Source organism: Psychrobacter sp. AT9 (assembly GCF_047272965.1).
GTDB lineage: Bacteria > Pseudomonadota > Gammaproteobacteria > Pseudomonadales > Moraxellaceae > Psychrobacter > Psychrobacter glaciei.
Genome location: NZ_JBKOTW010000001.1, coordinates 461,374 through 519,044 on the forward strand (window position 1 = coordinate 461,374; position 57,671 = coordinate 519,044).

Below are 57,671 nucleotides of genomic sequence, written 5' to 3' on the forward strand. Positions count from 1 at the left end.
GAGACTACGACAGTGAAAATTAATAAGGGCGTACCACCGGCTTTTAGCCTGCCAAAATCAGCACTTAAGCCAATAGATGCAAAGAACATCAGCATGGTCGCCGTCTGTAATCCTTGGTGAAAATTGAAACTATACCCCCAAACCATATTGAGAATATAGACGATAATAGCAGCGACCAAACCACCGGCAACCGGTTCGGGAATATTAAAATCTTCTAAAAACTTGACTCTCTTCACCAAAAATCGGCCAAGTAGCAGCACCAAGGTGGCTAATATCAATGTGTAATAACCGTTTAAGGTAATCTCCATAGGTTAATCCTTTCTATAAAATAAATTAACCTGAATTCGGGATAAATATGGCTTTATCTCGAATTCAGGTTTCTATGATTACGACTAATTATCGGTGACTATCAGCTACGCTCAGTGATTAGAGTTCGTCCTCAGATGGCACAATGATCCACAGTTGTGGTTTGCCAAATTCTCTATAGGCATCCTCAATGATGCTCTTAAAGACATTGAAATCTTCGGTATTTATCCTTTTTATCACCGTCAAATCAAGCATTAAATGCACCACCTCGCTATCTGTCAAGCAGTCCCACGCGCTGTCCCAGTTGTGCGAAAAATAACTGGGGAAGTCACAGGCGCGGGCTAGACTCATTAATAGCGTGGTTTTATCCAGTGCGTCACCCACGGGTATGGTAACAGCCTCAGTAGGAATGACCGCATGTAGTGCTGTACCGTTTTGGTTAATGTGGTTTTGATTAACATAGTGGATGGCTTCACTCATTTTAATTCACCTCCAATTTTCTAAAGCTATCATAATGGTCGACCGTCAAGTAATAAACGGTAGGTGGATAGTCTCCGGTAACGATACGCCGCGCGCCGCGATGTGACATATTAGGGGTAGGTACGGTGTATTCACGGTAATAGCCTTGCGACTGCGCGGGTAATCTGCCCTCACGATTATAAAACGTCGTGCCATCTTTATTCGGATAAGGAAAAGGCCCACCTTGCTGAATGAGCGCTACCGTCCTATCTATCTGAGCATCACCCGTTACGCCAGAGTTGGTTGCTGGGCTTGAGCTTTTAGATGCCGATATGGTCGTCGACTCAACACCATCAGCAAAGAAAGTGGATTTTAAGTCACCAAAGAAATAAAACGCGACGGCGATAATAGCGATGAGGCTAAATAGGGTAGAGCCTAAGCTTCTCCTATTTTGATTACCGCTTTGATTACTGCGATTTGAGACGCGACTGCTGTGATTTGAGCTACGACTGTTGTGCTGGCTATTTCGTTTGGCATTATTAGGCCTGTGCTTGGGCACATTTGACGCAGTGTCATTGTCAGTGTCTGGTTCAATACTCAGTGAAGATGACGTGACTTCAGTGGCTCGTAATTGGTCTTTATCATTACGTACACTATTGAAATAGACGCTTTGACCGACGGTTATCGGCTGTGACAATCGAACTTTACTGACATGAAAAAACACATCCTCATTTTGATCGTCTACATCGATAAAGCCATAGCCTTTATCTTGGTTCCAGTGCTTAATCTTGCCACTTTGCATGGGTCAGTTTTCCTGTAGATTATTTGTATACAAAATAACGGGTATGCAGCATATATAACATATTGTCATTCATAAAAAAACGCCAGCAATTAAGCTGACGTTTTTTTTGATTATACGTTAAGTTAAACGGTAGATGATAGGGTGGGACGCAATAAGCTAAGCGCGTGTCTCACCATGACCATAAACGATCCATTTTTGTGAAGTCAGACCTTCGAGACCGACAGGGCCACGCGCATGGATTTTGTCCGTTGAGATACCAATCTCAGCACCCAGACCGTATTCGAATCCATCAGCAAAACGGCTAGAGGCGTTAATCATGACGCTGGCAGAATCCACTTCGCGGATGAAGCGTTGCGACTTGGTATAGTTATCAGTAATGATGACATCGGTATGATGGCTGCCATGGGTATTGATATGTTCGATGGCTTCGTCAATACCTGACAAGACTTTTACCGCCAAGATAGGGGCTAAATATTCGGTATCCCAGTCTTCAGCAGTTGCGGCAGATAGATGGCCTTTGAGCGCAGCATTGTCATTCAAGATGGCTTGCGACTTGTCATCAAGGCGTAGTTGCATGGCATCATCGGCTTGAACGATGGCTTCAGCAATTTTTGGTAATAGCTCACCCGCGACTGATTCATCGACCAATAGTGTCTCCATGGTATTACAAGTGCCATAGCGATGCGTTTTGGCATTGACGCTGACTTTGATAGCAATCTCAGGATCGGCATCACTGTCAATAAAGGTGTGGCAGTTACCGTCCAAATGCTTAATCACAGGGACTTTGGCATCACGGCTGATACGCTCAATCAAACCTTTACCGCCGCGTGGGACGATGACATCGACATATTCTGTCATCGTAATCAGCTCGCCGACAGCAGCACGATCGGTCGTTTGTAATACTTGCACACTGTGCTCAGACAGTCCGACTTTTTTTAGACCTTCTAAGATACATTTGGCGATTGCTTGGTTGGATTCAAAAGCTTCAGAGCCACCGCGCAAGATAATCGCATTGCCTGATTTTAAGGCTAAAGAGGCGGCTTCCAGCGTTACGTTAGGACGCGACTCATAAATCATACCGACCACGCCGAGCGGTACACGCATTTTGCCCAAATGAATACCCGATGGTTGGTAAGTCATGTCAGTGACTTCGCCGATAGGATCAGGTAGCGCCGATACGTCTTTTAGACCTTGTAGCATACCATCGAAGCGCGCATCGTTTAGCTCTAGACGGTCAAGTAGGGCGGCGTCTAAGTCGTTCTTTCGACCGTTGTCCATATCGATTTTATTGGCAGACAAAATATCTTTTTTCGCCTCTAGCAATACATCATAGATTGACATAAGGGCGGTATTTTTGTCGCTCGTATTGGCTGCTGCGAGAGCACGTGATGCCGCGCGTGCTTGCTTACCAACAGATTGCATATAAGTGGTAACGTCTGTGATGTTTGATTGACTCATAAATTTTTCCTTATAGTGATACATGTTCTAAATAAATAAAAGCGCCTAAAGAGGCGAAAATTTGGCAAAAAAAGCAGCTTTGGATGCCCATATGGCATTATGCTATTTAACATAGAGGAGATTGAGGCGATAGTAAAGATGATTTTGTGAACAGAGCCTGCTTTACAAAGCGCTTATGAGGGCTTATCTGATGCTGTTTTGTTTGTCTTATTCTGCGTTTCTTATTGGATAACTGTTATCAATACACCACTCTATCTTTACGTGTCTTTAACAGAAATGTGCTGTAAATACTAAGGTAGCCGTGATGTATCGTCAGTATAGTAAGCACTAAGACAGTAACGCTATCGATAGATAGTGTTGAATCAAAAGACCATAGGTAATGGAGAATTGACATGGCTACTAAACAATATGCATATAAAAACTGGCTGACGGTTGGGCTGGTCGCAGGAGCACTGGCGTTAAGTGCTTGCGGTAAAAAAGATGAGTCACCAATGGAGACTGAACCGGCAGTAGATGCACAAACAGCAGTAGAGGAGAGCGCGACTGCAAGTAGCTCTGATGATATTGCCATTGCAAGTGCCGATGATGGCATGGCTGTTGGTGCAAATGATGATGTGGCAGTAGCAACCGCAGATGATTCAGAAGTGTTGGATGGTACTGAAAGCTCAGAGCATGTTTCAACGTACTAATCGCAGGCTATCAATAAACACTATTAATAGACACTATTTAAGATGCGATGTTACCATCAGATAAAACAACGCCTAGTACACTAAAGTGATAAAATAAAGCTCAGCACCTAAATGCGGTCTGGGCTTTTTTTGTGCCAGCAGTCCATTGAATGATTCATGAGCTAATGCTGCGCAAAGTTTGCGTTTTCTCTGCATTATAGGAGACAATACCTCTCTTATGGTGTCTTAGCCATCGCGCTATCCTATTAAGGTGGTATGTAAGGCATTGCTTTATACTCTATACGATGCTGTTTTTTATTTTCGTTCTCACTCATATATATTGGAAGCCTGCTGAACCATGCTTGATACTGCAAAAAACCCGACTCGTCCTATCGCCTTAGATCTACAAGACGTCCATAAAAGCTATGGCTCATTGGCAGTGCTAAAAGGGGTGTCGCTCACTGCCTATGATGGTGATGTGATCTCTATTTTGGGCTCTTCTGGCTCTGGAAAATCTACCTTATTGCGCTGTATTAATTTGCTTGAAAAGCCCAATCAAGGTCGTATTATCATCGGTAATGAAGAGCTGATGTTAAAGCCTGGCAAATCAGGTGAGCTACAAGCCTCAGATATCAAGCAACTGGAGAGTTTGCGTGCGCGTGTGGGCTTCGTCTTTCAGAACTTCAACTTGTGGCCGCACAAAACGATTTTGCAAAACATCATCGAAGGGCCAACGCAAGTTTTAAAAATTAAAAAAGATCAAGCAATCAGTGATGCCGAGCAGCTGCTTGATAAAGTGGGTTTGCTTGATAAAAAAGATGCTTACCCTGCTAATCTATCTGGTGGTCAGCGTCAACGTGTCGCCATTGCCCGTGCTCTTGCTATGCAGCCACGGGTATTGTTATTTGATGAGCCAACGTCCGCCTTAGACCCTGAGCTAGTGAATGAAGTGCTGGCAGTCATGCGTGAGTTGGCAGAAGAAGGGCGCACGATGCTGATCGTCACTCATGAGATGCGTTTTGCCCGCGAAGTGTCTAGCCAAGTCGTATTCTTACATCAAGGAGTCGTTGAGGAGATGGGCACGCCCGAACAAATCTTTGATAATCCTACCTCTGAGCGTGTCAAAGACTTTATGGCATCGCATCGTCAAAACAGTTAGCCGCTTATTGTGGACTATCTTTTATGACATATAGCTTAAGCCACTCAACTTTCTGATTGGTAATTGTCGTTAGCTATTTATTACCCAATAATAACAGTCGGTATGCAAAACGTTTGTTTTTGATATTTTACTCAGGTATTATCAAAAGGCTTACAGACGGTCAATAATGACGGCTGCTTGTATCTTCTGCTATCTATATTTCTTGTCTGGCAGGGAAGTCAGAGAACAAAATATCAGAGCCCTACATTAAAACCCATTAGAATTTAAGGAATGTATGATGTCTAATTCTCGCCTATTATGGTCATCGATGACCGTCACTGCAGCATTAATGCTGAGTGCTTGTAGTCAGCCTGCCGATGAAACGGCTGGTGCCAACGCTGATGCACCCGCGGCAGAAACGGCTGGCAAGACCATTCGTATCGCAACTGAAGGCGCTTACCCTCCTTTTAACTATACCAATGCCGATGGCACGTTGGCAGGTTTTGATATCGACGTTGCTAATGCCTTATGTGACCAAATGCAGGCCAAATGCGAAATCGTTGCCCAAGATTGGGACGGTATTATTCCGGGTCTATTGGCACAAAAATATGATGCTGTGGTCGCTGGTATGTCTATCACTGCTGAGCGTCAAGAAAAAGTTGATTTCAGTGAGCCTTACTTCGCCAATACCATGGTATGGCTAACCGATACCAAAGGCAGCTTTGATCCTACGTCGATCAAAAGCCTAACGCTGGGCGGTCAACGTTCAACGACGCCTGGTGCATATCTACAAGATAATTATGAAGGCAAAGATGGCAACACCGTTAAGCTTTATGATAATTATGACAATGCCTATTTGGATCTAAAATCTGGACGTAGTGATGCAGTATTGGCTGAAAAAGTCTCAGCCAAATCATGGTTAGCAGACAACCCAGAAGGTTTCGGCATCGTTGGTGACGAAATTGACAATGACGATAATATTGCCATTGCCGTCCGTAAGGACGACCCACTCAGAGACGACTTCAACAAAGCGCTGAGCGAAATCCGTAGTAACGGTGAGCTGGCACGTCTTGAGCAAATCAACTTCGGTCAGTAAGCGTTGATAAATGAGCTTGCAAGAAAGTGCGTTGATTAATCAGTATCGATCAACGAGTAGTGGGTTAATACACGGCTGGTAACTATATTAAGGAACAATAGGTATGACAATTTCAATGACATCATTAATGACTAAGAAAGCTTTGTGGCTTGCGCCGCTAAGCGCAGCAATGCTAATGCTGGCAGGGTGTAATAACAGCTCAGCACCAGCAGACAGTGCCGAAGCGGATGCAGCGAGCGACACCCCTTTGAATATCAAAATCGCGACCGAATCAAGCTATAAGCCTTTTAGCTATACAGATGCCGATGGCAAACTGATTGGCTATGAGATTGAGTTGGTTGACGCATTATGTGCACAAATGAAAGCAGAATGTGAAGTTATCTCGCAAGATTGGGATGGTCTGATTCCAGGACTGAACGCACAGAAGTTTGATGCAACCATCGCTGGTATGTCAATCACCCCTGAACGCAAAGAAGTCGTAGAATTTAGCGACCCTTATTTTCACAGTGGCATCATCTTAATCGGTAAAAAAGGTGACGATATCAGCGTAGAAGGTCTCGAAGGTCAGCCAGTCGCTTCACAGCGTTCAACGGTTGCCTCGCAATATCTGCAAGATGAGCATGACAATGCTGATATCAAGCTTTATGACACTCAAGACAATGCCTATCTGGATCTGACCTCAGGTCGTGTGCGCGCGATGATGTCGGATAAAGTAACGGGTATCGACTGGTTGAAAACTGAAGCAGGTAAAGACTACGAAGTCAAAGGCCAAGAAATCAGCACCAACGATGATGCCATGGGTATTGCCTTCCGTAAAGGTGATCCATTAGTTGCCAAGTTTAACGCAGCGTTGGCCGAGCTAAAAGCCAATGGCACCTATGATCAAATCACTGGCAGTTATTTTGGCACCAGCACTACGGCTGCCGCGCAAAAAACGACTGCTACTGGCAGTGTTAAGCAAGTAGTCGTCGTTGACGAAGGTAATGTCGATGCCAATGCGATGATTGCTGAAGAAGAGCAAACAGAAGCCGCGACCAACTAAAACAAGGCTTGCCTGTATCAGGCAAGCCTTGTTTTACGAAGTTGTTTCTCTAATATAAAAATCAAGGATGATCATGAGCAACTATCTTGTTCCAGCCAGCAGTATGACTTGTGCCCCAGTCAAAAAACTGGCAACGACCAGCCGCTGGTCAATGTCGCTGCTGGGCATGGTATCGGTCTTTATGTTAGCGGGTTGTAGCAATAGTCAAGATAGTGCTGATGATAGCAATTCAGAAGCTACCGAGGCCACCGCTGCCGATACAAAAGAAATATTACGTATTGGTACTGAAGGCGCGTATGCCCCTTTTAACTATACCAATGCAGATGGCACACTGGGTGGTTTCGATGTAGATATAGCAAATGCTATCTGCGACGATATGAAAGTCACTTGCGAGATTGTCGCTCAAGATTGGGATGGTATTATTCCTGGCCTCAAGGCCGGTAAATATGATGCCATCGTCGCGGCGATGTCGGTGACACCTGAGCGTGAGCAGCAAGTGAGTTTTACGGATCCTTACTTTAGTAATGCTTTGGTTTTTTTGGCTAAAAAAGACAGTAGCTTTAATCCGAGCAATAGCGATGATATCAATGCGCACTCTATTGCCGCGCAGCGCTCGACCATCTCATCACAGTGGTTAGAGGATACCTATCCAAAAGCCAATATGAAGCTCTATGATACCTTGAGTAATGCGTTCTTAGACTTAGGTTCAGGTCGCGTCGATGCGATGATATCTGACAAACTGCCAGCCATAGAATGGCTCAGCTCACCATCAGGCAGTAGCTATGTGCTAAAAGGTGAAGAAATTGATATCAATGATAATTTTGCCATAGCCGTACGCCCAGGCGATCCGCTACAAGCGAAATTCAATGAATCATTAGCCAATCTAAAAGCCAACGGTACTTACGACAAAATCAATCAAAAATACTTTACTGTATCAGCCGCCAGCACCAGTGCAGCGACAGTAGAAAACACTGAGCAACCAGCAGCAGATAGCACAGCGCAATAACCATTTGCTATCATGGTGCTATTCGCTATTGCAGTATGAATAACGAGGACATCGCCATCATGGTAATGTCCTTTTTTATTTTTTGGCGAAGTGCCTTATGTTTTTTATACCGTTATTTGAGTGTTATTAAGACATCCTGTTGTTTAAATGGTTATCGACTGTCAACTTTGGTCAAATCTCGCTTATTTTTCTTCTTCTTGCAGGGATAAGTAGCTATTTAGAGCGCGCTTTTACGTGTCAGTATTAACATAGCGTCCAGCGAGTATGATAAAATCAGCGCTCATTTTTACTGTGTCAATTACCGCGTCTATAATCGTGTAAATATTTTTTCGTGCTATTAACTAGGTTGTCCGTATCAATTTGATATAAGATACGGTTTTAGGCCGCGCTCAGCTATTGATGCTGATCCTTTTAACTCATATTTTGCTAACATTGCTAATATAAAGAGACTGAGTGGATAATTGTGTTTGATTTACAAGGATTTGGTGCGCTTTTATTAAGCGGCGCTACCGTCACCATACAACTTGCCATGACCAGTTTGGTCATCGGTATGTTTTTTGGTCTGCTCGGTGCCACAGCGAAGCTGTCGAATATTTGGCTGCTACGTAAGCTTGCGACTGTCTATACCGCCACGATGCGCGGGATTCCTGAGCTACTTTTGGTACTGTTTATCTATTATGGCGGTTCTATACTGCTGATGAGCATTCTCAAAAAGTTCGGCTATAACGACTATGTCGAGATTAGTGCGTTTTGGGGCGGTGTCATGGCATTGTCGATTGCTTTTGGTGCCTATGCGACTGAAATTTTTCGCATGTCGATTCAAGAGATTCCGATAGGGCAACGTGAAGCGGCGCAAGCGATTGGCATGCGTCCTTTCCAGACTTTCTATCGCATTACCTTGCCGCAAGTCTGGCAAATTGCTTTGCCAGGATTGGGCAATTTGTTTTTGGTGTTGCTTAAAGACACGGCATTGGTATCGGTGGTTGGTCTCAAAGATATCATGTATCAGTCCTCGCGCGCAGCGCAGTCAACACAGCAGCCGTTTACTTTTTATATGGCGGCGGCGATTATCTATTTGGGTTTAACCATGCTGATTACCGGCTTTATGATGTGGCTTGAATGGCGTGCCAATCCAGCGGCGCGCTATGCTAAAAAGCTGAGCCGTCAATCCGTTCAACGTCAATCGACCATAGGGTAGAGGAGAGATACTATGGATTGGAATTGGCAGGTTATTTTTGAGCATATCCCTGACTTACTAGGCGGCGCGGTTTTGACCGTTCAACTAGTGATAATATCAGGTGTTATCGGGCTGCTCTTTGGTTTGGTTTTAGCTTTGTTAAGACTGTCTAAAAGCTGGGCGGTACAGATAATTCCTTTTCTGTATATTTTCTTTTTCCGTGGCACACCGCTGCTGGTGCAGATATTTTTGATTTATTATGGTCTTGGTCAGTTCGAAGCGGTACGTGATTCGTTCTTATGGGAGCCAGTACTGAGCAAAGCCTATTGGTGCGCTATTATTGCCTTTACGCTCAACACCAGTGCCTATTTGGCAGAAATCATTCGCGGTGCGATTCAAAATATTCCTATTGGTGAGCTAGAAGCGGCCGATGCGATTGGCATGTCAAAATGGCAAAAACTGACACGTGTTACCTTGCCGCGTGCTTTTGGTATTGTGATTCCAGCCTACAGTAACGAAGTTATCTTTATGCTAAAGGGTAGTGCGTTGGCATCCACCATTGCCTTGATGGATATCACGGGTGTTGCTCGTACGATTAGTGCCCGTACTTATACCTTAATGGAGTTGTTCTTTGCAGCTGGTATCGTCTACTTGTTATTATCATGGGTGATCTTATTTAGCTTTAGACTGTTTGAAAAAAGAATGAACCGTCATGCCAGCTATGTGCCACCAGATGTGATGACCAATACGATTCCTTAGTTGTTTGTCATCAGATGGCTTATTATTGAAACGATTTAACGCTAACGTTATGCTAGATAGTGCTGAATTTGCTAATAAAATCTGATAATTTTGCTATGAGAGCCTGGGGCGTGTCCTCATTTTAAAAATGGTCACAAAAATGAGATAAGTTGCAGTCAAACGAGAAAAATAGCTGATTAATATCGTGATATTAATCAGCTATTTAACGATGTTTGACAAAATTTAGCCATTTTTAGCCCATTTAGATACAATCACTTGAATTGAGGACCCGCCCTATTATGAGCCAATCACCACATATGTCTTTAGTTAATGCCATTGCCGCAAGTGTCAATGATGATGACAGCGCTGAAAATGCCAATCAGAGCTTACGCGCGCCCATCGGAAAGGTCGTCTGCGTTGGTCGTAACTACGCCGCTCATGCCCATGAGTTGGGTAACGAGGTGCCAGCCGCGCCCATGCTATTTATGAAGCCAGCCTCTGCGGTGGTTTCTATTCGTCAAGGCGTTATCCGCCCAAATCCAGACCTGTTTGGCGATACGCATTATGAAGCGGAACTATGTGTTCAGCTATCGGCAGACCTATCAGCCGCGACGATTGAGCAAGCACAGCAAGCGATCGGCGGGGTGACATTGGGACTGGATTTGACCTTGCGTGACTTGCAAACTGAGCTAAAAGAAAAAGGTCATCCATGGGAGCGTGCCAAGTGTTTCGACGGTGCTTGTGTACTCGCCGACTGGATCGATCCGCAAGCGTTCGGGGATTTTACTGAGGTGCATTATCAGTTGACCATTAATGATACGCTGAAGCAAGACGGCGATAGCGCTTTGATGTTGTTTCCAGTTTATGAATTATTGGCCAATATCAGTCATGCGTTTAGCTTACAAGCAGGCGATGTGATTATGACGGGTACGCCAAGTGGCGTTGGTATATTGCACGCAGGCGATAAGCTTATGCTAAAATTGGACGCGCATGAATGGCAGGCACAAGTGCAATAAGCTTGCTAAGATTACTATCAAATATCAAGTATCAAAAATCCCAAGTTAACGCTTGGGATTTTTTGTTTTATCTGTTGCCATAAAATTTTATCATCAGAAAGCTTGTCATCAAATTGTCATCTAGCTTTCAACGTACTGTCATAAATGCTAAGTAGACTTAAGCGTAATTCGTATTGTTGTGGCGGACAAAATACAGCCGCAACGAGCCTTTTTACGCCAATCCAGCCTAACAGCAAGGTGACTGATAATGACAGTATTGAATAATAAGCAACTGCTTGCCCACGAAGTCGTTGAGGACTCTAACCCTAGCGATAATATCGACTTTCAAACCATTATTAGCCGCCGCTTGAACCGCCGCAGTATTTTAAAAGGTGGCACAGGATTGACGGCAGCCGCTTTTTTTGGCGCGTTACCGTTGGTCGGCTGTAGTGACGACGATGACGGTAATACTGTCAATAATAGCGCAGGCAACAATGCTGCTATTCCTGCACAGGGTGATCTCAAGCGTCCGGAAGCTTTGAAGTTTACCGCAGTGGCACACTCCACTGCCGAAACGATGAGCGTCGCTGAAGGCTACAAAGCGGAGATGATATTGCCACTGGGTACACCACTGATTTCTGGTATCGATGAGTGGAAAGACAATCGTGAGCAGTCTGCCGAGTCGTTCGAATGGCGCATGGGTGACAACCATGATGGCATGTGGTTCTTCGGTAAGAAAGGCGGCGCGTATGATGCTAAAGCGTCAGACAATGGTCTGCTGGTCATGAATCATGAATATGTGAATAGTAGCGAGTTGAGTCCGTTTGGCTACTATGTGACCCAAGATGATACTGCCGCCCCGATATTTCAAAATCGTCGCCTTGCTAGCGATGTGCGCCGAGAGGTCAATTGCCATGGCGTTGCGGTGGTCGAGATGAGCAGACATGCTGACGGTACGGGCTATGAGATGGTGGCTGATTCAAAATACAATCGCCGTATTACCAGCAGTACGACCGCGCAGCTAGCCGGTCCTGTCGCTGGTTCTGATTTGGTCAAGACCAAATTTGATCCGACAGGCTTTCAGACGCGTGGCATCAATAATAACTGCGGTGCAGGACTGTCACCTTGGGGCACGTATCTGACCACCGAAGAGAACTTCCTAGGCGTATTTGCGCGTGGACAAGATGCCAGTCAATTGAGCGCTGGGCACAACTACGGGCGCGAACGCTACGGGGCTATGGAGAATTTTCCGGGTTGGGAGTACCTGTGGCACACACCAGAGGCCAAAGACGCCAAAATCCCTGACGAATTCTCACGTTGGGACATGACCGCTGTTGGGGCAAGCGCTGCCGATGATTACCGAAATGGTTTTAATACCTTTGGTTATATCACAGAAATCGACCCATTTGACCCAAAATCTGTACCTCAGAAACGTACCGCACTGGGGCGTTTTGCTCATGAAAACTGTGCCTACGCACCTGTTGAGCAAGGCAAGCCCGTGGTCTTTTATATGGGTGATGATGCTCGCGGTGAATATATTTATAAGTTTGTATCCAAAGCCACATGGTCAAATGCGGATATCGGTGGCGGCCTAAAAGCTGGCGACAAGTATATGAATGAAGGCACGCTCTACGTTGCGACCTTTAATGAAAATGGTCGAGGCGAATGGAAGGCACTGATTCATGGTCAAAACGGACTGGACGCTTCTAATCGCGACCTGCCATTTAATAGTCAAGATGAAGTGCTAGTCTTTGCCCGAGCCGCCGCCGATGCAGTTGGTGCAACCAAGATGGATCGACCTGAATGGGTGTCAGTTAGCCCTATGACTGGCGAAGTGTACGTGACCTTGACCAATAATAAATATCGCGGCGAGCGTGACGACCAGCCCGTTTCAGCGTCCAATCCGCGCAGCTATGAAGCAGGTGGCAAAGCGCGTGGCAATGACAATGGGCATATCATCCGCTGGGCAGAAGCGGGCGGCGATCATGCGGCAACGACCTTTGAATGGGATATTTATCTGTTTGCTGCGCCTAGTGGTTTGTCCGCAGAAAACTTATCGCAGTTAAATGCCAGCAATGATTTGTCTTCGCCAGATGGCCTGTACTTTGACCCACGTGGCGTGTTGTGGATTCAGACCGATGATGGTGCTTATACCGATACCACGAACTGCATGTTACTGGCGGCGCTACCGGGCAAGGTGAGTGATGGTGCGCTTACCACCACCTCGGCTGGTCAACAAACGCCAGTCGGCATGCTTGCTAGTGATGATAATATCAAACGTTTTTTCGTTGGTCCCGAAGGCTGCGAAGTGACGGGTATTACCATGACCCCAGACTTCAAAACGTTATTTATCAATATTCAACATCCTGGTAATACGTGGGGCGCTATCGCTGGTGGCAAGACACCGCGCTCAGCTACAGTTATGATTACGCGCGAGGATGGCGATGTCATACTGGCCGAGTCATTTATATAAACAATTAATACTATATAGCAGATTTATAAAAAATTAATCAGTCTAAAAAATCCCAAGTAATGGCTTGGGATTTTTTTGTTTTATGAGATCCATGATATCATTTAAGGCTTATCTCTATAAAATTATTAAGTTATTTGCTAAGAAACGTACCCGAAAGTCAAATCATTTCCCTTCTATTTGTCTCATTTAAAGGATAGTATGTAAAACTATCCCCTTTGCTGAATGTTTCAATATTATGAATCGTCCAAATTTATCTTATGCTGATAGTGTTATCCCTGATAGCGCTTACAGTAATGCCCGCACCCGTCATGAACTTGAGGCACATTTCGTCTCAGACGATAACATGCCGCCGCTGCACGGTGATTTGTACGAGCAAATAGATCAACTTGAAGCCATCGATGTCGATGAGCTGGTCAAATTGTTGGCAGATGATAATAATGTGACGACGCTGCGTGAGCCTGTCTCTCTGGCTGATTTTTTTGAGGGCTTAGCCCAACTGGCGACGATGGGGGTGGTTGAAGTCACTGACATCGTAGAAGCCATCCACCGTGAGGTTATTTTGCGTCCTTTAGGGCGTTTTAACGAAGGCAATGTTAACAATTGGCAACGTGGTATCACTGGACGCATCTATGGGACGATACGCCATATTATGCTGATTGTTGGTAATAATCTCGCATCAGTGCTACGCATCTATAAAAGGGCGATCGATCAAAAAAGCTCACGACCATTGCCGGATTCTTTAAAGAAATTGGTCAATGTCATCAATGGCGTCATGGGTGATCACCTCGTTAATAATGACAATGCGCTTGCTGTTCCGATGGTGCTATACGACAGAGACGGCAATCTACAACGCGAAACGCTATCAGGGCGTGTCGCTATTTTATGCCATGGTCTATGTATGAGTCACTTAAGCTGGCAAGCCCAAGAGGAAAACAGCCTAGGCGATGCCATTAGCCTTAGTCAACCTGATACGACAGTGTTGTACTTGGATTACAATACAGGTCGACGTATCTCGCGCAGTGGTCGCAAGTTCTCTCAATTGCTGCAAGAGTTGGTCAATAATAACCCAAACATCAGTCAGATAGATTTGGTCGGACACAGTATGGGCGGCTTGGTCTCTCGTAGCGCGCTGTTTTATGGCGAGCAAGAGCGCCTAGACTGGATAAAACGAGTGGGCAATCTCATCACGTTAGGCTCGCCGCATCATGGCGCCGTGCTGGAGCGTATCGGTAATTATGTGCAAGACATCATTGCCAAGCTGCCATTTGCAGGTTCGCTTGCCAAGCTTGGTGATATGCGTAGTGCGGGTATCATTGATCTGCGTCATGGTAGTATTCGTGATGCTGACTGGAATTCTCTAGAAGGTCGTAATGTGCTGCCGCAAGACTTTCGTCACCCTGCACGGTTGCCAAGTGGTATCAAAACCTATTTTGTCGCCAGTGCTTTAATCGAGACGCATTACGAGTCTAAAGTGACAGATTTGCTAGGGGATAGTCTAGTGTCGGTCGCATCAGCGCTGGGCGAGGATGATGCTGAGCATGCGCTATTTGTACCAGATGGTCACAAAGCAATATTTTATGGCGTCAATCATATGAACTTAATTCATAGTAGACGGGTGCGCGAGCAAGTCGTTGAATGGTTGCTCGATAATGGACGAAGTGACTATGCTGGTAGAACGCGCATATATTCTTACCCTAGAAGTTTAGATGTGGCAGTTTAGAGAGCGGTGGGTATTATTTGGAATCATTTCAGTAAAATTGATTAGGTATAATAAAGACTTATAGGTTTACTTTAAAGATTCTGAATGAATAAAGCGTCCAATTTCTTTTATATCCTGTTCAATTATAATAGTAATTTTTGCAATTATATTAGATGATTTTTCGTAAGACTCTCCGTATATGCTCTCTTGTAATTCAATTTCTCTCTCTTGTAATTCAATTACATTTCTTTGCTGGGAATGACTGTTACTCTGGTGCAAAACAGATATTCTTTGACTTACTTCTGCTTTGCCTTCCAAATATAAGTTAAACCACTCAGAGTTATTGCTGTAAAGATTTGGGGTAATATAAGTAGAATTTGAAGTAATGTACTCGCTTATCTCTATAAACGAGCTGATTGATTTATATTTTATAGAGTCATTGTCAAAACCTTGGCTATAGTCGGTATAGTCTTGCGATTGGTAACTTGAGACTAGATTATTTAAATGATGGTATACCTCGATTTTATGTTCAAACAGTTTCTGATATGTTTGCTGTGATATTTGATGAAAATGATCCCTTTTAGTTAAGAGGTTTTCATGATCTTGTTCAAGTTTTTTTAGTCGCTCATCAATAGCTGCTTGTTCATTGCGACCAATTCTTTCGAGGTAAATCTTGCCAAGATAGATTATCAATCCACCTAAAACAGCATTCCCGCCCCAATTTATAATCAACTCTTGCCAAAAACCACTCATGACGAATGCCTATAGTTAAAGACTCAGTATAAAACAAAACCCTTCAAGCATTACACTTGAGGGGTTTTTATAAAGGCTAATTCATAGTGATGAAAAACTACTCAGCAAATATCGCTGCTACATCATCTTTATTGAACTTATAGACTTCACCGCAAAATCCGCAATCCATCTCAAACGTACCGTTTTGCTCTTCGACGATGTCTAACGCTTCTGCTTCGCCGATTTGTTCAATGGCTGTTTCACACTTTTCGCGCGAGCAGGTGCAACCAAATGCTAGGGGAGCAGGGTCGGGTGCGACGATGTTTTCTTCATGATACAAGCGATAAAGAATCTCGTTGGCATCCAGCGTCGTCAGCTCTTCTGGCTTGACCGTACGCGTCAATACAGACAAACGCGTCCATAAATCATCATCAATACCAGCATCTTCATTTTGCTCGACTTCAGCCGTTTCTTCAGCCGTACGCGGTAGCATTTGTACCAATATGCCACCCGCTTGCAAGCCGTCAGATGCGAGGTTAATCAACGTCGGAATCTGTGCAGATTGCTTTTGATAATGTGCCAAGCAGTCTGCCAAATTGTCATGGCTACGCTCGACGATACCTTGATATGGCTCGCCGCCCTCAGGCTGAATGTTGATAAACAACACGCCTTGTCCAGTCGCGCCCAGCTCAGCAAACGCTTCTTTGGCATGGGTCATATCATCCCAAGCTTGCACTTGCTCATCAGTCTCGCCCTTCCAGCTGGCAAGCGCACGGATAATACCGTCTTGATCGCATTCTGCCATCGCCCAATTCAGCAAGCTATCGCTGTCTGATGATTGCAACTGAATAGACAGGCGACCGTTTATTTTAACCGTACTGATAAGCAAACTCGCTGCCGTTAACATCTCGCCCAATAGGCGTTTAATGGCTTCAGGATAAGGCTTTTGGGCAATCGTGCTCGCATAGCTGCGTGATAGGCGTACCACATCACCGCGTACAGGCGAATCTTCAATAAAAAAACGTTGGCGTACGTCGTTGTCACCATGATTGCCAGCAGTTTGGCTGTCCGTATTTGGGACTTGAGTATCTTGTGTCATAAGTCATTTATAGTATTAAGAAGTTGTTAGCTTTATGGGGATTACTGCTGATTTATCAATCACAGTTACCATACTGTTTTATCACTTATGGGTAATAGTGATCGATAAGTGCCCTTATAGGTTCGTCAGATATCTGTGAACCTCTGTGGTGCTGTAATAGCTGTGAGCCATCGAGTTTCAACCAAAAAATAAATAGATTTCAAAATAACACTTCCCTCAAAAAAAAATCACCCTCTACCGTGAATTTGTTGTACAGTAACATTAAGTTGCATTGTGTTAAACAATAGCAACAACCGTACGGATGCGGGGCAGTCAGGTCAGCCAGACCTATGTCGTCCAAGCACTCATTTAATCTTGTGATAAAAGGATGTATTTCATGACCTACTCATTTTCCAAACCGTTGACTTTAGCTGTGTTAATGGCATTGGGCCTAACAGGCTGTAATAACAGCAGCCAAACCAGCACTGACGCGCCAGCAGATGATGCAGCGACTTCAGAGACTATGAACGGTACGCTACAAAAAATTAAAGATTCTGGCACTATCGTGGTCGGCTATCGTGACTCTTCTATTCCTTTTTCATATGTTGCCGATGATCCTAACCAACCTATGGGCTATGCACATGATCTAGAGATGAAAGTGGTTGAGGGTATTAAAGAAAAACTCAACATGCCAGATCTAGAAGTTCGTTATAACCTCATCACCTCACAAACTCGTATTCCTTTGGTTCAAAACGGCACGGTCGACTTCGAGTGTGGCTCAACAACCAATAACGTCGAGCGTCAAGAGCAAGTGGCTTTCTCTAATGGTTTCTTTGAGATTGGCACCCGTCTATTGACCAAAGCAGACTCTGGTATCAAAGACTTTGAAGACCTAAAAGGTAAGCGACTGGTGACTACCGCTGGTACGACGTCAGAGCGTTATATTCGTCAGTACAATGACGAGAAAAAGATGGATACCGATATCATCTCTGCTAAAGATCATGGCGAAGGTTTCTTGATGTTAGAGAGCGGCCGTGCTGATGCGTTTATGATGGATGATGTATTGCTAGCAGGCGAAAAAGCCAAAGCTAAAAATCCTGATGAATGGGTTATCGTTGGTACACCGCAATCATTTGAGATTTATGGTTGTATGATGCGTAAAGACGATCCTGAATTCAAAACAGTCGTAAACGACGCGCTGAACAAAACCTTTAGCTCAGGCGAAATCAATAGCATCTATGACAAGTGGTTCCTAAACCCAATTCCACCAAAGAACGTCAACTTGAACTTTGAGATGTCAGACAACCTAAAAGCACTTATCGCCAATCCACATGATAGCGATCAGCCTAAAGTAGCAGTTGCACAGTAGTATTTGTCCTTCAATCTAGCTTGCTTACGTGTTCAGATCGGACTCATCGTCCATCTGATACGTAAGTTTTTCAATCGCTGTTCGGAGAGACAATCATGAATTATAGCTGGAACTGGGGTGTGCTCTTTGAGCATACGGGTATTGGCAACGAGCTGTATATCCACTGGATGATTACTGGTCTTGGCTGGTTATTACTGATTGGTAGTATTGCTTGGACCATCGCGATGGTCGTCGGTACTGTCTTCGGTATCATGCGTACCTTACCTAACAAAACAGCTCGTCGCATTGGCACCGCTTATGTGACCTTTTTTCGTAATATTCCGCTGCTTGTGCAGCTATTTTTTTGGTTTTATGTGGCACCTGGTTGGTTGACGCCAGCGCTACAAGAATGGTGGTTTAGAGATCTATCGCCGAATACATCCGCGATGCTCTCAGCGAGTATTGGGCTTGGCTTATTCACAGCAGCACGTATCGTCGAGCAAGTACGTACGGGTATCGAGTCGCTACCAAAAGGACAGATAAACGCAGCGTATGCACTAGGATTCACCATTCCACAAGCTTATAAGCAAGTACTGCTACCACAAGCATTCCGTATTATCTTACCGCCGCTTAGCTCTGAGCTGACTAACTGTTTTAAGAATGCCTCTGTCGCCTCATTAGTTGGTGTCATGGAGCTCATCAGTCAAACCAAAACCATCAGCGAATACACACAGAATAGCCTTGAGATTTATACTTATGCGACGATTATTTATCTCGTCTTTAATCTCTCACTCATCGCTATTATGGGTCTGATCGAGCGTAAATTAAGAGTACCAGGGCTTATCGCAGGGAGTCAGAAATGAGTATGATGACCGAACTTGCGACCGCGTATCCAGGCTTAATGGGTGGCATGATTACCACGCTAAAAGTCCTGTTTTTGGCTATTATCGGTGGTATCAGCTTAGGTACCGTATTGGCGCTCATGCGCTTATCAGGTATCAAAGCATTAGAGATCCCCGCTAAGTTATATGTTAATTATTTTAGATCCGTACCGTTACTGTTGGTGCTACTGTGGTTCTATTTTGCCGTACCGATGATTTATTTTTGGGTGGCGGGTAAGTATCTACAACTAGATGCGGCCTTTGCCTCTTGTGTGGTCGCCTTTATGATGTTCGAAGCGGCTTACTTCTCAGAAGTCGTCCGTGCGGGTATTCAGTCTATCGGTAGTGGTCAGGTTAATGCGGCTAAAGCGTTAGGCATGACTTATGGGCAGACGATGCGTCTGGTTATTTTGCCACAGGCCTTTCGCAAGATGCTGCCATTGATTTTACAGCAATGTATTATCTTATTCCAAGATACGACTTTAGTGTTCGCTATTGGTCTGACTGATTTCTTCCGAGCGGCATACGTACGTGGTGAGCTAATGGGACTATTGACGCCTTACATCTTAGGAGCTGGAGCGGTGTATTTTGTCTTGAGCTTGGCGGCTTCGGTAGGCGTACAACGCGTACAGAAAAGGTTAAGGTTTTAATAAAGGACTGTTAAGCGTTAGAGTCGATCAATGCATGGTTATCTGAACATGGTTATCTGATCTCATTGGGTAGACTCTAACTCTTTCAAAATTTAACTGCGTTGATTATTAATATATTTTGCACGACTGCAATTGGGCAAGAGTAAGAATAAGGCTAGGAGCCAATGATGAATGATGCTAAAACGTTTATAAATGACTTTGGTGGACTGGTCACAAATAGTGGTCATGCTAGCAGTGAGATGGTCGTTGAGATAGATAGCGTTAGCAAGTGGTATGGCGACTTTCAGGTACTGACTGACTGTACCGCTCATGTCCACAAAGGCGATGTCGTCGTGGTCTGTGGTCCATCGGGTAGCGGTAAATCAACCTTGATTAAGACCGTGAATGGGCTAGAGCCTTTTCAAAAAGGTAATATCATGGTCAACGGTATCTCTGTTGGTGATCCAAAAACCAACTTACCGAAGCTACGTAGCCGTGTCGGCATGGTGTTTCAGCATTTTGAGCTATTTCCTCACTTGACCATCATCGATAATTTAATGGTCGCACAAATCAAAGTGTTGGGTCGTAAAGAGAGTGAGGCCAAGAAAAAGGCGATGGCGTATCTAGATCGTGTCGGCCTAACGGTTCAAGCCAATAAATATCCTGCTGAACTATCAGGTGGTCAACAGCAGCGAGTCGCAATTGCTCGTGCGCTCGCGATGGATCCCATAGCGATGTTGTTCGATGAGCCAACCTCAGCACTCGATCCTGAGATGATTCAAGAAGTGCTCGATGTGATGGTGGAGCTGACTCGTGATGGCATGACGATGATGTGTGTGACGCACGAAATGGGCTTTGCCAGTCAGGTGGCCAATCGTATCATCTTTATGGATGAAGGTCATATCGTTGAGAACTGTAGTAAAGATGAATTCTTTGAAGGCGCGAAAAGTGAGCGTGCGCAGCAGTTCTTATCGAAGATTTTGAATCATTAAATAGATTTTGATTTACGATTATTTATAGCGCTGTTTCTAACATAAAGACATGTTCTAAAACTTATTTTTCTTTCCACTGCTACTGGTTATACAAAGCGCCCCATTAAAGACAGTTAAACGCTATCTTTAATGGGGCGCTTTGTATTCAGTTTCTTTTGTATAGCTATTTGAAAAACGACTTGGAGCCTATGATGTTCACCCCCAAAGCATTTAAAGAGCAGCCTCAGGCGACTGTCATCGTACAAACAAATACTGGACTAGATACTTGTCATATTCCAATGTACTGGCAAGATGATGGCAGTCAATACGGTTGTCTATATGGGCACATTGCCAAAATAAACACTTTGAACAATAGTGATAATATTGATGCACCATGGCTGGTTATATTTCAAGATACTGGTCATTACATCAGCCCCAATTGGTATCCAAGTAAATCAATAACCCATAAAGAAGTACCCACATGGAACTATCGTAGCGTGCATATCACGGGATTAGTTCGCCTGATAACTGAGCCTGAAATGCTGATTGAAATCTTAACGAAGCTAACAACAGATTTTGAAGCCAACCAACCTATTCCCTGGTCACTCAGTGATGCGCCAGTGAACTACATTTAAGCACTTTGTCGAGCGATTGTTGGTATTCGCATCAATATCACGGATGTTCAAGCACAGTTTAAACTTAGTCAAAATAAGACTGCTGAAAATAGAGCAGGTATAATAGCAGGACTAGTGCGACTGCGAACGGAAAAGGCAGATGAAATGGCTAAGCTAATTGGTTAGTCAAGTTTGAGAATATAGTATTTATGATACTGACTGATGTGATTTTACTTAATGATATCAACTTAATTAGGATTGACTATGACGCTAAAGCGAACTGTTGGCATACTACTGTTTGATGAAGTAGAGGTGTTGGACTTTGCAGGACCTTTTGAGGTGTTTTCGTTAGCTGAAAATGCGGCTAATAATAAGTATTTTGACGTTATCACTATAGCTGAGAACCAAGCGCCAATATCTGCTAGGAATGGTCTGCAAGTTATTCCTGATTATAGTTTTACTAACCATCCAGACATTGATGTATTAATAATCCCTGGTGGTTATGGTGCCGAAAAAATAGAAATACATAATAGGGTAGTGATTGATTGGATTAAGACTCAAACAAATTTGGCAGAGCTTACACTTTCAGTGTGTACAGGAGCGTTACTATTGGCAGAAGCAGGTTTGCTGGCTGGTAGGTCAGCCACCACGCATTGGATGGATTTGGATAATCTGGCATCGTATCCTGATATCGATGTGATCTCTCATACTCGTTTCGTAGATGCCAGTGATGATACATGTAATATTGTCACATCAGCGGGAATAAGTGCAGGCATTCATGCAAGTCTATACTGTATCGAAAAACTAATAGATAGTGAAACCATGCGTGCAACAGCACATCGCATGGAGTTCGATATTAACTAGGGCGTGTCATCAATTAGCAGAGATATTTCAGGATAAGCTATACTTAGATCGTATTTAGTAATTTGAGATCGGACACTATGACAAGACGACATGCCTTGGCGCGACCTACCTGAACGTTTTGGCGACTTCAGAGTGGTTCATATTCGCTTTAGCCGCTGGTCAAAAAAAGGGGTATGGGAGCAGGTTTTTAATCAGCTGTCTGAGCAATCAGATGATGAATACGCCATGCTAGATGCCACGATTGTCAAAGCCCATCAGCACAGTGCTGGAAAAAAAGGGATCAAGCCATTGGACGCAGTAAAGGTGGTCTGACGACTAAAATACATACTCGTACAGATGCATTAGGCAATCCTACAGGTTTTTATCTAACAGGTGGCGCAGCTCATGATTTATGTGGCTCAGATGAACTGCTCGATGTCAGTATTAGCCAAACTTGGCTTGCCGATAAGGCTTATGATGCTGATGCCCGCGTCATTGAACTAATCAAAGCAGTACACGGCAATGCCGTCATACCGTCCAAATGTCATCGACTGCAGCCCAGAGACTTCGATAAAGAACTTTATAAAGCGAGGCATCTGATAGAGAACTTCTTTGCCAAGATTAAGCAGTACCGTGCGATTGCCACTCGTTATGACAAGTTAGCCAGTCATTTCCTTAGTGCGATTCATCTGGTTTCTTGCGTGGTCTGGCTTAATTGATGACACGCCCTAATTAAGTGAGTTATTGGATAGATGAGTGCATGGCTGTTTACTGATACAATAGCGGTCAATATTCTAACAACTAAAATAATCTCTTATTTATATTGGAGCTAATATGAGCGCTGAAAACTCAGAAGTATCAAACAACAGTATTGTTATCATTGGTGCAGGTTTGGCAGGTTGGCATGTGATTGATGCGATTCGTGCAAAAGATACAGAGATTCCGATTACTTTGGTGACAGCTGATAGTGGCGATCGTTATCATAAACCAATGCTGACGATGGCGATTAGCCAAAAGAAAAGTGCGGCAGATTTGGTACGGGCATCTGGTAGCGATGCAGCAAAGACAGCGCAGATTACCTTGCTCGCCAATACACAGGTGACAGATATTGATCCGGTAAGCCAAACAGTACATCTACGCTCTGCTACGCAGTCAGATGACGCGCTGACGACTATCGGCTATGCAAAAATGGTGTTAGCGATGGGTGCGCATCCTATCTTCCCAAAAAGCTTGCCAGAGGATTTAGTATGGCATGTCAATCATATTGAGCGCTTTGGACAGCTGCAAGAAAAGCTAGCAGCAGGTAGCCAGCATGTTGCAATCGTCGGTGCTGGGATGGTGGGTACAGAAATCGCAGAAGACTTACTCAAAGCTGGTCATCAAGTGACGCTCATTGATTTGAACGATGCGCCGCTATCACAAATGCTACCAACAAAAGCAACGGCTCGTATCGCTCAAGCGGTCAAATCACAAGGGATTAACTTTTTAGGAGGGTATCAAGTGTCTGCTGTTACTCGTGTTAGTAGCAATGACAACGACAGCAACGATGTCGAGAAACTACAAGTAGACTATGCACCGTTAGCATCGGGTGTAGACAATACTGATACTCAGCCGCTCGAACCATTAATTGTAGATCATGTGATTGCCAGTACAGGTCTGACAGTTGATGATAAGCTGCCTGCCGCTGCTGGTGTAGAGTTCAATCGTCGTACTGGTATCGTGGCTGATGCAGCGACCTTGCGTACCAATGCAGCACACATTTATGCTATTGGTGACTGTATGTCTATCAACGGTGTCGCTTGTCGTTATGTTGCGCCATTACGAGCGCAGGCTGCGACCATCGCTGATGATATCTTAGGTCATGAACACAGCGGCTATGATCATAAGCCACCGATGATTCGCCTAAAAAATAAAGCCATCTCTGTGATGGTGACGGGTGTACCGCAAGCAGCGGGTAATTGGCAAGTTAAAACAGAAAGCGACGATGAGCTGATTATGGATTTGCTTGACGACAATGAGGTTGTCAGCGCAACGGTAACGATCAAAGCACCTGCAGTGCTTAAAGTCTAAAGGATAAAGCATAATTGTAAAAGTATTACAAATCATAGCCAGTGTTGCCATCTTAATGCAGCGCTGGCTTTTTTGTGGCTACTACTTTTTATCTCAACCATAATCGATACGTACTGTATCTATATGATTGACAGTCTTTTGTTTAAGGCGCTATATTGGTTGAGGCGTGATTTGACTATCATGTTTATTGACCAAGCATATTCAAGGAAGAATATCGTATTTACGCTAGTAGCGCATTTCTGCTTTCTACGATTATAGATAGATATGTCATAAGCAACTGTATAATAAGACCAACACCAAACAGCAAAATGAAAGGATTCGTGATGACTCAGTTTACCGGTTTCGACAGTACTATTAATAACAGTATTCTAAACAATGTTCCCAAAGTTAATATAAGCGCACGTTCTGCAAATGCGCCACTCACCCAAAGCCATGATAAAGGTCCTGATGTGCCGCTGATTGAGGCGACCATTGGAGACTTCTTTGATGCGATTGTTGATAGATATCCTGAGCGTGAAGCTTTGGTGTCTCGCCATCAAAATATCCGCTGGACGTATCGCGAGCTACAGCAGAAAGTCAATCAGTTAGCGAGTGCCATGATTGAGATGGGGCTTGAAATCGGCGATCGTATCGCTATTTGGTCGCATAACAATGCTGAATGGCTGTTGATGCAATTAGCCACGGCAAAAGTCGGTGTTATCTTAGTTAATATCAATCCTGCTTATCGAACTTTTGAGCTGCAATATGCGCTGAATAAATTGGGCTGCTCGGCATTGGTGTTGATGCGTCATTTTAAAACCAGTGACTATACGCAAATGATTCGCGAGCTATGTCCTGAAATTTATCATAAGAATTATCAACAGCTTGATTTGGTTGAGATTCCAACGATTGAACGCATCATTTGGATTGATGAGCCAGACTCTGACGAAGACTTTAACTTTATGCAAAAGTTCTCTGCTTGGATGGCAGAGGGTAATGCAAACGACCCACGTGTAGCGGAGCGCCAAGCCCAGCTGCACAATACAGACTCTATCAGTGTGCAGTTTACCAGTGGGACGACAGGTACGCCAAAAGGTGCCACCTTAAGCCATCGTAATATCCTCAATAATGGCTATTTTCTTGGTGAAGGAATGAAGCTAACCTGCGATGATAGGCTGTGTATTCCATTACCGCTTTATCATTGCTTTGGCATGGTGGGTGGTAATTTAGCCATTTTAACCCATGGTGGTTGCGCCGTTTATCCTAATGATGGTTTTGATCCGCTAACCGTATTGCAAACGGTCGAAGAGGAGAAATGCACCGCCTTGCTTGGTGTGCCGACGATGTTTATCGCGGAGCTTGATCATCCAGATTTTGATAGTTTTGATTTGACCAGCTTGCGCACAGGCGTTATGGGTGGCTCTAGCTGTCCGATAGAAGTCATGCGCCGTGTCATGGATAAGATGCACATGAGCGAAGTCACTATTGCGTATGGTATGACCGAAACCAGTCCAGCGTCTTGTCAGACCAGCTCACAAACCCCACTCGAAAAAAGAGTATCTACCGTCGGGATGGTGCTGCCAGCGCTTGAGGTCAAAATCGTCGATACTGAAACAGGCAATGTCGTCCCGATTGGCGAGACGGGTGAGCTACTGACCTATGGCTATGCCGTCATGAAAGGCTATTGGGGCAGCCGATTTAAAACACGCGACGCGATCTCTGATGGCTGGATGCATACTGGTGACTTGGCAGTGATGGACGAAGATGGCTATATCACTGTGGTTGGTCGCAGTAAAGACATGGTTATTCGCGGCGGTGAAAATATCTATCCCGTAGAAATCGAAAACTATCTCTATCGTCATCCTAAGATTCGCGATGTACAAATCGTTGGCGTTCCTGACAAAAAGTATGGTGAAGTGCTTGCAGCGTGGATTATTGCAAAAGAGCCGAATAGCTTAAGTGAAGAAGAGGTAAAGCAGTTCTGTCAGGATCATATTGCTCATTATAAAGTGCCGACCTACTTTCGCTTCGTCAATGAATATCCGATGACAGTGACTGGAAAAATTCAGAAATACAAAATCGTTGAGCAAATGATAGAGGAGTTGGGTCTAGAGTAATTTGGCATTTTGAGCAGTAGCCGTTATCCAGTGTGAAAGGCTTATGCAGTGAAACTATCAAGCATTGATGCCATTAATTGCTAAAGAGGCCAACCATACTACCAATTGTATGGTCGGTTTTTTTATGTCAAATATTTGCCATGATTCTATGCTACCTTTTACCAAGTGCAAGTATTTAATGACTAATTAAATGATACATACTGTATTGATATTGTTGACACGCTTTCATTGATGGCGTTATAGTAGCTGAATGCTATGTAAGACCTGATCAAGGAAGAAAGCTTGCCCACAGGCTATCAATAAGCACTATCTATAAATACTATAAAAAGTAAAACGAAAGGACTCGTTATGACTCAACATTCCGATTTGAATGCGACTCACGTTGATTTCGATGCTATTTTAAATAATATTCCTAGTATCAACATGGGCGCACGCTCAGCGAATGCACCGCTAACTCAAAGCTATGACAAAGGTCCTGATGTGCCGCTGATTGAAGCGACTATCGGTGATTTTTTTGATGCTATTGTCTCTAAATATCCAGAGCGTGAAGCACTGGTCGTGCGCCATCAAAATATCCGCTGGACATATCGTGAGCTACAGCAGCATGTTAATCAGCTGGCCAGTAGCATGATTGAGATGGGGCTGGAAATCGGTGATCGCATCGGTATTTGGTCACACAACAATGCTGAATGGCTATTAATGCAATTAGCGACGGCAAAAGTCGGCGTTATTCTCGTCAATATCAATCCCGCCTACCGCACCTTTGAGCTGCAATATGCCCTGAATAAATTGGGCTGCTCGGCGCTTGTGCTCATGCGTCATTTCAAAAGCAGTGATTACGCCAGTTTAATCCGCGAGCTGTGCCCTGAGATTTATCATAAAGACTATACGCAGCTTGATTTGGTTGAGATTCCGACGATCGAGCGTATCATTTGGATTGATGAGCCAGCATCTGATGAAGAGTTTGGCTTTATGCAGAAATTCTCTGCATGGATGGCGGAAGGCGATGCCAACGATCCACGTGTTGCCGAGCGCCAAGCCCAGCTTAAGAACAATGATGCTATCAATGTACAGTTCACTAGTGGTACAACTGGTACACCAAAAGGTGCAACCTTAAGCCATCGCAATATTCTTAACAACGGTTACTTTATCGGTGAGGCCATGAACCTTACCGAAGAAGATAAGCTGTGTATTCCAGTGCCTTTATATCATTGCTTCGGTATGGTGCTTGGTAACTTAGCGATTCTCACGCATGGCGGTTGTATCGTTTATCCAAACGATGGCTTCGAGCCACTGACAGTCTTGCAAGCCGTTGAAGAAGAGAAATGTACAGGTCTACATGGTGTGCCAACGATGTTTATCGCTGAGCTCGATCATCCTGAATTTGAAAACTTTGATTTATCAACTTTGCGTACTGGCATCATGGCAGGCTCTAGCTGTCCGATTGAGGTCATGCGCCGCGTCATTGATAAGATGCACATGAGCGAAGTCACCATCGCATATGGTATGACAGAGACCAGTCCCGTATCTTGCCAGACCAATGAGCATACGCCACTTGATAAGCAAGTCTCGACGGTGGGGCTGGTGCAGCCTGCACTTGAAGTCAAAGTAATCGATACCGCAACGGGTGAAATCGTGGCGCTGGGCGAGACAGGCGAGCTACTCACACGTGGTTATTCAGTGATGAAAGGCTATTGGGGCAGTCGCTTTAAAACACGCGAAGCCATCCAAGATGGTTGGATGCATACGGGTGATCTGGCCACCATGGACGAAGATGGCTATGTCAAAATCGTCGGTCGTAGTAAAGACATGGTGATTCGCGGTGGCGAAAATATCTATCCGGTAGAAATCGAAAATTATCTCTATCGTCATCCAAAGATTCGTGATGTGCAAATCGTCGGAATTCCTGATAAAAAGTATGGCGAAGTATTGGCTGCATGGATTATTCCCAAGGAAGCTGGCTGTTTGACTGAAGAAGAAGTACGCCAATTCTGTAGTGAGCATATTGCTCATTATAAAGTGCCAGCTTACTATCGCTTTGTGACTGAATATCCAATGACCATCACTGGAAAAATTCAGAAATATAAAATCATTGAGCAGATGAAAGAAGAGCTGGGATTATAGTTAATCTAACTATTATGTCTAATTTATTAAAAGTTATGGTCGATACCAAGTGGAATAAATACGTTATGGTATAACGCGAGACTTGTATTAATTTTTCTAGCTTGCTGTGCATACGCCGACAGAGACTACAAAAAATTCATCCAAATCTCGCTGTATCGATTATAAATTGAACTGACTATACGAATAAGAATACGAATCCAGACTAAAATAACCAGTAGCTAGAATCATTTGCATAAAAAGCTACTTGTATCTACGTATTAAAGAAAAAGGGATATCATGAGCGCTATCATAACCAGTAAACTGAGTCCAAACTCAAGCGACTTTCAGCAAAACAGTGCCGCGATGCAAGAGATAGTCGATGACTTGTATGTACACTTGCGTAAAGTCGCTCAAGGCGGCTCAGAGCGCGCACGAGCCAAACATCTAGCGCGTGGTAAGTTGCTACCACGTGAGCGTGTCGAGCGTTTGCTCGATGTGGGTACGCCATTTTTAGAAGTGGCACCGATGGCAGCGCACGATATGTATGGCGAAGAGATTCCAGCGGCTGGCGTGATTGCGGGTATCGGTCGTATCAATGGTATCGAGTGTATGATCGTCTGTAATGACGCCACGGTAAAGGGCGGCACGTACTATCCAATGACGGTCAAAAAACACCTGCGAGCGCAAGAAATCGCGCAAGAAAACAACTTGCCTTGTGTCTATTTGGTGGATTCAGGTGGAGCTAACTTACCTAACCAAGATGACGTGTTCCCCGATAAAGAGCACTTTGGTCGTATCTTCTTTAATCAGGCTAATATGAGTGCGGCAGGTATTCCACAGATTGCTGTGGTCATGGGTAGTTGTACGGCTGGTGGTGCGTATGTGCCTGCCATGAGTGATGAATCTATTATCGTGAAAGAGCAAGGCACGATCTTTTTGGGTGGTCCGCCACTGGTCAAAGCAGCGACTGGCGAAGAGGTCACTGCAGAAGACTTAGGTGGCGGCGATGTGCATACCCGTCTGTCAGGGGTCGTCGATCACTTAGCACAAAGCGATACGCATGCGTTGTCAATTGCGCGCAACATCGTTAGCCATCTAAATCGTCCTGCGAAGCAAGTGCCCAATCAAATCAAACCACGCCCACCACGCTATGATGCCAAAGAACTATATGGCGTCATTCCAACCGATAAGCGCAAGCCATTTGATATCAAAGAAATCATTGCTCGTATCGTCGATGACAGTGCTTTTGATGAATTTAAATCACGCTTTGGCACGACGTTGGTTTGCGGATTCGCTCATATCGAAGGGATGCCAGTCGGTATCATCGCCAACAACGGCATCTTATTTAGTGAATCAGCGCAAAAAGGCACGCACTTCATTGAGCTATGTTGCAAGCGTAAAATCCCATTGGTATTTTTGCAAAATATCACTGGCTTTATGGTCGGTCGCAAATATGAAAACGAAGGCATTGCCCGTCATGGTGCCAAAATGGTCATGGCAGTCGCCAATGCAAAAGTACCAAAATTCACGGTCATTGTCGGTGGCTCGTTTGGCGCTGGTAACTATGGCATGTGTGGTCGCGCTTATAGCCCACGCTTCTTATGGATGTGGCCAAATGCGCGCATCTCGGTGATGGGCGGCGAGCAAGCAGCATCAGTATTGGCAACGGTCAAGCGTGACAATTTTGACCGTAAAGGTGAAGCGTGGAGTGATGAGGATGAAGCGGCATTTAAAGCGCCGATTCTTGATATGTATGAAAAGCAAGGTCATCCTTACTATGCCACCGCACGTCTATGGGATGACGGCGTGATTGATCCTGCTGATACCCGTCATGTATTGGCACTAGGGTTAAGCGCTGCCTATAACGCACCGATTGAAGAGACGACTTTTGGTGTTTTTAGAATGTAAGCGTTCTAAAGTCTTCCCATAATAAGTTTTTGTTCATAATAAAGTATTGCTGCGGCAATCTTTTAGGAAATACGATTTGTACATCTGCGCTTGGTCTTTGCACTTGGTATCCTTGTATTATTATGGATTAACTGAAAGTTTGATTAAGTATCTATAGAAAGAAAGAAAGAAAGAAAGATACATACATAAAAAATATAGAGAAAATTATGAAAAAAGACAGTGATAAAAAATCTGAAAATTATAAAAGTTTATTGGTTAACGTTGAGCAGCATGTGGCGACAGTGACCTTAAATCGCCCTGAGATACGTAATGCCTTTAACGATGAGATGATTGCCGAGCTAACTGATGCATTTAATACGCTTGGCGCTGATGATGAGGTACGTGTCATTGTACTAGCCGCTGCTGGCAAGGCATTCTGCGCGGGTGCCGATTTGAATTGGATGCGTGCTATGGCGGATTATAGCTATGAAGAAAACCTAGCAGACGCGGACAAATTAGCGCAAATGCTCAAAACTATTTATGAATGCCCAAAGCCAACAGTTGCGGCTATTCAAGGTGACGTTTATGCAGGTGGTATGGGTTTAGTCGCTGTCTGTGACGTGGCCATCGCTGTCAAAATTGCTAACTTCTGCCTCAGTGAAGTGCGTTTAGGCTTAGCCCCTGCAACGATTAGCCCTTATGTCATACGAGCGCTAGGCGCCAGAGCATCACAGCGTTACTTCTTAAGTGCTGAAGTATTTGATGCCAAAAAAGCACGTCAGCTTGGCTTTATCCATGAGCGGGTTAGCGAAGAATGGCTGGCTGATGAAGTGGCTGCGTTCTGTAATAAAGTAGTTAAGAACAGCCCTGACGCAGTGAAAACCTGCAAACAGCTACTACACGACGTCGCTGGTGCGCCCATCACTGATGAGCTGATTGCCGATACGGTAAAAGGCATCGCTGATATCCGCTCATCAGAGCAAGGAAAAGAGGGCGTGCAAGCCTTTTTGCAAAAGCGTAAGCCCAATTGGTTGACGGCAGATTGATAATGCATGAGAGATAAATGAGTAAATAGATAAGACATTAAATAAAAACGATAACACACAGGGATAGTTATGTTTTCTAAAATTCTAATTGCCAACCGTGGTGAAATTGCCTGCCGAGTAGCCGCGACTGCCAAGCGTCTGGGTGTCAGCACCGTTGCCGTTTACTCTGATGCGGATCGTGAAGCTAAGCATGTTGCTGTCTGTGATGAGGCTATTTATTTGGGTGGCTCAGCTCCTAAAGACAGCTATCTAAAAGGTGATGCGATTATCGCAATAGCGCTTGAGACTGGCGCACAAGCGATTCATCCGGGTTATGGGTTTTTAAGCGAAAACGCTGACTTTGCGCAAGCTTGTCAGGATGCAGGATTGGTCTTTATCGGTCCATCGGCTGATGCTATCCGAGCTATGGGCGGTAAGTCTGAGTCCAAGCGGTTGATGGAAACAGCTGGCGTGCCATTGATACCCGGCTATCATGGTGACAATCAAGATGCAGAATTTTTGCAGCAGCAAGCAGATAGTATTGGCTATCCAGTATTAATCAAAGCCAGTGCAGGTGGCGGCGGTAAAGGTATGCGTATCGTTGAAAAAAGCAGCGATTTTATTGACTTGCTAGACTCATGTCGCCGTGAAGCCATTACCAGCTTTGGTGATGATAAAGTGCTAGTTGAGAAATACGCGCTGAAACCACGTCATATCGAAATCCAAGTATTTGGTGATACGCATGGCAACTATGTACATTTGTTTGAGCGTGATTGTTCCGTACAGCGCCGTCACCAAAAAGTATTAGAAGAAGCGCCTGCACCGGGTGTTGATATTACGATGCGTGAAGCGATGGGAACAGCTGCCATCGAAGCAGCTCGTGCGGTCGATTATGTTGGCGCAGGCACGGTCGAGTTCATCGTTGAGCAGCGTGAAGATTCTATGAATTTTTATTTCATGGAAATGAATACGCGGTTACAGGTTGAGCATCCAGTCAGTGAAGCGATTACGGGTGTCGATTTGGTTGAGTGGCAGCTTTTGGTGGCGGCAGGTCAGCCATTGCCAAAAACCCAAGCCGACCTCACTATCAACGGTCATGCAATTGAGGCACGCATCTGTGCCGAAAACCCTGACAATAGCTTCTTGCCAGCGACAGGTACGTTGTTTACGTATCAAAAACCTGAACACAGCACCTTTATGATTGATAAAGAGGGTACTGGCGTGCGTATCGATGATGGCGTGCGCGAAGGTGATGTAATTAGCCCGTTTTATGACTCTATGATTGCCAAATTGATTGTTCATGCACCGACGCGAGAGCAAGCATTAGCCAAGCTCGATCGAGCACTTGCCCAAACACGTATCGTAGGTTTGCCGAATAACGCGGCATTTTTGCGCTATATTTTAAATACGGAATCTTTTAGCAAAGCCAATCTCGATACTGCTCTGATTGAGCACGAGCGTGATGCGATTTTTAATCAGCAGCCTTTAGCTTTATCCACGCTAGTTGTGACCGCCATTACTCGTCAGCTTGCGAGCGAGATGGCGATGCAAGAGTCAGATATCGATCCATTTAGCAAACCTACTGGCTTCCGTGCTTATAACGATTACACCCGTTCATTTAGCTTAGTTTATGATGAGAGTACTTATACGGCCCGCATGAGCAACTGGCACAATGCAAGTTGTTCTGATAGTAAAAAGGGCAGCGATAATCTCGGCAGCTTTACGCTTGTTATCGAAAAAGAGATCGCGAATACACAGGATAATAGCAATATTAACGTAGCTGCTCAGACCGAAACAGTTTATGAAGGTCAAGTGAGCTATGTTAGCAGTGACGAAAATAATCATACGTTATGGTTGGATGGTGCACGTACTAGTGCGCAAAGCTGGGTGCATAATGAGACCGTTTATGTGTTCACAGACAGTGGCCGTGACGAGATTACGCTTGTCGATATTATGGCGCACGTAGGCGAAGAGTCCGCAGCAGTTGGTAGTTTAAAATCGCCGATGCCAGGACAAGTAGTGGCCTTTAAAGTAGCGGTTGGCGATACTGTGAAAAAAGGTGAGCCATTAGCAGTCATAGAAGCCATGAAGATTGAGCACACCATTACTGCGCCGACGGATGGTATGGTGGCAGAATTGCTATTTGCAGCAGGTGATTTGGTCGCTGATGGTGACGAGTTATTACGCATTGACACTGAAAGCAAGTAGCTGACAGAAGAGTAATATAGTCAGTGCAATATAAAAGAAGTACGTTCAAAATAGCTTTCTGCTGGTATACATTTTCCTCGCTCGCTGTGCACTTCGCGCTCCAGAGGCTTCGCAAAATCTATACCAGCAACACGGTATTATTTTTAAATTGAATCGACTATAGAAAGGCGAGCATTAAAAAGGATGATAAGCATGAAAAATGCATACCCAAAACACGTCAGAATCGTTGATGTCAGTCCGCGTGATGGACTGCAAAACGAATCCATGACAGTGCCGACCGCTATCAAGCAGGCGCTCATTAATGATTTAATCGCGGCGGGTGTCAAAAAGCTAGAAGCAACCAGTTTTGTTTCGCCAAAGTGGGTGCCACAAATGGGTGATAACAGAGCGTTGCTTGACGCGCTAGCGCCTGCGCGGCAGACAGACGTTTGTTACTCGGTACTGGTACCCAATATGCGCGGCTTTGAAAATGCTATCTTGCATCGTCCTGATGAGATCGTCATCTTTGGCTCAGCCAGCGAAACCTTTAGTCAAAAAAACATCAATTGTAGTATCGATGAGAGTATTGAGCGTTTTGCACCAGTAGCTGCGGCAGCAAAAGCACAAGGCATCAAAGTACGAGGCGTGATCTCTTGTACGGTTGGTTGTCCCTATGAAGGCGAGATTGAACCTAGCCAAGTAGCGTATGTCACCAAGCGATTGATTGAGATAGGTTCAGAGCAGATTGGCATTGCCGATACGATCGGTGTGGGTACACCGCTCAAAGTACAACGAGCGTTGCAAGCTGCACTTGAGTATGCTGATATCTCTATGTTATCTGGGCATTTTCATGATACTTATGGTCAAGCATTGAGCAATACGCTAGTCGCACTACAAATGGGTGTCAGTGAGTTTGATACCTCTGTCGCTGGCTTGGGCGGTTGTCCGTATGCTAAAGGCGCAACGGGCAATGTCGCGACCGAAGATGTGGTGTATATGTTGCATGGTATGGGTATCAGCACGGGTATCGATCTGGATAAATTGGTCGTGGCAGGTGAACGTATCAGTGAATTTTTAAAGCGTCCAAATGGCTCAAACGTGGCGCGTGCCTTAATCAATAAACGTCAGTCTTAAAAATTATCGCAAAAATTAAATACTAAAACACAAGGAATAGTTATGAGTTTACCTGGATTGAATTTTCAGCTTGGCGAAGATATTGATGCATTACGCGATATGGTGCAGCAGTTTGCAACCAATGAAATCGCCCCACGTGCAAGCGAAATCGACAGTAGCGATGAGTTCCCGATGGATCTGTGGCAAAAGATGGGTGACATCGGTCTACATGGCATTACCGTTCCTGAAGAATACGGCGGATCAAACATGGGCTACGTCGCACATATGGTCGCGATGGAAGAGATTAGCCGTGCTTCGGCATCGGTAGCGCTTAGCTATGGCGCACACTCAAACCTATGTATCAACCAAATTAAACGTAATGGCAGTGAAGCACAAAAACAAAAGTACTTACCAAAGCTGGTCAGCGGTGAATTCATCGGTGCATTGGCAATGAGTGAGACCGGTGCTGGCTCAGACGTTGTCAGCATGAAGCTCAGAGCTGAAGAAAAAGACGGCAACTATGTGTTGAACGGCACAAAAATGTGGATCACCAATGGTCCTGATGCGGATGTGATGGTGGTCTATGCGAAGACCAATCCAGAGCTAGGTGGCAAAGGCATGACCGCTTTTATCGTTGAAAAAGGCATGGAAGGTTTTGGCACAGCGCAAAAGCTCGATAAGCTCGGCATGCGTGGTAGCCATACTGGCGAAATGACCTTTAACAATGTGACCGTGCCGAGCGAAAATATCTTAGGCGGTCTCAATGAAGGTGTTAAGGTATTGATGAGTGGCCTAGATTATGAGCGTGCCGTATTGGCTGCAGGTCCTATCGGCATCATGCAAGCAGTGATGGACAATGTCGTGCCTTATATCCATGATCGTAAGCAGTTCGGTCAAGCCATCGGTGAGTTCCAGCTTATCCAAGGCAAAGTTGCGGACATGTATACGATATTGCAAGCAGGTCGTAGCTTCTTGTACACCGTGGGTAAAAACCTCGACATGTTGGACGCGCGTGGTGCTGGTCATAGTCGAGAAGTGCGTAAAGACTGTGCCAGTGTGATTTTATGGTGTGCCGAAAAAGCTACTTGGATGGCAGGTGAAGGTATTCAAATATTTGGCGGCAATGGCTATACCAATGAGTATCCACTTGGTCGCTACTGGCGCGATGCTAAGCTGTATGAGATCGGCGCAGGAACCAGTGAAATCCGTCGTATGCTAATCGGTCGTGAGCTGTTTAACGAGACAAAATAAAGCGCGACTAAATAAAATGTAACCACGATTTAAAAGTTAACTTTTATCGAATAATTTTATTTTAAAATCTAAAAATGTGCTACGTTATATGTCTCATAGCGTGGCACTTTTTAATGACTGAAATAAAAGAATTTTACAATGACCCATACATCACATACCAAGCTAGCCTTTAATAACATAGCTTACAACAAGACAGCTTCTCATTTTCTAACCAACATAAAACCTATCAGTACTTACAGTCTGTTAGTCGCTTTGTTTGCATTTTTTACGATAACAGTGAGTATAACGCCTGCACAAGCAGAGCTGGTTGACTTGTTTAATCCTGAACCTGTTATTCAGCTCTCTACTCGAGATGCTAGCTGGCTGAAACCGCCGATATTCGATCGTGCTATTCGTCATAACCCCATAGATAGATATTTAATTCATTGTTCCTATGATGAAAATGGGGCTGCTATCAAGCCTTGTGATAGAACGGATTTAAAAATAGTTTTGTCATTACGCGTTGATAAGCAAGGCAGTATTGAAAATATAAAAGTGATTGAGAGTAGTGGTGTAGAAAGGATCGATAAAATGGCTATTAGAGAACTGTACAAAGCTCGATTTAAGCCTTTCTTGAAAAAAGGAAAGGCAGTAATGGGAAATGTTGATGTACCGATTGTATTTACAGCACGATAACCGTCGTATTTAAACCAAAAAAAGCAGTACGCTTCAGACGTACTGCTTTTTCTATTCTAACTTTATAAAATACGACAACGCACGTCAATTATTTACTATGATCAAAATATCGTGCCAGACCATTTAACAATAAATCATCACGAAGACGTACAGGACGATTAACATGCTGAGAAATAATAGCTGCATCACCACCCGTCATGATAACTTCAAAGTTGGGATGACGATGGCTAATCTCATTAATCGCACCGACGATTGATAATAGGATGCCGCGATGTACCGCATCTTGTGTGGTTACACCTTGGCCGACACTGTCGAAAGTCCCATTAGAGATGGTGATTTGCTTGGTACCAGAAAACAACGACTCACGTTGCAGGTAGATACTCGGGAAAATATAACCACCCAAATGCTCAGCATGATCGATCAAATCAATGGTCACTGCTGTACCGCAACCAATCACACATTGACGCTTTTTCTTATCCACCGCGCCGAGCATTTGTAGCCAACGATCACAGCCGAGCTGCTCATCATTATATTGACTCTTCATGAGTGTGTGAGCTGCATCGACATGGACGAATTCAAACGGAATGTTAAGACGGCTTAAGGTCTCTGATACCTTAGCATTCAGCTCGTCACCTAGTACGGACGAGATACCGATAAAGTCAGGAGCAAAACGCTCAAAGCGATCCGTCAGACCCATCAGCAATTCGGCTGGTGCCTGCAAATGTTGTTTGGCATCATGTGTGACTATCTGACCGATATCATCGGTGAGCCAGTATTTCAGGCGGGTATTTCCAAGATCAAGCCAGAGCATAAAATTCCCTTTATATACAGTGAAGCAATTATCAACATCCTATCCTGATAGCTACTGCACTTTAGTGCTCGTTGATTAAACGATTAAGTCGTTTGAATAACGTCAATGCGTCCGGTGAAAAGTGCAGAAATCTTACCGTTATCTTGGCGCAATTGCAAACATCCATGTGTATCGATACCACAAGCGTAACCCGTGAGTATATTGGTTTGACCGTTATGCTCTTGGGTCACACGTAATCGCAGCTCGCTCAGTGCATCCATCGAGTCAAACTGTTTTAAAAAGCTGTCCAGATAATAACTATGTCCCGTTGGCTTTTCTATACTTAGGTGCTCGAAGCGCGTCATAGCAGCCATTAATGCTTTACTCATTTGCTGATAAAGCACACGTAAGCTCGGTAGACTGGCAGCCTGCGCTTTTGGCTGTAGCGTCTCAGCAATATCTTGTAAGCTAATGGCCTGATAACTCATGCCTTCAGAGGTTTGGGCAGTTAGCTTTGGTGTGGCTTGGACATTGAGGCCGACACCTATGACCACGCCAACCAGTTTGCCTGCTTGCGATACGGGTTCAATCAGAATTCCAGCAAGTTTATTAAACGGCAGCGTCTGATGATTTAATTCCGTATGATGCACATCAGCGTTATCTAAGGCAGATTGGCTTTGAGATTGATTTTGACTTTGATAAACCCCCAAATCATTTGCCCACTTCACGCCGATTGGCGTCAGTCCTTGCATTTGTAATTGCTCGTTTAGCACTTGGATGACGGGCATTTTTGCCAGCTCTACACCGATGATTAGTGACAGTAAGCCGCTAACAGGTATGTGAACAGGATGATAGAGCGATAGGTAGACATTGCCACGCGGTGATTGCCATGAGCGCCCGTGTTGTCCGCGACCAGCGCTTTGGGTTTCAGCCGTTAGCAGGTGCATTTCGGTCGCATTCAATATGCCATTCTGTACATCCGCTATTAGCTCGCTATTGGTAGAGGCGCTACTGGTAAGATGGCGATGATTCAGCTCAGGTAAATGCTCAAGTGTTAATGACTCAGACACAGAGTGAGATGATTGATTAAGTATCGGCATAAGTTTATTCTACTTGAGTAATGTCGCTGGGATAATCTTTGATATACTGGACGGTTTTCGCGAACAGACAGCATAAAGATTGGGGTGTGATTTGGCAAATGCAATTAAGAAGATGTCACTAAGTGCATAAACAGGCAAATCAGTAAGATAAAAATACCGTTCAAAATACAAGCAAGATAAAAGGCTAATTCGATGATGCTATATGTGTGGTTTGTGATTGCAGGGGCGTTTGCTGGCGTGAGTGCTGGATTGTTTGGCGTTGGCGGCGGCATGATTATCGTACCAGCATTGGTATGGATTTTTACCGCATATGATTTTTCGCCAGAAGTGGTGACTCATTTGGCCATTGGTACGTCACTGGCGACCATCGTTGTGACCTCGATTAGCTCACTCACTGCTCATAATAAGCGCGGCGGTGTACGCTGGGAAGTATGGAAAAAAATGGCACTGGGTTTGGTCGTCGGTAGTCTGGTGGGCGCGGGTGTTGCGGACATGATTGACGGCAAGGTACTACAAGCCATTATCGGTATCGGCGCGCTTTTAGTTGCGATAAAGATGCTATTTTTCTCTAATAAAGAGCAGTTGGGCAAGCCACTGCCATCTGCTGGCGTCCAGTTTGGTGCTGGTACAGGTATTGGTATGGCATCGTCTATCTTTGGTATTGGCGGTGGTAGTTTGACCGTACCGTTTTTAAACTGGGCGGGACTCCCGATGAAACAATCGGTCGGTACGTCAGCGGCGTGCGGTCTACCAATCGCATTGGCTGGCGCGGCAGGGTTTGCATGGTTCGGTCAAGACGTGGTCAATCTGCCTGAGGGTACGATAGGATTTGTGCATATCACGGGATTTTTATGTATTTCAGTGGCTAGCTTTGCGATGGCAAAAGTCGGTGCCAAGCTCGCCCATGTACTGCCTGCCCTTATGCTTAAACGAGCGTTTGGCGTGTTGTTAGTGTTTGCTGGTGGACAGTTATTATTAAGTGGGATTGGGGTGATTTAGTCTTGGTTTGGTAAAGTAGTTATTAATAAATAAATTGAGGATTTAATATGGCTATTGTTGATCTATTCCATATAAGACAAAAGAGGATTAGAGGTGAATACCCTGACGTTTACCAATACGAAGAACTATCAGACACATTAAAGGTTCAAATAGTTCATATGTGGAAAGAAACAATGGGCGAAGATCATTCAGGGGGAGAGTGGCATACTAGTAGTGACAATCGAAGATATCTTGAGGCATGCTACAATATTTTGTGTAAAGAGCTAGGTGTGTTTGAGTTGAACAAAGATGATACCTATTTAGGCAGTACTGTTAGTTATCTACAAAATATATCAAAATACTTCTTAACTGAGAAAAATATTGAGAAAGCATTAAGTGTCGTAGAGTTAATGGTAAGGTTTACTAAGATTTTTGCTGACCAATATCCTCATGGAATAAACATTAGCGATATTATAGAAGAGCTAAATCAAAGATTCCGGGAACATGGCGTAGGTTACCAATATGATAACGGTCAAATTATTAGAATTGATTCCGAATTTATTCATGCTGAAGCAGTTAAGCCAGCTTTACAGCTATTAAGTAACCCAATGTATAAAGGCGCACAAGAAGAATTCTTAAAAGCTCACGAACATTATCGTTATGGTCGTTACGATTCAGCACTGACAGATTGTCTCAAAGCTTTTGAAAGCACTATGAAAATTATATTAGATAAACATGGTTGGGAGTATGATAAAAATCGAGATACTGCGAGCAAACTTATAAACTGCTGTATACGTAACGAGTTAATACCAAAATTTTGGACTGATCATTTTACTTCGTTGAATAATATGTTGACTTCTAGCATACCCACACCTAGAAATAAGTTGAGCGGTCATGGTAAAGGTAATAAAACTGTAGAGGTTCCTGAGCCCCTCTTGCAGTATGTACTACATATGACAGCATCTACGATTGTGTTTTTAGTCAAAGCAGAAGAGTCATTAGACTAAATTATATAAAGAGTGACAATAATGTCACTCTAACTTTCCTATTTTTTAAACCCACAAACCCTAAAAAACCACCCCAACTTCAGGTAGAATAGCCGCCTGTTTTTACTACGTTTATTGATTCTTTATGCGCCCAAAACCCCTAAAGCTGACAGGCTTTAAATATCTTAGATAAACTTGACATATTGTATAGTCGATTCAATTTAAAAGTAGTACAAGTCAACCGAGTGTAGACGTATATGTGATACTTCAAGCGAGGTTAACGCTGTCATACTTTATAGTGAAATGACTATAGCAATGACAAACCTTTATAAAGCTAGTATGTAAACCATGAGACATCATTAGTATGAAAGCTGCAGAAAAATACCGCCGTATTTTCGGCTCAATGAGTCATCTAAAAGACCAGATATCATGGACGGCTGGCCTATCTAATATGATAGAGTTTTTGGCGTGGGAGCCGCAGCGTATTTTAGGCATTACTAAAAAGCAATATGTACGCCAAATCATTGAGTGGGCAACCCATCCTGAGCTTGCAGGCAAAAATATAGAAGAGATTGAGCAATCAATCATCAAAAAACTCAATACAAAAATGAGTGAATCTGAGCAGCTAGAGACCTATTCAACGCAAACGTCAGGCATCTGTGATGCAAGAGAAGCCGTGCGCCGCGTCACGTTTTTTTCTGAAGATTATCTGAATAAAGAATTCGATATTTTTTTGAGTTTATGTAGTGATATCTACTTAGATTTATTTTATCAGCAATTTATATCCTTTGAGCCAAATAGATCATGGTCGACACACGGCAACAGCGGTATGTTTGAAAACAGTACAGAGCTAAAAGCGATGTATATGGATAACTTAGCCTATAACCATCAAGCGAACGTGCTGGTAGCAAATGAGTTAAAGCTCGCTGGTCGGAAAAACCCAGACCAAATCCTAAAGTACTGCCTAATGTACGAGCATTTATTAGAAAAAGGCTTCATTGAGCAGGGTACAAAGTTTCTACTATTATTTATCGGTGGTGACGCGCTAAAGCAAAACAAGCAAACGCTCGTAGACCGAGAGCTGGCGTTATGTCATAAAAGACCGAGGAAGTATCAGCATCTACTAAGAACAGAGCTGTTGGAAATAGTCGAGCATTTAGAAGTGGCCAGTATCTCTTGGTCCGCTCTTATTGAGTTTAACAATCGCTATTTAGCAGAAAATGACACCTGCCAAGTAGAACAAAAACTGCTGCAGGGGTTTCACCAGAGCCTTGAATCAAAATCGTTTATGCAGTTAGCTGTTTAACCCTAAAAACCCACCACAATTTCAGGTAGAATAGCCGCCTGTTTTTGCTAAGTTTACTGACTCTTCATGCGTTTAAAATCTCTAAAGCTGGCAGGCTTCAAATCCTTTGCCAATCCAACGACTTTTACCTTTCGCCATGGTATCACTGCTATTGTCGGGCCGAACGGCTGTGGCAAATCCAACGTGATTGATGCCATTCGCTGGGTACTGGGTGAGACCTCTGCCAAGCAGTTGCGTGGCGGCGCGATGAGCGATGTCATCTTTGCTGGTACGCAAGATAAAGCTGCCAAAAGTGTCGCCAGTGTCGAGCTGACGTTTGAGCATACGCAAGATGAGCATACCGGCATTCGTCATGAGTTTAACCTGTACCAAGAGCTGTCTGTTCGCCGTCAGGTAAATAAGGATGGCCGCTCAGATTACTTTATCAATGGCACACGTTGTCGTCGCCGTGATGTGGTCGATGTGTTTTTGGGCACAGGGCTTGGTGCGCGTAGTTATGCGGTGATTGAACAAGGCATGATTGGGCGTATTGTCGAATCTAGTCCCATGCAGCTGCGTGAGTTCATTGAAGAGGCCGCAGGGGTGTCTCGCTATCAAGCGCGCCGTGAAGAAACGCAAAAGAAGCTAGAAAAAACACAAGAAAACCTAGCACGTCTGCATGACATGCAAAGCGAGCTGGTCAGCCAACAAAAGCGCTTGTCGAAGCAAGCCGCCAGTGCGCAGCGTTATGAAGAATTGGCCTTAACACTTGCTGATATCAAGCAGCAACTGGCCATTCAGCAGTTGTATCAAGCCAAGCATACGCAGCAGCAGCAGAAAATCGCCCATGAGCGTAGCACCGCTGAAGTCGCTACATTACAAGCCGACTATGAGACGCTAAAAGCGCAACAAGATAAGCTCGCCACGCACATTAACCAAGAGCAATGGCTCAAGGACGATGCTCAAAGCGCTCATTATCAGCAGCAGCTTGGCTATCAACAAGCTGAGCACGCACTGAGCGATGCCAAGTCACAATTGACTGTGATTGAGCAGCAACTTGCCAACTTAGATCAGCAGCGCGCGCAAGCAGTGGGTGAGATTGATCGATTGAAAGCCGAGCAAGCCGAGCAGCAGAATATATTAGAGTCGTTACGCCCACAGCTCAGTGAGTTGATGGGTAAACGTGACACGCATAAGCGTAATGAGCAACCGTTACAACGCGCATGGCATGACGCGCAAAACCAGTTATCACGCTTGCAAGATAATGCGCGCATGCTTGAGCAGCAGCAAGCCATCAATAGCCAAGCGCAAAAACGCCATCAACAGAACCATGACAAATGGCAGCGCCGCCAACAAAACTGGCAAAATCTATGGCAGCAATTACAACAATCGCTATCAGCATCTAGCAATAATGATGGTTTTGATAAGGAATCTGATAAGCGCTCTGATGAACAAGCGCCAACGGATGCACAAAACCTACAGCAGACGTTAGAGACGCAAGTTGCAGAGCTAAACAAACAATTGCAGCAGATAGAGCGCCAACAAGACAGCGTCGATGAGCGTCTGTCGGAACTACAACCGCAAGCACATGGTTTACAGCAGCGCTTGAATACGCAGCAACGTGAGTTGAGTGAGCATGAGAAGCGTCACGCGGTATTGGCCAGTGAATATGATACCCTGCATCAGATATTGCATCCAAAACCTACACCGCAAAATCAACAGCAAGCCTCTGTCTCTACAGCAGGCCATCTAGACGATGGCTTGGAAAGTAATGTCGTCAATCGCTATAACGAATTGGCCATTACTACCTTACGTGAGCAGATTGAGCTGAGTGAAAAAGGGCAGCAGCACGCGGTATTACTCGATAGTGTCTTAGCGTTATGGCTAGATAGTCATGTGCTGTTCTCTGACCAATCTAATCAACAAAACGTTGATGATGTGAGCAGTGATATTGAGAAAGCGCACAGCTTATGGCACATGCTTGAGCATGATCTAACGGATATTGTTACTTATCAAACAGCGCAAAATGAGCAGGCTAATACAGAAGGAAAATCTTCAATAGAGAGTGGTCATAGCTTGTGGCTAGCTGCCAAAAATGAGGCAGCTACAAAGCCATTTTTCAGTAATCTGCCAGACCACTTTGCTGATCAAGTCTTGCCGTTATCACAACTGATTAAGCAGCCTGCATTGGCGCTTTGGCAGCAGTGCTACTTGTATATTGCGCAATCAGAAGCGACCAGTCAGCAGACTCTTGAAGACTTTGCTAGTATCTTAAAAGCATTGCCATCGTCAGCTATTTTGTTGACCGCAGACGGTTGGCTCATCAGTCGTCAGGGTACGATTAATCTGAGTAAGTTTACAGGTGCACAAGGTGGACGAGATGACAGCAACAGTCAGTTTTTAACACAGCGATTGCAGCAGCGCAGCCGTTTGCAAGCATTAGAAGATTTGCTAGATGAGTTTGAAACCAAAATTCAAGAGACACAAAAGACCATTGCAAAGAATCAATGCGACTATGATGCGTTAACGGTCAATCTAGAAGAAACCCGTGCACAAGCGGATCAGCTCACCCGTGATAAACATAAATATCAGCAGCAGCTAACGACTCAGCGTGCCAATGCTGAGCGTCTGCAAGCAGATAGCCAGCGTCTCATGGCGGATAAATCTGCTCTTGAGCAAGAGCAGTTAGAGTTAGATCAAGAGGGACAAACGCTCACTCATGAACAGCAAGATATTCAAAGCCAGATAGTAGCGTTAACACCGCAAATATCTGATGCCCGTGTGACCAGTCAGCAGTTACAGGCTGAGCGCAGTGAGCTAAATCGCACACGCCAAGCCGATGATGATGCATGGCAAGCATTGCAGCTGCGTATCCAGCAGAGCGAGATGCGCTTAGAGCATAGTGTCAGTAGCCTTGCACGGGCAAATGCGCAATACGACCAATCGCTACAGAGCGAGCAGCAGCTAAAAGCCAGTCATCAGAAGCAGCAGGATAAGCTAACAGACTTACAAGCAGCATTACAGACGGCGCAGACAGCACGAGATAAGCAGCAAGTGCTATTGACCGAGCGTGATACGGCATTGGCTGCGCTAAAGCAAGACTATGCTCAGCAGCAGACGGCGCTGGATAGCGTGCAAAAGATGCTACAAGTTCAGCAGGGTAAGCTTGCGAATCATGCTACTGAGTTGGCACTAAGCATGGCACGTTTGGATGATGCGAGCACTCATACCCATGACGCTTTAGAGGCGTACTATAAAGTGAGCCATAAATATAAATCGGAGTCGCATTCAACACAGCACCCGCAGCATCAGCAACAAGTGATGAGCGTCTCAAACCTGCTCGCCGATTTTATTGCGCATGATCGTCGTGTGCGTCCAGATAAAATCGCAGAGTTGGAGGCTGAACGTGCCACGCTTGAGCAGCAGCTAGGCAAAATTGGCCCAGTCAATCTCGCTGCAGTGGCAGAGTTGGCTGAGGTCAATGAACGTCTGGAGCCATTGGCGCAGCAGACAGCAGATATTGCGGCCAGTATGCAGACGTTGACAGCAGCGATTGAGTCTATTGATGAGACGACTAAGACCCTGTTTATGCAGACGCTAGATGCGGTCAATACTGAGCTTGCCAATTTATTTGCCAAAGTCTTCGGTGGTGGTCAAGCCAGTTTGACATTGAACACAGACGATATGCCAGCCAATCTCCCTGCTGACAAGCATAAGTCAGAGCAGTGGCGGGCAGGGCTTACCTTAATGGCACAGCCAAAGGGCAAGCGTAATAGTCGCCTAGCTGTACTGTCGGGTGGTGAAAAAACCCTCACTGCGCTGAGCTTGATTTTTGCGATATTTAAGCAGCATCCCGCACCGTTCTGTGTGCTCGATGAAGTCGATGCACCACTTGATGATGCCAACGTCGAACGCTTTACCAGTTTGATTCATGAGCTGGCAGATGATTTACAGTTTATTTTTATCAGTCATAACAAGCTGACAATGCAGATTGCTGATGAGTTAAAAGGCATTACTATGCCAAGCGCAGGTATTTCTACATTAGTCAGCGTCTCGCTAGATGAGGCCGCGCGTTATGTAGAGAGCTAAGACTCAAAAATCTGATACTAAAAGTGCTATGAGAATCAGCGAGATGCAAATATAATCAATCAATTGGCATAAATGCAAATAAGCCTTACCTCATTCAAGCTTACTGGTTATAAAGTACACAATGTGGTGACGACATAGGTCAGCCATGCTAGAATATTGCCATTTATGCTCGTTTGTGTATTCCCTTTTGTTATATATACTAGGATGTATTTATCATGACCGTTATTCAGTTTATATTGATTGCCATTGCCGCGTTTATCGTGCTCGCAGGGCTGTTTATGGTCATTCGTAGCTTTAAGCGCCGCGCTGCTACCGAAGCTGCTGCGGTCAATTATGACAAAAATGGTATTCCCATCATACCGCGTCACGAGCGTAATATCGTCGATCAGCCAGACCTTGATGATACGGTCGCTGGCGAGACGAGCATCGGTCCAGATCGTAGCTACTTGGATGCCGTCGTTGAAGAAGAGCCTTTGACGCAAACGCATACTAACGTTGACGCCCAGCTAACAGCCGAGCATAGCAGTACCGTAACTGACGACCATGACGTCATCGATGAAGCTGACTATGCGCGCTGGCAAGATGAGCAACGCCGTGCCGATAGTGCTGAATTTGTAGAAGCTGCTGATCAGATGCATATCGAACAAGAGCCTGATGCGTTTTCAAGCCTTATGTCGGCAACGGATAATCTGATGCCATCGATTGACACGGCAGAAGAGCCTAGCTTCGATGACAACAGCCCGATACTTGATCAGCATCTATCAGAGTCAGGCGACGACGCGCAAAACGGTCCATTGATCAATGCCAAAGACAACATCAATATCACCATCTTGCCGCACCAATATCGTGACCGTCCAACGGCGACTATCCGTGGCCGTGATTTATTGGCGCTGATTGACAAATATGGTCTGCGCTATGGCGCGATGAATATGTTCCATCGCTACGAGCAAAAAGACGGCACCGGTATGCTGTGGTTTAGCATGATGGGTATCACTGATAGCGGTATCGCACCATTTGATCCGCATAGCGTGGCGACCAATACCTATACTGGTGTGGTGGTATTTTTATCGTTGCCACACCCACAAGCATTGCGCAGCTTCGATAGTATGATGAGCATTGCTTATATGATGGCCAGTGATTTGGATGCCATTATGCTGGATGAAGAGAACGAACCAATCACCTCTGAATACAAGCAGCAACTACGCAACCAAGTCCGCGATTATGAAGGTTAGAAGCTTGAAGATTAAGAGCTTGAAGGCTAAAGGTTACGGAAAGTAAGAGCTGGTTAATGTTAGAAGTCATATAAAAGGCAAATAGCGATTGACGTTATTTGCCTTTTTTAATGTGCTTTCATTTCTGCAAAATTCTAGAGTCGGTTCAAGATATAGTTGATTCCAAATATTTTCGATACAAGGAAGCCGAGTGCAAGCTATACATTAGTATGGTTAGTGAGGATGACGATGTAGCGGATTTATATGGATTTGACTATAATTTAGATACAAGGAAGGTGAGTGAAAGTACTACACCTAGTAGACTGAGCGAGCCTGACACAGTATCTGATTTATATGGGATTGACTATACCGAGTCTCTCACAAACTTGTTATTATATCGACATCTTGAATTGCAAAAAAGACGCCGACTATGACTGACCCTATCTTACCGACCGCTGCTCAAGCTGAAACCAATAAAAATGCGGCTCATGATACTGGCGATACTATCGTCATCCAAATGCGCACGTTTATCGATGCTCTTAAGCAGCACAATTATGCCTATTATGTGCTCGACAATCCCATCTTAGAAGACAGCGAATACGATCAGTTGCGTCGTTCCTTGGTCACGTTAGAAGAGTCGCATCCTGAGTTGGTACAGCCTGATAGTCCGATTAATCAAGTCGGTGACATGCCGCTATCTGCCTTTACCCAAGTCACTCATGACATCCCCATGCTGTCACTGGGCAACGTCTTTGACTATGACGAATTACATACCTTTATGCGCCGTGTCAATGACCGTCTAAATGACGCGCAAAAAAATCCTGAGTATGAAATGGAGCTAAAGCTTGATGGATTGGCCGTGTCGCTAAAATATGAGCATGGCAAATTTGTACAAGCTGTCACGCGTGGTGATGGGCAAACGGGCGAAGATATTACCCAAAATACCAAGACCATTCGCAACTTGCCACTTTGGCTTGCGGATGCTGCTGATATTGAGCTGCTAGAAGTGCGCGGTGAAGTACTGATGCCAAAGGCAGGGTTTGAGCGTCTCAATCGTTTAGCAGAAGAGAGCGAAAATAAAACCTTTGCCAATCCACGTAATGCTGCTGCGGGTAGTCTGCGTCAGCTCGATCCTAGTGTGGCAGCCAGTCGCCCACTGGCATTCTATGCTTACTCCATCAATCAGGGATTGCCTGAAACCATCGAAACCCAATCAGCAGGCTTGGCGTGGCTAAAAACCATTGGCTTTACCGTCAGTGCCGTAGAAGTAGTCGCAAATCCACGCGCGGCACAGACGTATTATGAGTCAGTGATTGAAGCTCGTGCCGATTTGCCGTTTGAAATCGATGGCATGGTGATTAAGGTAAATAACCTATCATTGCAGCAGCAGCTTGGTTTTTTATCGCGTGAGCCGCGCTGGGCCACCGCTTATAAATTCCCTGCCGAAACGGTGATGACACGTCTAAACGATATCGAATGGCAAGTCGGACGCACCGGCGCGATTACCCCAGTGGGTAAGCTCGAACCCGTCAAAGTCGGCGGCGTCACGGTTAGTAATGTCACCTTACATAACTTTGGTGAGATTCAGCGCTTAGACGTGCGTGCAGGCGATATGGTCAGCGTCCATCGGGCAGGGGATGTCATTCCTAAAGTCACCCGCGTTTGGCATGACCAGCGCTCAGCAGACTCAAAGCCAGTGACGCTGCCGTCTACCTGTCCTGTCTGCGACTCTCCTGTCGTCCTGCCAAAAGATGAAGCATTGGCACGTTGTACGGGCGGTCTATTTTGTCCCGCGCAGCAGCAAGAAGCGTTGATTCACTTTGTCTCGCGTCGTGCGATGGATATCGATGGGCTTGGCGCGAGTTGGCTCATTAGCTTCTTTGAGCATGGATTGGTCAAGACGGTGGCAGACATTTATCAATTGCACAATCATACAGACGAGCTCGTCACGCTAGAAAAATTGGGCGAAAAATCCGTACAAAACATCATTAGCGCTATCGAAGCCAGCAAGCACACAACACTGGCTCGCTTTATTTATGCACTTGGTATTCGCGGTGTGGGTGAGGGCACAGCGCAAAACTTTGCACAGCAATTTGGTGACCTCGATAGCCTGATGGCAGCTAGTATCGAAACCCTGATTAAAACCCCTGACGTCGGCACCATCACTGCCGAACTGGCTTACGAGTTTTTCCGTGCGCCACACAATATCGAAGTGATCAATTCGCTGCTTGAAGCAGGTGTGCATTGGGATAAGATCGAGCAAAAAGCTGCTGGAGACTTACCACTTGATGGGCAGACGTGGGTCATTACGGGTGCGCTTGAAAAAATGGCACGTGATGAAGCCAAAGCCAAACTGCAAGCACTGGGTGCAAAAGTATCAGGCAGCATCTCGGCAAAAACCACCGCGCTACTGGCAGGGGATAAGGCTGGCTCTAAGCTGACCAAAGCAGAAAAGCTAGGCGTCAAAATTGTGGGTGAGGAAGAGTTCTTGGTGTTGGTTAGGGAGTAGGGCAAGTCCTTGTCATTAAAAGAGGAAAAAGACAGAAACGGAAAAGCATGGCCTCAGTATTTCGCGCTTTTAAAGCCAAGAAATACACAGATCATAGACCATTTTTCTTTATGATTTACACGGCGCTTGTCCCTTGAGAAATAGCAAAACATTGTATCAGCCGAAATATGAGCGATAGGGAGCGCCTTGCTTACCATTAAACCATCTTATTTCAAAAGCGTGATTTGATAACTAGTACCTTTACTGATTATGTCTATAACCTTGAGGTTGCAGATACCCATAATTATTTTGTAGGAAAAAAAGGCGTTTGGGTACATAACACTAATTGCGATGTAAAAACGCATCAAAAATAAAAAAAAGGAAAAATAATGAACAACAAAGGATTTGTCGCGGGAACGCTCGTTCATACGGATAAAGGGTTAGTACCAATTCAGGATATTAAAGTTGGTGATATGGTACTTTCACGTCCTGAATGGGGTGACAAGAATGCGCCAACTGAATACAAACGCGTGATTAGATCATTTTGTTCAGGTAAAAGTGCAATATATAGAGTTGTTTACATAGATAATGACGAAGAATATATAGATGGAGAGAAAATTAAAGCTAAGGCAATATTTGTTTCTAAGAGTCATCATGTTTGGATCGAGAAAAGAGAAGAGTGGATAACAGTTAGGGACTTAAAAGATTACGAAACAGTATTATCTTCATTTGACTCAAGTAAAGATTATACTGTTGTATCTGTTTATCCAATATTTGAAATAGAAGTATCTAGTACATACTTGGCTAATATAGCTATCTCATTACCTTTAAACAAATTTGGACACTGCACACAAAGTGATATTAGACCTGATATTGATGCAATAATATTTTCTACTTCAAATGAGTTGCAATGTCATAAAATAGAAGAGTGGGGCGACCTTTATGATATAAATTATGGAAAAAACTCAATTCCTGAAGAAACTATCAAAGAGTTCGATACTTTAGATGTCAATACAAGTAATAATTTTTTTAATACTAAAGTATATAATATTGAACTAAAAGATTTTCATACCTACTTCATTGGTCACGCAGGACTATGGGTACATAACACCAACGTGGTCAACCAGTCCCATAAATAATAAAAACAGTAAAAGGAAAGCTAATGACCAATTCAGGGTTTGTCGCAGGGACTCGTATAACGACAGACAAAGGGATTGTACCGATTGAGCAAATTAAGGTAGGAGATAGAGTCTTATCCAAACCAGAATCTGGAGATGGTGAGCTAGTATTCAAACCTGTGATTCGTACTATGACTCATGAGGATAAGGAATTGTGGCAATTAACTTATGTGGAAATAAAATGTAATACTGACCTTAGTAGACTGACCTTAAGTAAATTAAAGCAGATGGCCAGAAAGGATAAATTTACCACAATTAAAGCTACACCAAACCATCCATTTTGGGTGGAAGGAATAGGTTGGACACGTCTTGACCACCTTGAGTATGGACAAATCATTCATTCCAAAAAGAATGGATCATTATGTGTGATATTTGAAGTATCTCCAGTTTTTTCAACTAGTGTAGATAGTGTGGCCGCACAGTCTTCAATTCGAAATATCCTAGATGCTGATAAGAAAGGCCAAGGAATTGATGATGTTGATTATTATAATTTTCCTAGATATGGTGACGATGGCTATGTAAAAGAATTTTTAGGTGGAGAAGATGCGCCCAGTCCATTGATTGTTGAAGGCTGTGAGCCTATTGAAGTCTTACAGGAGGTTTACACCACATCCGTTTATAACTTAGAGGTAGAAGACTTTCATACTTACTACGTCTGGGATTTATGGGTACATAACACCAACGTGGTCAACCAGTCCTATAAATAATAAAAACAGTAAAAGGAAAGCTAATGACCAATTCGGGGTTTGTCGCAGGTACATTGGTACATACGGATAAAGGGTTAGTACCGATTCAAGATATTAAAGTTGGCGACTTAATTTTATCAAAGCCTGTACTCTCTAAACCTGAAAGTGGCATTGGTGACATAGAATATAAGCCTGTCATAAGTACGTTTACATCCCCGAAAAAGGAAAGAATCTTTAAAGTTGAATACTTTAACGAAACGGTAGCCAAGCAAGGTGAAAAAGGTAGAAACTATATCTTATGTACCAGTAACCACCCATTTTGGGTAACTCGCCAGCCTGACGATACGGAAGGTGAATGGCTATCGGCGGAGCGTTTACCAGCTGGATATCTAACGTCTGCTCATGGTGATACGATTGCACTTGATGACTATTCGTTTATCCCTGTACGCACCTTACCGAACTTCCCTGAAGGTACAGCGTATACTCAAAGTATTGAGGAACATGACTTATGGGAGACAAACGGTCTGGTTCAGTTTGTGAGATTTACGGATGATGGCTACGAGTTTGTTAGTTTAGCCAATACAGAAGAAGCGTTCAAAGAAGAAATTAAAACACTTAATTGGAAAACCTCTGATGCCAAGTTGCTGATCAATCAAAAAGCACCGTTCTTAGTTGACCCAGAGCTATATAAGGCTTTGAACATTCGTCTATTACAGGATAATGTTTCTTATACTCATTCAGTAGAAAGTTATATTGAATATGTAAACGCGCCTTTGATGTTTAATGGCAAGGTAATAAGAGAAAATAAGATTTCCGACGAATTCATATATAAGAATAATGTACGTGGAATTAAAAAATATGGTAATGCAAAAGGTTTAACAGAGGAAAGTATCCATGAGCAAATGGAGAATTACTATGACGCTTGCCCTAACTCTTATGAGGATCATGTCTATAATATAGAAGTCGCGAATCATCATACTTATTTTGTCGGGCATGATGCGGTGTGGGTACACAATACCAATTGTACGAAAACAACACAAGAATGAGCATTATTAAAACGATCAATAGACCTCTTAACGTCATTGTTCGATATGGAAGCCTTTTAATATTTCAGTCAAGATAGATTAAGACTATAAGATCTCTTAAAATGACGATTGTATTTTACTAGCTAAGTAATCTTACTCCGCCACCTCACCATGCGCCTTCGCTTCACTTTTCTTACCATCAGGTTTAATCTCAATCGGTAATACCAACCCTTTAGCAAAGTCATCAGACAGCACATAATCGTAGCTGCTGGCAGCGACATCGGGCGTGGTATGAATGATAAGCGTCATCTCATTGCCATCGGTTACCTCGTGTGAGACATAGGTCTCACTCAGCTGATCCAAGGCTTTCGATACTGCCTCATTACTTGCCATACTTATTGTGAGGTTGTGTTGAGCGGTGGCAGCATCCACTTTGAAGTAATCCGCATAATCACGGACGTTTTGACTATCGAGCGCAAACGGATACTGATAATTGGTGGGGTCAGCAGGCTTTTCACCACTGTCTACCAATGACCAGTCTATCGTACCGACTGCTGATTCGCCTTTTGGCGTCGATAAGTTTGCTTCTGTTGCTGCTGCCTCAGGGGTTTGGTCGGTCGCATCAACAGAATCGGCAGCGTTATTGCAGCCTGTCAGCGCCCATATACTTGCAATTGCCATCATACTTATCAGACGCTTAGCCATCGAGTTATCCTCTTTATTATTGGTCATGATTAATATGCCCTAGTTTGACAGCTTTCTGTATGGTTCTCTAGCGAAATGCAGCAAACGAGCGCTTGTTGTAAAAATATTGAATATGAAAATATCGAAGTAACCGGCATATTCTTAAAAAATGCGCACAAAAAAAACAGCCACCATAGGATGACTGTTTTTTTGTTTACTACTTGTGATAGCTTTTGCTTGTGGCTACTGATTATATTTGGCAGTTTACTTGGTATTCTTTACCATTTGCCCATTTGATGGCAAAAATACCTTTGTCGCCTTTCATGTGCCATGCATAGACAGCTTCTGGGTTTGATTCATTGACGTAACTTGCTACATCGCCTTTTACCTCACCATTTAATATGATTGGTTGATCTGCCCAATTTGCTTTAGGCAATGTCGCGTTTAGCATCACTTGTTTTTTATTAATAGACTGCTTTGCCATGATTTTGCTGTCATCAGTACAAGTATAAGGCGCTGGTGCCATACGATCATAAGCGGCTGTCACTTTTTCTGGAACAGGTGTATCAGTGGCATCTGGGGTAGTCGGTGCGGTAGTGGCGCAAGCACTCAGTAGGGCAAGGGCTGGTAGGGCGGTTACAATTTGAGTTATCGTTTTCATCGTTTTCTCCAAAGTATTAACTTGATTCATTTAACTGTTCTTAATAATGCGTTAAGCATATGGCGCCATAGTAGCGAAAATATAGTCAGAGCGATGTTAGAAATTGTTTGTTACCTATTAGCTTTCTTACTTAACCGATGACTAATGTAATTTCTAATTTAAGGGGGACGTTATTCGGATAATAATTCATTTAGGGGACGCCCCATAGTCAAAATACCCCAAAAACAATACGATGCTGCTGATATTAATTTTTTGTAGCCTTTGTCTGCACAGGCACAGGCACAGCAAGCAAGCAAGCAAAATTGATATCACCAGTGCGTCATGTGTCGATATTACTTTTCACTGACTTTTTCACTGAATATAGATACTCACAGTTGCCTTATCAATAAAAATCGCCCACCAGCTTGAGAGCCGGTGGGCGATTTTTATTGATAAGGATACCTAAGCTGTCGCTGACCAATCTTAGTTTATAAGTTTGGTCAGCGGAATTAATTACTTAGTTTTGCGTGGCGGCAGACCCGTATGCTGTGTCTGGAAATTACCTTTGCTCACTTTCTTTTTGGTATTCTTACTAACGACATTGTTATTGATTGAGCCATTGCTGCGCTTCACCGAATCATTACCTAAGCGGCTGTTCTTTTTGCGCGCCGATTGGTAACTGTCTTGTGCGGCATCGCGACCTTCTAAGCTGGCGTTAAATGGTGGAATCAAGCAACCACGATTTTTACCAATCAAATCGCTACGACCCATATCTTGCAATGCTTTACGCAACATCACCCAGTTTTTTGGGTCATGGAAGCGCAAAAAGGCTTTGTGCAATTTACGCTGCTTGCCAGATTTGACGATATCCATGTCACCTTCATCACGACTGACCTTATGTAGCGGATCTTTATGGGTGTGATACATAGTGGTCGCTGTCGCCATCGGGCTTGGATAAAATGCCTGCACTTGGTCAGCACGGTAGCCATGACTTTTTAGCCAAAGCGCAAGGTTCATCATATCTTCATCTTTCGTGCCCGGATGCGCGGCAATAAAGTAAGGAATCAGATATTGCTCTTTACCTGCTTCTTGACTGTACTGCTCAAACATGGCTTTGAATTTATCATAGCTGCCCATGCCCGGCTTCATCATCTTCGATAGCACGCCTTCTTCAGAATGCTCAGGCGCGATTTTTAGATAACCACCGACATGATGACTGACCAATTCTTTGACGTATTCAGGGTCTTTCACTGCCAAGTCATAACGCAGACCTGAGGCAATAAGGATTTTTTTCACGCCTTTGATATCACGCGCTTTGCGATACAGCTTGGTTAAATTACTGTGATCGGTAATCAAGTTTTCGCAGACATCAGGATAGACGCAAGAAGGCTTGCGGCAGTTCTTTTCAATCGTCTCATCTTTACAGCTGAGACGATACATATTAGCCGTTGGGCCACCAAGATCAGATATCACGCCAGTAAAGTTGGGTGCAGTATCACGAATCGCTTCCACTTCGCGCAAGATAGAGTCTTCTGAGCGGCTTTGAATAATGCGGCCTTCGTGCTCAGTAATCGAGCAGAATGTACAACCACCAAAACAGCCGCGCATAATATTGACCGAAAACTTAATCATGTCATAAGCAGGGATGCGCGCATCGCCATAGCTTGGATGTGGCAGGCGGGCATACGGCAAATCAAACACGTAATCCATCTCTTCGGTTGAGAGTGGAATCGGTGGTGGATTCAGCCAAACGTCAATCGAAGTATGCGAATTACCAGCACCGCTGCTATGACGCTGTACCAGCGCACGAGCGTTCCCTGGATTTGTTTCCAGATGCAAAATACGGCTGGCATGGGCATAAAGCACAGGGTCAGATTTGACGTGCTCATAATCAGGCAGTCGAATCACCGTTTGCTCACGTGGTGGCATTTTGAGTTTATGTTTACGCGCCGTCATGGGCTTATTAAAGCCACGCAGTTGTACCACTTGCGTTTCTTCATCGACTTGTTCAGCGTTGATGACTCTATTGGTGACAGGTTCTGCGACAAAGCCTTTATATTGTGACGACATAGATGACATGGCTTGCCCAACGGGTGAGTCGCTTGGTTTGTCTTGTTCGATTGAGCAGCTATCGATATCTTCAGTCATCACATATGGATTAATAATAGGATCGACACGGCCGACGGTATCGACATCATTACTGGCAACTTCGGTCATGCCAGCTTGCCAATGGCGGCGTGTTGGCGTCAATAGATATGACGTACCACGCAATTTACTCATTTGCTCAAAGCTATAGCCTTTTGATAAGCCATGCACCACATCGACGATAGCGCGTTCAGCATTACCATACAATAAGACGTCAGCACGGGCATCCAGCAAGATACTACGACGGACTTTATCTGACCAATAGTCATAATGCGCGATACGGCGTAAGCTGCCTTCAATACCGCCTAGGATAATTGGCACATCAGGATAGGCTTCACGGCAGCGCTGGCTATAAACGATAGCAGCACGGTCGGGACGTTTATTAGCGACATTACCTGGTGAGTAAGCATCATCACTACGGATTTTGCGATCTGCCGTATAGCGGTTGATCATGCTGTCCATGTTGCCCGCCGTCACGCCATAAGCATAGACAGGCTTACCCAGTTCCATAAAGGCGTCTTTGCTCTTCCAATCTGGCTGAGCGATGATACCGACACGAAAGCCTTGCGACTCTAATAGACGACCGATAATCGCCATACCAAAGCTTGGATGATCGACGTAGGCATCGCCTGAGATGATGATGACGTCACAAGCATCCCAGCCCAGATCGTCCATCTCTTTACGGCTCATCGGCAGATAAGGCGCAGGCTCGTAGCAGCTCGCCCAATGTTTGTCATAATCATAAAGTGGCTTGGTGCCTTGCTTAAAGGCAGTGCGGGCAATGGTATCGGCAGACATGGGCGGACCTGTTAATTAGAAAATGGCACTAAAAATACGTCCCTTATTACTCACTGATAATAAAGGCGAATTTAAAAGCGCTCATTTTAACATGAATCGCCTTCACTATGCGACCTATTCTATGAGGGGTGATTGACGATAAGTTATTGATAGTGTAAGACAATCTATCAGCCTATCAACAAGAATGGTTTTGGGAAATGCAGAGCCATTCTTGCTTTAGATTATGAGTCAGGAGGTGATCAATGCATTGGCTGACAAGTTCTTTAATTGTCTAACAATTGCAGTGGAAAAGTCACAACATCAAAGGCTAGGGCAAAGGGTAATAAGACCAATTTTTGCGCCGTATTTGCGCCACTACGAATGACTTGGTCTTGCTGTGTTTCTGTATGAAAGCTAACCATATAAGGCTTGGTTAAGGCGCGATAGTTCGACTGTATCAGGCTTAAATTACTGACCTGCGGATAGATAGCGCCTTTGACAGGAACGCTAAAGCAAAAGCGCTGAGCATTGATACGTTGATCGCTTGCTGAGGTGCACTCTTTACCATTATTTTGCAAAAAGAACTGGTAGTCAGAACGTTTAAACTCATCTTTTAGTTTGGCATAAGAAAGCTTCATTTCTCCCTGAAAATAGCCGTCATTATTGGGCACAGAAAAGCTCATGTCATTATCGACTTGGATGTTCTTTGGCGTCAGATTGGTGAGTAAATTGACCATTTCCGTCCCGCCTTGGGTCAGCACATAGCTGTTCTTTTCACCGACGATTACCATGGTCGCATTTGGCGTTTTTGGCAATGCCTGTGCAGGACGACCAAAAGCCACAATTTGATCTTCAGACAACACACTCTTAGTCGTTGTGGTGTTGACTCGATTGCCACTGTCTAATAATGAGCTAGTGGCACAGCCTGAGGTGACGAGCAATGCCGCAAGTGACACCCCTGTTATCACTGTTTTGAAGCTTAATGCTTTTAATACTGGATTATTGCTTTCTTCTTTTTTAACGGCACGGGTGTTTTTAATCATGCTAAG

The 57,671-nt window shown here is 44.3% G+C and carries 47 protein-coding genes and 1 pseudogene (1 of these 48 running past the window's edge); 36 read left to right on the plus strand and 12 right to left on the minus strand.

Annotation, left to right across the window (positions count from 1 at the left end):
* The 4 genes from gltS to ACMFL8_RS01930 all read right to left on the minus strand — a co-directional run.
* Nucleotides 1–308, minus strand: the 5' portion of a protein-coding gene (gltS, locus tag ACMFL8_RS01915; protein ID WP_194620786.1) for a sodium/glutamate symporter. The gene continues 967 nt to the left of window position 1, outside the view; the window shows 308 of its 1,275 coding nt (coding positions 1–308); it begins with the start codon at nt 306–308; its stop codon lies off the left edge, out of view.
* A 118-nt stretch (nt 309–426) separates the two neighbouring features.
* On the minus strand, nt 427–786 hold the full coding sequence (locus ACMFL8_RS01920) for a barstar family protein (RefSeq protein ID WP_194620787.1): 360 nt from the start codon (nt 784–786) through the stop codon (nt 427–429).
* Between the two features lies 1 nt (nt 787).
* On the minus strand, nt 788–1,567 hold the full coding sequence (locus ACMFL8_RS01925) for a ribonuclease domain-containing protein (protein WP_413189944.1): 780 nt from the start codon (nt 1,565–1,567) through the stop codon (nt 788–790).
* A gap of 156 nt (nt 1,568–1,723) precedes the next feature.
* Nucleotides 1,724–3,025 (minus strand): glutamate-5-semialdehyde dehydrogenase, encoded by a 1,302-nt coding sequence (locus ACMFL8_RS01930; RefSeq protein ID WP_010201865.1) that lies wholly within the window; start codon nt 3,023–3,025, stop codon nt 1,724–1,726.
* Nucleotides 3,026–3,417: 392 nt separating this feature from the next.
* On the opposite strand from ACMFL8_RS01930, the gene ACMFL8_RS01935 reads away from it, so the two are divergent.
* The 10 genes from ACMFL8_RS01935 to ACMFL8_RS01980 all read left to right on the plus strand — a co-directional run bounded on the left by ACMFL8_RS01935 (nt 3,418) and on the right by ACMFL8_RS01980 (nt 15,078).
* Nucleotides 3,418–3,714: a hypothetical protein gene (locus tag ACMFL8_RS01935; protein ID WP_413189945.1), complete on the plus strand. Its 297-nt coding sequence runs from the start codon at nt 3,418–3,420 to the stop codon at nt 3,712–3,714.
* A 337-nt stretch (nt 3,715–4,051) separates the two neighbouring features.
* Complete coding sequence (locus tag ACMFL8_RS01940; protein ID WP_010201862.1) at nt 4,052–4,852, plus strand: ABC transporter ATP-binding protein; 801 nt, start codon at nt 4,052–4,054, stop codon at nt 4,850–4,852.
* A 274-nt stretch (nt 4,853–5,126) separates the two neighbouring features.
* Nucleotides 5,127–5,927 carry a transporter substrate-binding domain-containing protein gene (locus tag ACMFL8_RS01945; RefSeq protein ID WP_413189946.1) on the plus strand — a complete coding sequence of 267 codons (801 nt, stop codon included), beginning with the start codon at nt 5,127–5,129 and terminating at the stop codon, nt 5,925–5,927.
* A 103-nt stretch (nt 5,928–6,030) separates the two neighbouring features.
* A complete protein-coding gene (locus ACMFL8_RS01950) occupies nt 6,031–6,969 on the plus strand; it encodes a transporter substrate-binding domain-containing protein (RefSeq protein ID WP_413189947.1) in 939 nt (312 codons plus the stop codon).
* Nucleotides 6,970–7,042: 73 nt separating this feature from the next.
* Nucleotides 7,043–7,975, plus strand: a complete 933-nt coding sequence (locus ACMFL8_RS01955; protein ID WP_413189948.1) for an ABC transporter substrate-binding protein — start codon at nt 7,043–7,045, stop codon at nt 7,973–7,975.
* A 463-nt stretch (nt 7,976–8,438) separates the two neighbouring features.
* Nucleotides 8,439–9,173 (plus strand): ABC transporter permease, encoded by a 735-nt coding sequence (locus tag ACMFL8_RS01960; protein ID WP_010201853.1) that lies wholly within the window; start codon nt 8,439–8,441, stop codon nt 9,171–9,173.
* A gap of 12 nt (nt 9,174–9,185) precedes the next feature.
* Nucleotides 9,186–9,911: an ABC transporter permease gene (locus ACMFL8_RS01965; RefSeq protein WP_194620792.1), complete on the plus strand. Its 726-nt coding sequence runs from the start codon at nt 9,186–9,188 to the stop codon at nt 9,909–9,911.
* A 278-nt stretch (nt 9,912–10,189) separates the two neighbouring features.
* Complete coding sequence (locus ACMFL8_RS01970) at nt 10,190–10,906, plus strand: fumarylacetoacetate hydrolase family protein (RefSeq protein ID WP_413189949.1); 717 nt, start codon at nt 10,190–10,192, stop codon at nt 10,904–10,906.
* Nucleotides 10,907–11,153: 247 nt separating this feature from the next.
* Nucleotides 11,154–13,358, plus strand: coding sequence for a PhoX family protein (locus ACMFL8_RS01975; RefSeq protein WP_413189950.1), 2,205 nt, complete (start codon nt 11,154–11,156; stop codon nt 13,356–13,358).
* 235 nt (nt 13,359–13,593) lie between these two features.
* On the plus strand, nt 13,594–15,078 hold the full coding sequence (locus ACMFL8_RS01980; RefSeq protein WP_194620794.1) for an alpha/beta fold hydrolase: 1,485 nt from the start codon (nt 13,594–13,596) through the stop codon (nt 15,076–15,078).
* A gap of 66 nt (nt 15,079–15,144) precedes the next feature.
* Here ACMFL8_RS01980 and ACMFL8_RS01985 read toward each other — a convergent pair whose 3' ends face one another.
* Entirely contained in the window at nt 15,145–15,810 is a 666-nt protein-coding gene (locus ACMFL8_RS01985) for a hypothetical protein (protein WP_413189951.1), read from the minus strand.
* Nucleotides 15,811–15,907: 97 nt separating this feature from the next.
* Nucleotides 15,908–16,888, minus strand: coding sequence for an Hsp33 family molecular chaperone HslO (locus ACMFL8_RS01990; RefSeq protein WP_413189952.1), 981 nt, complete (start codon nt 16,886–16,888; stop codon nt 15,908–15,910).
* Between the two features lie 376 nt (nt 16,889–17,264).
* On the opposite strand from ACMFL8_RS01990, the gene ACMFL8_RS01995 reads away from it, so the two are divergent.
* The 16 genes and pseudogenes from ACMFL8_RS01995 to ACMFL8_RS02070 all read left to right on the plus strand — a co-directional run bounded on the left by ACMFL8_RS01995 (nt 17,265) and on the right by ACMFL8_RS02070 (nt 36,560).
* Nucleotides 17,265–18,236, plus strand: a complete 972-nt coding sequence (locus ACMFL8_RS01995; RefSeq protein ID WP_194620796.1) for a glutamate/aspartate ABC transporter substrate-binding protein — start codon at nt 17,265–17,267, stop codon at nt 18,234–18,236.
* Nucleotides 18,237–18,331: 95 nt separating this feature from the next.
* Entirely contained in the window at nt 18,332–19,078 is a 747-nt protein-coding gene (locus tag ACMFL8_RS02000; RefSeq protein WP_189582821.1) for an amino acid ABC transporter permease, read from the plus strand.
* Nucleotides 19,075–19,746, plus strand: a complete 672-nt coding sequence (locus tag ACMFL8_RS02005) for an ABC transporter permease subunit (protein ID WP_194620797.1) — start codon at nt 19,075–19,077, stop codon at nt 19,744–19,746. Before ACMFL8_RS02000 ends, ACMFL8_RS02005 begins: the two co-directional genes overlap by 4 nt.
* A 239-nt stretch (nt 19,747–19,985) precedes the next feature.
* A complete protein-coding gene (locus ACMFL8_RS02010; protein WP_037033768.1) occupies nt 19,986–20,717 on the plus strand; it encodes an amino acid ABC transporter ATP-binding protein in 732 nt (243 codons plus the stop codon).
* Between the two features lie 191 nt (nt 20,718–20,908).
* Nucleotides 20,909–21,331, plus strand: a complete 423-nt coding sequence (locus ACMFL8_RS02015; protein ID WP_413189953.1) for an FMN-binding negative transcriptional regulator — start codon at nt 20,909–20,911, stop codon at nt 21,329–21,331.
* 243 nt (nt 21,332–21,574) lie between these two features.
* A complete protein-coding gene (locus ACMFL8_RS02020; RefSeq protein WP_413189954.1) occupies nt 21,575–22,174 on the plus strand; it encodes a DJ-1/PfpI family protein in 600 nt (199 codons plus the stop codon).
* 90 nt (nt 22,175–22,264) lie between these two features.
* Nucleotides 22,265–22,872, plus strand: a pseudogene (locus tag ACMFL8_RS02025) (IS5 family transposase); the annotation flags it as partial.
* A 115-nt stretch (nt 22,873–22,987) separates the two neighbouring features.
* Nucleotides 22,988–24,223 (plus strand): FAD-dependent oxidoreductase, encoded by a 1,236-nt coding sequence (locus ACMFL8_RS02030; protein ID WP_413189955.1) that lies wholly within the window; start codon nt 22,988–22,990, stop codon nt 24,221–24,223.
* A 323-nt stretch (nt 24,224–24,546) separates the two neighbouring features.
* Entirely contained in the window at nt 24,547–26,319 is a 1,773-nt protein-coding gene (locus ACMFL8_RS02035) for an AMP-binding protein (RefSeq protein ID WP_413189956.1), read from the plus strand.
* Between the two features lie 348 nt (nt 26,320–26,667).
* Nucleotides 26,668–28,443 carry an AMP-binding protein gene (locus ACMFL8_RS02040; RefSeq protein WP_413189957.1) on the plus strand — a complete coding sequence of 592 codons (1,776 nt, stop codon included), beginning with the start codon at nt 26,668–26,670 and terminating at the stop codon, nt 28,441–28,443.
* A gap of 276 nt (nt 28,444–28,719) precedes the next feature.
* A complete protein-coding gene (locus ACMFL8_RS02045; RefSeq protein WP_413189958.1) occupies nt 28,720–30,330 on the plus strand; it encodes a carboxyl transferase domain-containing protein in 1,611 nt (536 codons plus the stop codon).
* 206 nt (nt 30,331–30,536) lie between these two features.
* Nucleotides 30,537–31,355 carry an enoyl-CoA hydratase/isomerase family protein gene (locus tag ACMFL8_RS02050; protein ID WP_413189959.1) on the plus strand — a complete coding sequence of 273 codons (819 nt, stop codon included), beginning with the start codon at nt 30,537–30,539 and terminating at the stop codon, nt 31,353–31,355.
* Between the two features lie 69 nt (nt 31,356–31,424).
* Entirely contained in the window at nt 31,425–33,542 is a 2,118-nt protein-coding gene (locus ACMFL8_RS02055; RefSeq protein WP_413189960.1) for an acetyl/propionyl/methylcrotonyl-CoA carboxylase subunit alpha, read from the plus strand.
* A gap of 192 nt (nt 33,543–33,734) precedes the next feature.
* Nucleotides 33,735–34,655: a hydroxymethylglutaryl-CoA lyase gene (locus ACMFL8_RS02060; RefSeq protein ID WP_413189961.1), complete on the plus strand. Its 921-nt coding sequence runs from the start codon at nt 33,735–33,737 to the stop codon at nt 34,653–34,655.
* A gap of 42 nt (nt 34,656–34,697) precedes the next feature.
* Nucleotides 34,698–35,885, plus strand: coding sequence for an isovaleryl-CoA dehydrogenase (locus ACMFL8_RS02065; protein WP_413189962.1), 1,188 nt, complete (start codon nt 34,698–34,700; stop codon nt 35,883–35,885).
* 138 nt (nt 35,886–36,023) lie between these two features.
* Entirely contained in the window at nt 36,024–36,560 is a 537-nt protein-coding gene (locus ACMFL8_RS02070) for an energy transducer TonB (RefSeq protein WP_413189963.1), read from the plus strand.
* 88 nt (nt 36,561–36,648) lie between these two features.
* Here ACMFL8_RS02070 and ACMFL8_RS02075 read toward each other — a convergent pair whose 3' ends face one another.
* Both ACMFL8_RS02075 and ACMFL8_RS02080 read right to left on the minus strand, forming a co-directional pair.
* Nucleotides 36,649–37,371, minus strand: coding sequence for a pantothenate kinase (locus ACMFL8_RS02075; protein ID WP_352310228.1), 723 nt, complete (start codon nt 37,369–37,371; stop codon nt 36,649–36,651).
* Between the two features lie 83 nt (nt 37,372–37,454).
* Nucleotides 37,455–38,450, minus strand: a complete 996-nt coding sequence (locus ACMFL8_RS02080; RefSeq protein WP_413189964.1) for a biotin--[acetyl-CoA-carboxylase] ligase — start codon at nt 38,448–38,450, stop codon at nt 37,455–37,457.
* A 195-nt stretch (nt 38,451–38,645) separates the two neighbouring features.
* Between ACMFL8_RS02080 and ACMFL8_RS02085 the strand changes: the two genes are divergently transcribed.
* The 10 genes from ACMFL8_RS02085 (at nt 38,646) to ACMFL8_RS02130 (ending at nt 52,397) form a co-directional block, all read left to right on the plus strand.
* Nucleotides 38,646–39,449: a sulfite exporter TauE/SafE family protein gene (locus ACMFL8_RS02085; RefSeq protein ID WP_189584070.1), complete on the plus strand. Its 804-nt coding sequence runs from the start codon at nt 38,646–38,648 to the stop codon at nt 39,447–39,449.
* Nucleotides 39,450–39,496: 47 nt separating this feature from the next.
* Nucleotides 39,497–40,435, plus strand: coding sequence for an STM4504/CBY_0614 family protein (locus ACMFL8_RS02090; protein ID WP_194620809.1), 939 nt, complete (start codon nt 39,497–39,499; stop codon nt 40,433–40,435).
* Nucleotides 40,436–40,778: 343 nt separating this feature from the next.
* The gene (locus ACMFL8_RS02095) at nt 40,779–41,720 is read left to right on the plus strand and encodes a hypothetical protein (protein ID WP_194620810.1); all 942 of its coding nucleotides are present in this window, start codon (nt 40,779–40,781) and stop codon (nt 41,718–41,720) included.
* Nucleotides 41,721–41,786: 66 nt separating this feature from the next.
* Entirely contained in the window at nt 41,787–45,788 is a 4,002-nt protein-coding gene (locus tag ACMFL8_RS02100) for an AAA family ATPase (RefSeq protein WP_413189965.1), read from the plus strand.
* 215 nt (nt 45,789–46,003) lie between these two features.
* Nucleotides 46,004–47,020 carry a cell division protein ZipA C-terminal FtsZ-binding domain-containing protein gene (locus ACMFL8_RS02105; protein ID WP_010201808.1) on the plus strand — a complete coding sequence of 339 codons (1,017 nt, stop codon included), beginning with the start codon at nt 46,004–46,006 and terminating at the stop codon, nt 47,018–47,020.
* A gap of 409 nt (nt 47,021–47,429) precedes the next feature.
* The gene (ligA, locus tag ACMFL8_RS02110; protein WP_413189966.1) at nt 47,430–49,508 is read left to right on the plus strand and encodes an NAD-dependent DNA ligase LigA; all 2,079 of its coding nucleotides are present in this window, start codon (nt 47,430–47,432) and stop codon (nt 49,506–49,508) included.
* 224 nt (nt 49,509–49,732) lie between these two features.
* Nucleotides 49,733–49,861: a hypothetical protein gene (locus ACMFL8_RS02115; RefSeq protein WP_413189967.1), complete on the plus strand. Its 129-nt coding sequence runs from the start codon at nt 49,733–49,735 to the stop codon at nt 49,859–49,861.
* A gap of 15 nt (nt 49,862–49,876) precedes the next feature.
* Nucleotides 49,877–50,626 (plus strand): hypothetical protein, encoded by a 750-nt coding sequence (locus tag ACMFL8_RS02120; RefSeq protein ID WP_413189968.1) that lies wholly within the window; start codon nt 49,877–49,879, stop codon nt 50,624–50,626.
* Between the two features lie 23 nt (nt 50,627–50,649).
* Entirely contained in the window at nt 50,650–51,372 is a 723-nt protein-coding gene (locus ACMFL8_RS02125) for a Hint domain-containing protein (protein ID WP_413189969.1), read from the plus strand.
* Nucleotides 51,373–51,395: 23 nt separating this feature from the next.
* Complete coding sequence (locus ACMFL8_RS02130) at nt 51,396–52,397, plus strand: hypothetical protein (protein ID WP_413189970.1); 1,002 nt, start codon at nt 51,396–51,398, stop codon at nt 52,395–52,397.
* Nucleotides 52,398–52,529: 132 nt separating this feature from the next.
* On the opposite strand, the gene ACMFL8_RS02135 is transcribed toward ACMFL8_RS02130, so the two are convergent.
* From ACMFL8_RS02135 to ACMFL8_RS02150, 4 genes are all read right to left on the minus strand, one after another.
* Nucleotides 52,530–53,108: a hypothetical protein gene (locus ACMFL8_RS02135; protein WP_413189971.1), complete on the minus strand. Its 579-nt coding sequence runs from the start codon at nt 53,106–53,108 to the stop codon at nt 52,530–52,532.
* A gap of 202 nt (nt 53,109–53,310) precedes the next feature.
* Nucleotides 53,311–53,721 (minus strand): hypothetical protein, encoded by a 411-nt coding sequence (locus ACMFL8_RS02140; RefSeq protein WP_413189972.1) that lies wholly within the window; start codon nt 53,719–53,721, stop codon nt 53,311–53,313.
* A gap of 492 nt (nt 53,722–54,213) precedes the next feature.
* Nucleotides 54,214–56,643: a YgiQ family radical SAM protein gene (locus ACMFL8_RS02145; protein WP_413189973.1), complete on the minus strand. Its 2,430-nt coding sequence runs from the start codon at nt 56,641–56,643 to the stop codon at nt 54,214–54,216.
* A gap of 263 nt (nt 56,644–56,906) precedes the next feature.
* Nucleotides 56,907–57,665 (minus strand): hypothetical protein, encoded by a 759-nt coding sequence (locus ACMFL8_RS02150; protein ID WP_413189974.1) that lies wholly within the window; start codon nt 57,663–57,665, stop codon nt 56,907–56,909.
* Nucleotides 57,666–57,671: the final 6 nt, after the last annotated feature.

Bases quoted from the DNA above. Each gene is read 5' to 3' on its own strand.
- ACMFL8_RS01920 (WP_194620787.1), bottom strand. From the start codon at position 786: ATGAGTGAAGCCATCCACTATGTTAATCAAAACCACATTAACCAAAAC.
- ACMFL8_RS01925 (WP_413189944.1), bottom strand. From the start codon at position 1,567: ATGCAAAGTGGCAAGATTAAGCACTGGAACCAAGATAAAGGCTATGGC.
- ACMFL8_RS01930 (WP_010201865.1), bottom strand. From the start codon at position 3,025: ATGAGTCAATCAAACATCACAGACGTTACCACTTATATGCAATCTGTT.
- ACMFL8_RS01935 (WP_413189945.1), top strand. From the start codon at position 3,418: ATGGCTACTAAACAATATGCATATAAAAACTGGCTGACGGTTGGGCTG.
- ACMFL8_RS01940 (WP_010201862.1), top strand. From the start codon at position 4,052: ATGCTTGATACTGCAAAAAACCCGACTCGTCCTATCGCCTTAGATCTA.
- ACMFL8_RS01945 (WP_413189946.1), top strand. From the start codon at position 5,127: ATGATGTCTAATTCTCGCCTATTATGGTCATCGATGACCGTCACTGCA.
- ACMFL8_RS01950 (WP_413189947.1), top strand. From the start codon at position 6,031: ATGACAATTTCAATGACATCATTAATGACTAAGAAAGCTTTGTGGCTT.
- ACMFL8_RS01955 (WP_413189948.1), top strand. From the start codon at position 7,043: ATGAGCAACTATCTTGTTCCAGCCAGCAGTATGACTTGTGCCCCAGTC.
- ACMFL8_RS01965 (WP_194620792.1), top strand. From the start codon at position 9,186: ATGGATTGGAATTGGCAGGTTATTTTTGAGCATATCCCTGACTTACTA.
- ACMFL8_RS01970 (WP_413189949.1), top strand. From the start codon at position 10,190: ATGAGCCAATCACCACATATGTCTTTAGTTAATGCCATTGCCGCAAGT.
- ACMFL8_RS01975 (WP_413189950.1), top strand. From the start codon at position 11,154: ATGACAGTATTGAATAATAAGCAACTGCTTGCCCACGAAGTCGTTGAG.
- ACMFL8_RS01980 (WP_194620794.1), top strand. From the start codon at position 13,594: ATGAATCGTCCAAATTTATCTTATGCTGATAGTGTTATCCCTGATAGC.
- ACMFL8_RS01985 (WP_413189951.1), bottom strand. From the start codon at position 15,810: ATGAGTGGTTTTTGGCAAGAGTTGATTATAAATTGGGGCGGGAATGCT.
- ACMFL8_RS01990 (WP_413189952.1), bottom strand. From the start codon at position 16,888: ATGACACAAGATACTCAAGTCCCAAATACGGACAGCCAAACTGCTGGC.
- ACMFL8_RS01995 (WP_194620796.1), top strand. From the start codon at position 17,265: ATGACCTACTCATTTTCCAAACCGTTGACTTTAGCTGTGTTAATGGCA.
- ACMFL8_RS02000 (WP_189582821.1), top strand. From the start codon at position 18,332: ATGAATTATAGCTGGAACTGGGGTGTGCTCTTTGAGCATACGGGTATT.
- ACMFL8_RS02005 (WP_194620797.1), top strand. From the start codon at position 19,075: ATGAGTATGATGACCGAACTTGCGACCGCGTATCCAGGCTTAATGGGT.
- ACMFL8_RS02010 (WP_037033768.1), top strand. From the start codon at position 19,986: ATGGTCGTTGAGATAGATAGCGTTAGCAAGTGGTATGGCGACTTTCAG.
- ACMFL8_RS02015 (WP_413189953.1), top strand. From the start codon at position 20,909: ATGTTCACCCCCAAAGCATTTAAAGAGCAGCCTCAGGCGACTGTCATC.
- ACMFL8_RS02020 (WP_413189954.1), top strand. From the start codon at position 21,575: ATGACGCTAAAGCGAACTGTTGGCATACTACTGTTTGATGAAGTAGAG.
- ACMFL8_RS02030 (WP_413189955.1), top strand. From the start codon at position 22,988: ATGAGCGCTGAAAACTCAGAAGTATCAAACAACAGTATTGTTATCATT.
- ACMFL8_RS02035 (WP_413189956.1), top strand. From the start codon at position 24,547: ATGACTCAGTTTACCGGTTTCGACAGTACTATTAATAACAGTATTCTA.
- ACMFL8_RS02040 (WP_413189957.1), top strand. From the start codon at position 26,668: ATGACTCAACATTCCGATTTGAATGCGACTCACGTTGATTTCGATGCT.
- ACMFL8_RS02045 (WP_413189958.1), top strand. From the start codon at position 28,720: ATGAGCGCTATCATAACCAGTAAACTGAGTCCAAACTCAAGCGACTTT.
- ACMFL8_RS02050 (WP_413189959.1), top strand. From the start codon at position 30,537: ATGAAAAAAGACAGTGATAAAAAATCTGAAAATTATAAAAGTTTATTG.
- ACMFL8_RS02055 (WP_413189960.1), top strand. From the start codon at position 31,425: ATGTTTTCTAAAATTCTAATTGCCAACCGTGGTGAAATTGCCTGCCGA.
- ACMFL8_RS02060 (WP_413189961.1), top strand. From the start codon at position 33,735: ATGAAAAATGCATACCCAAAACACGTCAGAATCGTTGATGTCAGTCCG.
- ACMFL8_RS02065 (WP_413189962.1), top strand. From the start codon at position 34,698: ATGAGTTTACCTGGATTGAATTTTCAGCTTGGCGAAGATATTGATGCA.
- ACMFL8_RS02070 (WP_413189963.1), top strand. From the start codon at position 36,024: ATGACCCATACATCACATACCAAGCTAGCCTTTAATAACATAGCTTAC.
- ACMFL8_RS02075 (WP_352310228.1), bottom strand. From the start codon at position 37,371: ATGCTCTGGCTTGATCTTGGAAATACCCGCCTGAAATACTGGCTCACC.
- ACMFL8_RS02080 (WP_413189964.1), bottom strand. From the start codon at position 38,450: ATGCCGATACTTAATCAATCATCTCACTCTGTGTCTGAGTCATTAACA.
- ACMFL8_RS02085 (WP_189584070.1), top strand. From the start codon at position 38,646: ATGCTATATGTGTGGTTTGTGATTGCAGGGGCGTTTGCTGGCGTGAGT.
- ACMFL8_RS02090 (WP_194620809.1), top strand. From the start codon at position 39,497: ATGGCTATTGTTGATCTATTCCATATAAGACAAAAGAGGATTAGAGGT.
- ACMFL8_RS02095 (WP_194620810.1), top strand. From the start codon at position 40,779: ATGAAAGCTGCAGAAAAATACCGCCGTATTTTCGGCTCAATGAGTCAT.
- ACMFL8_RS02100 (WP_413189965.1), top strand. From the start codon at position 41,787: ATGCGTTTAAAATCTCTAAAGCTGGCAGGCTTCAAATCCTTTGCCAAT.
- ACMFL8_RS02105 (WP_010201808.1), top strand. From the start codon at position 46,004: ATGACCGTTATTCAGTTTATATTGATTGCCATTGCCGCGTTTATCGTG.
- ligA (WP_413189966.1), top strand. From the start codon at position 47,430: ATGACTGACCCTATCTTACCGACCGCTGCTCAAGCTGAAACCAATAAA.
- ACMFL8_RS02120 (WP_413189968.1), top strand. From the start codon at position 49,877: ATGAACAACAAAGGATTTGTCGCGGGAACGCTCGTTCATACGGATAAA.
- ACMFL8_RS02125 (WP_413189969.1), top strand. From the start codon at position 50,650: ATGACCAATTCAGGGTTTGTCGCAGGGACTCGTATAACGACAGACAAA.
- ACMFL8_RS02130 (WP_413189970.1), top strand. From the start codon at position 51,396: ATGACCAATTCGGGGTTTGTCGCAGGTACATTGGTACATACGGATAAA.
- ACMFL8_RS02135 (WP_413189971.1), bottom strand. From the start codon at position 53,108: ATGACCAATAATAAAGAGGATAACTCGATGGCTAAGCGTCTGATAAGT.
- ACMFL8_RS02140 (WP_413189972.1), bottom strand. From the start codon at position 53,721: ATGAAAACGATAACTCAAATTGTAACCGCCCTACCAGCCCTTGCCCTA.
- ACMFL8_RS02145 (WP_413189973.1), bottom strand. From the start codon at position 56,643: ATGTCTGCCGATACCATTGCCCGCACTGCCTTTAAGCAAGGCACCAAG.
- ACMFL8_RS02150 (WP_413189974.1), bottom strand. From the start codon at position 57,665: ATGATTAAAAACACCCGTGCCGTTAAAAAAGAAGAAAGCAATAATCCA.